This is a genomic window from Rhodoferax sp. OV413 (assembly GCF_900104385.1).
Classification (GTDB): domain Bacteria; phylum Pseudomonadota; class Gammaproteobacteria; order Burkholderiales; family Burkholderiaceae_C; genus Rhodoferax_B.
In genome coordinates, this window is sequence record NZ_FNJA01000002.1 from 333,259 (window position 1) to 389,174 (window position 55,916).

The 55,916-nt window shown below is 64.0% G+C and carries 52 protein-coding genes (2 of these 52 only partly in view); 31 read left to right on the plus strand and 21 right to left on the minus strand.

Annotation, left to right across the window (positions count from 1 at the left end):
* The 6 genes in view from BLT66_RS09040 to BLT66_RS09065 are tightly spaced (at most 19 nt apart) and all read left to right on the plus strand, a layout consistent with a single transcriptional unit that may run on beyond the window.
* Window positions 1–234, plus strand: partial view of a hypothetical protein gene (locus BLT66_RS09040; RefSeq protein ID WP_092757360.1) — the 3' portion only. Its footprint begins 57 nt before the window's first position; the window shows 234 of its 291 coding nt (coding positions 58–291); the start codon falls outside the window, past its left edge; it ends in the stop codon at window positions 232–234.
* Window positions 231–602, plus strand: a complete 372-nt coding sequence (locus BLT66_RS09045; RefSeq protein WP_092757361.1) for a hypothetical protein — start codon at window positions 231–233, stop codon at window positions 600–602. The genes BLT66_RS09040 and BLT66_RS09045 overlap by 4 nt, the downstream gene beginning before the upstream one ends.
* 2 nt (window positions 603–604) lie before the next feature.
* Window positions 605–835, plus strand: a complete 231-nt coding sequence (locus tag BLT66_RS09050; protein WP_092757362.1) for a hypothetical protein — start codon at window positions 605–607, stop codon at window positions 833–835.
* Window positions 832–1,293, plus strand: a complete 462-nt coding sequence (locus BLT66_RS09055) for a regulatory protein GemA (protein ID WP_092757363.1) — start codon at window positions 832–834, stop codon at window positions 1,291–1,293. Before BLT66_RS09050 ends, BLT66_RS09055 begins: the two co-directional genes overlap by 4 nt.
* A complete protein-coding gene (locus BLT66_RS09060; RefSeq protein WP_092757364.1) occupies window positions 1,290–1,682 on the plus strand; it encodes a Mor transcription activator family protein in 393 nt (130 codons plus the stop codon). The genes BLT66_RS09055 and BLT66_RS09060 overlap by 4 nt, the downstream gene beginning before the upstream one ends.
* Before the next feature lie 19 nt (window positions 1,683–1,701).
* On the plus strand, window positions 1,702–1,941 hold the full coding sequence (locus BLT66_RS09065) for a hypothetical protein (RefSeq protein ID WP_143029181.1): 240 nt from the start codon (window positions 1,702–1,704) through the stop codon (window positions 1,939–1,941).
* Between the two features lie 1,877 nt (window positions 1,942–3,818).
* On the opposite strand, the gene BLT66_RS09070 is transcribed toward BLT66_RS09065, so the two are convergent.
* The 4 genes from BLT66_RS09070 to BLT66_RS09085 all read right to left on the minus strand — a co-directional run bounded on the left by BLT66_RS09070 (window position 3,819) and on the right by BLT66_RS09085 (window position 9,179).
* On the minus strand, window positions 3,819–5,222 hold the full coding sequence (locus tag BLT66_RS09070; RefSeq protein WP_092757366.1) for an efflux transporter outer membrane subunit: 1,404 nt from the start codon (window positions 5,220–5,222) through the stop codon (window positions 3,819–3,821).
* A gap of 4 nt (window positions 5,223–5,226) precedes the next feature.
* Entirely contained in the window at window positions 5,227–7,185 is a 1,959-nt protein-coding gene (locus BLT66_RS09075; protein WP_092757367.1) for a MacB family efflux pump subunit, read from the minus strand.
* Between the two features lie 2 nt (window positions 7,186–7,187).
* A complete protein-coding gene (locus BLT66_RS09080; protein ID WP_092757368.1) occupies window positions 7,188–8,384 on the minus strand; it encodes an efflux RND transporter periplasmic adaptor subunit in 1,197 nt (398 codons plus the stop codon).
* Window positions 8,385–8,489: 105 nt separating this feature from the next.
* Entirely contained in the window at window positions 8,490–9,179 is a 690-nt protein-coding gene (locus BLT66_RS09085; RefSeq protein WP_092757846.1) for a GntR family transcriptional regulator, read from the minus strand.
* Between the two features lie 52 nt (window positions 9,180–9,231).
* Between BLT66_RS09085 and araD the strand changes: the two genes are divergently transcribed.
* Genes araD through BLT66_RS09100 form a run of 3 tightly spaced genes read left to right on the plus strand, consistent with a single transcriptional unit; the run spans window position 9,232 to window position 12,713 of the window.
* Complete coding sequence (gene araD / locus BLT66_RS09090) at window positions 9,232–10,971, plus strand: L-arabinonate dehydratase (protein ID WP_092757369.1); 1,740 nt, start codon at window positions 9,232–9,234, stop codon at window positions 10,969–10,971.
* Window positions 10,972–10,989: 18 nt separating this feature from the next.
* Window positions 10,990–11,700 (plus strand): ribonuclease activity regulator RraA, encoded by a 711-nt coding sequence (locus BLT66_RS09095; RefSeq protein ID WP_092757370.1) that lies wholly within the window; start codon window positions 10,990–10,992, stop codon window positions 11,698–11,700.
* 29 nt (window positions 11,701–11,729) lie between these two features.
* Complete coding sequence (locus BLT66_RS09100) at window positions 11,730–12,713, plus strand: Bug family tripartite tricarboxylate transporter substrate binding protein (RefSeq protein WP_092757371.1); 984 nt, start codon at window positions 11,730–11,732, stop codon at window positions 12,711–12,713.
* Window positions 12,714–12,740: 27 nt separating this feature from the next.
* Here the strand turns inward: BLT66_RS09100 and BLT66_RS09105 are convergent, their stop codons facing one another.
* Window positions 12,741–13,346, minus strand: coding sequence for a hypothetical protein (locus BLT66_RS09105; protein ID WP_143029182.1), 606 nt, complete (start codon window positions 13,344–13,346; stop codon window positions 12,741–12,743).
* Window positions 13,347–13,721: 375 nt separating this feature from the next.
* Between BLT66_RS09105 and BLT66_RS09110 the strand changes: the two genes are divergently transcribed.
* A complete protein-coding gene (locus BLT66_RS09110; RefSeq protein ID WP_092757373.1) occupies window positions 13,722–14,030 on the plus strand; it encodes a BON domain-containing protein in 309 nt (102 codons plus the stop codon).
* Window positions 14,031–14,205: 175 nt separating this feature from the next.
* Here the strand turns inward: BLT66_RS09110 and BLT66_RS09115 are convergent, their stop codons facing one another.
* Entirely contained in the window at window positions 14,206–15,222 is a 1,017-nt protein-coding gene (locus BLT66_RS09115) for a hypothetical protein (RefSeq protein ID WP_092757374.1), read from the minus strand.
* Between the two features lie 286 nt (window positions 15,223–15,508).
* On the opposite strand from BLT66_RS09115, the gene BLT66_RS09120 reads away from it, so the two are divergent.
* Both BLT66_RS09120 and BLT66_RS09125 read left to right on the plus strand, forming a co-directional pair.
* Entirely contained in the window at window positions 15,509–15,814 is a 306-nt protein-coding gene (locus BLT66_RS09120) for a BON domain-containing protein (protein ID WP_092757375.1), read from the plus strand.
* A 142-nt stretch (window positions 15,815–15,956) separates the two neighbouring features.
* A complete protein-coding gene (locus BLT66_RS09125) occupies window positions 15,957–16,703 on the plus strand; it encodes a metallophosphoesterase family protein (protein WP_092757376.1) in 747 nt (248 codons plus the stop codon).
* A 2-nt stretch (window positions 16,704–16,705) separates the two neighbouring features.
* Here the strand turns inward: BLT66_RS09125 and dkgB are convergent, their stop codons facing one another.
* The gene (gene dkgB / locus BLT66_RS09130; protein ID WP_092757377.1) at window positions 16,706–17,521 is read right to left on the minus strand and encodes a 2,5-didehydrogluconate reductase DkgB; all 816 of its coding nucleotides are present in this window, start codon (window positions 17,519–17,521) and stop codon (window positions 16,706–16,708) included.
* A 28-nt stretch (window positions 17,522–17,549) separates the two neighbouring features.
* Window positions 17,550–18,752, minus strand: a complete 1,203-nt coding sequence (locus tag BLT66_RS09135) for an MFS transporter (RefSeq protein WP_092757378.1) — start codon at window positions 18,750–18,752, stop codon at window positions 17,550–17,552.
* Between the two features lie 221 nt (window positions 18,753–18,973).
* Between BLT66_RS09135 and BLT66_RS26770 the strand changes: the two genes are divergently transcribed.
* Window positions 18,974–19,285 carry a BON domain-containing protein gene (locus BLT66_RS26770; protein WP_176955024.1) on the plus strand — a complete coding sequence of 104 codons (312 nt, stop codon included), beginning with the start codon at window positions 18,974–18,976 and terminating at the stop codon, window positions 19,283–19,285.
* A 40-nt stretch (window positions 19,286–19,325) separates the two neighbouring features.
* Here BLT66_RS26770 and BLT66_RS09145 read toward each other — a convergent pair whose 3' ends face one another.
* Window positions 19,326–19,886 (minus strand): nucleotidyltransferase family protein, encoded by a 561-nt coding sequence (locus BLT66_RS09145; RefSeq protein WP_092757380.1) that lies wholly within the window; start codon window positions 19,884–19,886, stop codon window positions 19,326–19,328.
* 113 nt (window positions 19,887–19,999) lie between these two features.
* Here BLT66_RS09145 and BLT66_RS09150 point away from each other — a divergent pair, with 113 nt between their 5' ends.
* Window positions 20,000–20,746, plus strand: a complete 747-nt coding sequence (locus tag BLT66_RS09150) for a hypothetical protein (RefSeq protein ID WP_092757381.1) — start codon at window positions 20,000–20,002, stop codon at window positions 20,744–20,746.
* A 3-nt stretch (window positions 20,747–20,749) separates the two neighbouring features.
* On the opposite strand, the gene BLT66_RS09155 is transcribed toward BLT66_RS09150, so the two are convergent.
* The 3 genes from BLT66_RS09155 to BLT66_RS09165 all read right to left on the minus strand — a co-directional run bounded on the left by BLT66_RS09155 (window position 20,750) and on the right by BLT66_RS09165 (window position 24,910).
* Window positions 20,750–21,874: an esterase-like activity of phytase family protein gene (locus tag BLT66_RS09155; RefSeq protein ID WP_092757382.1), complete on the minus strand. Its 1,125-nt coding sequence runs from the start codon at window positions 21,872–21,874 to the stop codon at window positions 20,750–20,752.
* A 98-nt stretch (window positions 21,875–21,972) separates the two neighbouring features.
* Complete coding sequence (locus BLT66_RS09160) at window positions 21,973–24,201, minus strand: PhoX family protein (protein ID WP_092757383.1); 2,229 nt, start codon at window positions 24,199–24,201, stop codon at window positions 21,973–21,975.
* 400 nt (window positions 24,202–24,601) lie between these two features.
* Window positions 24,602–24,910 (minus strand): BON domain-containing protein, encoded by a 309-nt coding sequence (locus tag BLT66_RS09165; RefSeq protein WP_092757384.1) that lies wholly within the window; start codon window positions 24,908–24,910, stop codon window positions 24,602–24,604.
* Window positions 24,911–25,261: 351 nt separating this feature from the next.
* Between BLT66_RS09165 and BLT66_RS09170 the strand changes: the two genes are divergently transcribed.
* The gene (locus BLT66_RS09170; RefSeq protein ID WP_092757847.1) at window positions 25,262–26,410 is read left to right on the plus strand and encodes an IS481 family transposase; all 1,149 of its coding nucleotides are present in this window, start codon (window positions 25,262–25,264) and stop codon (window positions 26,408–26,410) included.
* 1,476 nt (window positions 26,411–27,886) lie between these two features.
* On the opposite strand, the gene BLT66_RS09175 is transcribed toward BLT66_RS09170, so the two are convergent.
* Window positions 27,887–28,363: an Lrp/AsnC family transcriptional regulator gene (locus BLT66_RS09175; RefSeq protein WP_092757385.1), complete on the minus strand. Its 477-nt coding sequence runs from the start codon at window positions 28,361–28,363 to the stop codon at window positions 27,887–27,889.
* Between the two features lie 283 nt (window positions 28,364–28,646).
* Here BLT66_RS09175 and BLT66_RS09180 point away from each other — a divergent pair, with 283 nt between their 5' ends.
* The 5 genes from BLT66_RS09180 (at window position 28,647) to BLT66_RS09200 (ending at window position 38,000) form a co-directional block, all read left to right on the plus strand.
* The gene (locus BLT66_RS09180) at window positions 28,647–32,189 is read left to right on the plus strand and encodes an indolepyruvate ferredoxin oxidoreductase family protein (RefSeq protein ID WP_092757386.1); all 3,543 of its coding nucleotides are present in this window, start codon (window positions 28,647–28,649) and stop codon (window positions 32,187–32,189) included.
* A gap of 201 nt (window positions 32,190–32,390) precedes the next feature.
* Window positions 32,391–32,726, plus strand: a complete 336-nt coding sequence (gene yajC, locus BLT66_RS09185) for a preprotein translocase subunit YajC (RefSeq protein ID WP_092757848.1) — start codon at window positions 32,391–32,393, stop codon at window positions 32,724–32,726.
* 28 nt (window positions 32,727–32,754) lie between these two features.
* Window positions 32,755–34,635 carry a protein translocase subunit SecD gene (secD, locus tag BLT66_RS09190; RefSeq protein WP_092757387.1) on the plus strand — a complete coding sequence of 627 codons (1,881 nt, stop codon included), beginning with the start codon at window positions 32,755–32,757 and terminating at the stop codon, window positions 34,633–34,635.
* 12 nt (window positions 34,636–34,647) lie between these two features.
* Window positions 34,648–35,601, plus strand: a complete 954-nt coding sequence (secF, locus tag BLT66_RS09195; protein WP_092757388.1) for a protein translocase subunit SecF — start codon at window positions 34,648–34,650, stop codon at window positions 35,599–35,601.
* A gap of 14 nt (window positions 35,602–35,615) precedes the next feature.
* Window positions 35,616–38,000, plus strand: coding sequence for a DUF1631 family protein (locus BLT66_RS09200; RefSeq protein ID WP_092757389.1), 2,385 nt, complete (start codon window positions 35,616–35,618; stop codon window positions 37,998–38,000).
* A 72-nt stretch (window positions 38,001–38,072) separates the two neighbouring features.
* Here the strand turns inward: BLT66_RS09200 and BLT66_RS09205 are convergent, their stop codons facing one another.
* From BLT66_RS09205 to BLT66_RS09215, 3 genes are read right to left on the minus strand one after another with little or no spacing between them, the layout of a single operon-like run.
* Window positions 38,073–38,582 carry a Smg family protein gene (locus BLT66_RS09205; RefSeq protein WP_092757390.1) on the minus strand — a complete coding sequence of 170 codons (510 nt, stop codon included), beginning with the start codon at window positions 38,580–38,582 and terminating at the stop codon, window positions 38,073–38,075.
* A gap of 45 nt (window positions 38,583–38,627) precedes the next feature.
* Window positions 38,628–39,767, minus strand: a complete 1,140-nt coding sequence (gene dprA / locus BLT66_RS09210; protein ID WP_092757391.1) for a DNA-processing protein DprA — start codon at window positions 39,765–39,767, stop codon at window positions 38,628–38,630.
* 19 nt (window positions 39,768–39,786) lie between these two features.
* Entirely contained in the window at window positions 39,787–40,953 is a 1,167-nt protein-coding gene (locus BLT66_RS09215) for a LysM peptidoglycan-binding domain-containing protein (protein WP_255406852.1), read from the minus strand.
* Between the two features lie 326 nt (window positions 40,954–41,279).
* On the opposite strand from BLT66_RS09215, the gene def reads away from it, so the two are divergent.
* From def to BLT66_RS09245, 6 genes are all read left to right on the plus strand, one after another.
* Window positions 41,280–41,801, plus strand: a complete 522-nt coding sequence (gene def / locus BLT66_RS09220; protein WP_092757392.1) for a peptide deformylase — start codon at window positions 41,280–41,282, stop codon at window positions 41,799–41,801.
* Complete coding sequence (gene fmt, locus BLT66_RS09225) at window positions 41,801–42,781, plus strand: methionyl-tRNA formyltransferase (RefSeq protein ID WP_092757393.1); 981 nt, start codon at window positions 41,801–41,803, stop codon at window positions 42,779–42,781. The genes def and fmt overlap by 1 nt, the downstream gene beginning before the upstream one ends.
* A complete protein-coding gene (locus BLT66_RS09230; protein ID WP_092757394.1) occupies window positions 42,762–43,499 on the plus strand; it encodes an AzlC family ABC transporter permease in 738 nt (245 codons plus the stop codon). Before fmt ends, BLT66_RS09230 begins: the two co-directional genes overlap by 20 nt.
* Window positions 43,496–43,834 (plus strand): AzlD domain-containing protein, encoded by a 339-nt coding sequence (locus tag BLT66_RS09235; protein ID WP_092757395.1) that lies wholly within the window; start codon window positions 43,496–43,498, stop codon window positions 43,832–43,834. Before BLT66_RS09230 ends, BLT66_RS09235 begins: the two co-directional genes overlap by 4 nt.
* 56 nt (window positions 43,835–43,890) lie before the next feature.
* Window positions 43,891–45,084 (plus strand): phosphoglycerate kinase, encoded by a 1,194-nt coding sequence (locus BLT66_RS09240; RefSeq protein WP_092757850.1) that lies wholly within the window; start codon window positions 43,891–43,893, stop codon window positions 45,082–45,084.
* A 63-nt stretch (window positions 45,085–45,147) separates the two neighbouring features.
* Window positions 45,148–45,642, plus strand: a complete 495-nt coding sequence (locus tag BLT66_RS09245; RefSeq protein WP_092757396.1) for a hemerythrin domain-containing protein — start codon at window positions 45,148–45,150, stop codon at window positions 45,640–45,642.
* A 53-nt stretch (window positions 45,643–45,695) separates the two neighbouring features.
* Here the strand turns inward: BLT66_RS09245 and BLT66_RS09250 are convergent, their stop codons facing one another.
* Both BLT66_RS09250 and BLT66_RS09255 read right to left on the minus strand, forming a co-directional pair.
* Complete coding sequence (locus BLT66_RS09250) at window positions 45,696–46,286, minus strand: OmpW/AlkL family protein (RefSeq protein WP_092757397.1); 591 nt, start codon at window positions 46,284–46,286, stop codon at window positions 45,696–45,698.
* Between the two features lie 128 nt (window positions 46,287–46,414).
* Window positions 46,415–47,521, minus strand: a complete 1,107-nt coding sequence (locus tag BLT66_RS09255) for a fatty acid desaturase (RefSeq protein ID WP_092757398.1) — start codon at window positions 47,519–47,521, stop codon at window positions 46,415–46,417.
* Window positions 47,522–47,789: 268 nt separating this feature from the next.
* Between BLT66_RS09255 and pyk the strand changes: the two genes are divergently transcribed.
* Window positions 47,790–49,223: a pyruvate kinase gene (pyk, locus tag BLT66_RS09260; RefSeq protein WP_092757399.1), complete on the plus strand. Its 1,434-nt coding sequence runs from the start codon at window positions 47,790–47,792 to the stop codon at window positions 49,221–49,223.
* Between the two features lie 53 nt (window positions 49,224–49,276).
* Here the strand turns inward: pyk and BLT66_RS09265 are convergent, their stop codons facing one another.
* On the minus strand, window positions 49,277–51,013 hold the full coding sequence (locus BLT66_RS09265) for a phosphoethanolamine transferase (protein ID WP_255406853.1): 1,737 nt from the start codon (window positions 51,011–51,013) through the stop codon (window positions 49,277–49,279).
* On the minus strand, window positions 51,000–51,671 hold the full coding sequence (locus BLT66_RS09270; RefSeq protein ID WP_092757400.1) for a phosphatase PAP2 family protein: 672 nt from the start codon (window positions 51,669–51,671) through the stop codon (window positions 51,000–51,002). Before BLT66_RS09270 ends, BLT66_RS09265 begins: the two co-directional genes overlap by 14 nt.
* Window positions 51,672–51,749: 78 nt before the next feature.
* On the opposite strand from BLT66_RS09270, the gene BLT66_RS09275 reads away from it, so the two are divergent.
* The 4 genes from BLT66_RS09275 to BLT66_RS09290 all read left to right on the plus strand — a co-directional run bounded on the left by BLT66_RS09275 (window position 51,750) and on the right by BLT66_RS09290 (window position 55,494).
* A complete protein-coding gene (locus BLT66_RS09275) occupies window positions 51,750–52,430 on the plus strand; it encodes a response regulator (RefSeq protein ID WP_092757401.1) in 681 nt (226 codons plus the stop codon).
* On the plus strand, window positions 52,427–53,794 hold the full coding sequence (locus BLT66_RS09280) for a histidine kinase dimerization/phospho-acceptor domain-containing protein (protein ID WP_092757402.1): 1,368 nt from the start codon (window positions 52,427–52,429) through the stop codon (window positions 53,792–53,794). The genes BLT66_RS09275 and BLT66_RS09280 overlap by 4 nt, the downstream gene beginning before the upstream one ends.
* 68 nt (window positions 53,795–53,862) lie before the next feature.
* Window positions 53,863–54,927, plus strand: a complete 1,065-nt coding sequence (fba, locus tag BLT66_RS09285) for a class II fructose-bisphosphate aldolase (RefSeq protein ID WP_092757403.1) — start codon at window positions 53,863–53,865, stop codon at window positions 54,925–54,927.
* Between the two features lie 96 nt (window positions 54,928–55,023).
* Window positions 55,024–55,494, plus strand: a complete 471-nt coding sequence (locus BLT66_RS09290) for a YidB family protein (protein ID WP_092757404.1) — start codon at window positions 55,024–55,026, stop codon at window positions 55,492–55,494.
* A gap of 51 nt (window positions 55,495–55,545) precedes the next feature.
* Here the strand turns inward: BLT66_RS09290 and BLT66_RS09295 are convergent, their stop codons facing one another.
* A protein-coding gene (locus tag BLT66_RS09295) for a M20 family metallopeptidase (RefSeq protein WP_092757405.1) crosses the window boundary here: on the minus strand, window positions 55,546–55,916 show its final stretch. It continues 1,123 nt past the right edge of the window; the window shows 371 of its 1,494 coding nt (coding positions 1,124–1,494); the start codon falls outside the window, past its right edge; the stop codon is at window positions 55,546–55,548.

Below are 55,916 nucleotides of genomic sequence, written 5' to 3' on the forward strand. Positions count from 1 at the left end.
ACCCAATTTCTCATGCCTGCAGACAAAGGGCTGAAGCTAGTGGAGTTGCTGCAGCACGCACAACACGCGCAATGGGACTATAGCGACCGATCTGACGGACGTACCTATATCGTCGGTGAACAGGTAGAAGCCGAGTATCGGGCCGTCAAGCAGAGTCAGTTGAAGCTGCAGAAAAGCGAGACGCCGGAAAAACCTGCGCGTGGACAGACGCTGCTGCTGGAGAGAGATCGATGAACTACTACATCGCCAGCCTGAAGCACACTGACCGCGACGATGAACACATTGCGTTTTGGGGCCGTTTCCACCGGGGTTACACCCCAGTTATCGGTACGTACACCGGCCTCTATTGCTACGGTGAGGCAGTAGAGCTCAACGCTGGTCACGACTACATCGCGGTGCCGGCACCGGTGGTGGAGCTGCTGCTGTCGCCTGAGCCGTATTACAGGCCCGGCGGCCGCTTTTACGACCAGCGCGGTCCGGTGGTGACCAACACGCGCACAAACTGGAATGCGCTTATCGCGTTCAGTCTGACCCACGGCCGTACCCACAAGCCTAAGCCCAAGCCCTTCCCAGGCCAGTGCCGGGCGATCTACACGGAATAGCCATGAAGCTGCCATACGTCATTTTCATTGGACCTTCGCTGCTCGTTTCATATCTAGCCCAGGAGCCAGACGAATCCGATGGTGAGGAATCGACGGAGCCGGCACGCACTGCCGATCTTGAGCTGGCTATCCAGTTCACTGATTTCACCGAGGCCCGCGCCGCACTCCGCCTGGCGACCAAACGCTTCCCGACCTACGAATTCCGACTTGATGTTCTGAAGCCCGCACCATGAGCAAACTCGCCCGCGACCACCGCAATACCGACCTGGCCAAGATCCATTTGGCTAAGAAACAGCTCAATATGAGCGACGACGATTACCGCGCCATGCTGTGGACGCAGGGCCGCGTCCACAGTGCGAAAGACCTCGACTTCGCCGGCCGCCGCGCGGTGATGGACTACCTAACCAAGACAGCCGGTTTCAAGTCAGCCCCCGCCAAGCCGTCAAGCAAGCCCACAGCGCGCCCGAAACGGCCCACGCCAGCGCCAGACGCCTTGCCGTTGGTCCGCCGCATCAGAGCTCAGCTGATCAGCCTGGAGCGCAAGCCAGACGAATACGCCGACGGCGTGGCAAAGCAAATGCTCGGCACCGACGCGCCGCAGTTCTTCGAGTGGTGCCACCCGCGTGATCTGTACAAGATCAGCCAGGCACTCGGCGTCGAGCAACAACGCAAAGGAGCCCCCCAGCTATGAACGATTCAGCCGAAACCGGCGCAGATCACCGCCGCCACGAGCTGCTGTCAGATGTTGCCGAAGCGGTCGCGCAGTTCGTGATCGACAAGAAAATCATGGAACCGGACCCTGCGATGGAGCTCGGCAACCACCTGGCAGACTTCCTGGCCGACCACTGGAAGGGCCAAAAGATCTACATGGTCGGCGACCGTGATTTCAAGCTGAACAAGCGCGACCTCGAGATCTACCAGCGCATGCAACGCGGCAACGCCAACGAGCTCGCCGCCGAATACAACATCAGCTACGTTCGTGTCTACCAAATCTACAAACGCTGCCTCGCCGAAGCCCGCAGCCGCAGGCAGAATGACCTTTTTGGCGATACCACCCAGCATGCAGCCCCAACCGAGTAACCGAAACGTCCCGCAGTACATGTGGGACGCCGCCATCCTCGAATATGAAGGTTACCTCCGCGTGCGTGGTGAATTGATGGCCCTGGGCCTTACCGACGCCCTGGCAGATGAGTATCTAGACATCCTGAACCGACTCAGCACCCAGGTCGAACGGTTGGACCCCTACGACGCCGATTTCCGGTCCTCAGACCACAGCAAAGGTTTCGCCGAAGCTGCCGCCAGCCTGAAGCGAATGGCCGAGCTGCTGGGTTGTAAGTAAAGTACTTATCCACAGGCAGCGGCCGACGTCTAAGGCTGCCCGAATTCAAATAGCGTGTCATTGGGGGCGAATTCGGGCAACGGCGCCCGAATTGGGCTAAAGCTGAAACTGCCCGGCCAGCCAGAAGCCTTCAGGAGCCGCGATCACCCTGCCAAGCCACACCGGCCTCGGCCAGAGCCTGTTTCCCCCGTAGCGGTCGATCTGATAGGCCCATTTAAAGGGCGTTTGAAGACCCATTTGGTACAGTCACCAGCCTGCAAATCGCTCCTCCAGTATCACGGACCCTAAAAATGTGATCGTGGTCGGCCCACTTTGGACTCGCACCCTGTACGGCTGCTCTAAGTCATTGATATCGCCCATTTTTCCCGCCATAGCCCACGATGTCCCGCCTGATCCCGTTTCCTCTAAGATCTCGGGCGTTCACAATCCGCCCAGCCCTGTGCTACTCGCCGACGCCACACGGCGGGGGAGCGGACAACCAAACAACCAACAGCCGTAAACCCAGCCCGGCGTAGCCGGGCTGCAACCCCTCGCGCCCTAGGCGCGATGTGGCGCTGTGCGCCACCGATCCCGCATCCCGGGGTCCCCCTCTGTATGCGCCGAGGAGCACAGCTTTGGGCGGATCAGGGCTGGCGTTGTCTGAGGCCGCAGGCCGAGTTTAGCCAGACCCCGACCAAAGCGAAGCACCGCAGGTTCCCGTAGCGCCAGCGGAGGGCGCAGGCAGTGGGGGCGCCTTTCTTTTGGTGACTTTTCTTTTGCGCAAAAGAACAAGTTACTGCGCTGCCGGGCGCATACCCGGCCAGGGATCGCATAGACGTCAGGCGCCATCCGCACTACCCCAAACCGCATATAAACCTTCATACAAAAACTGACTCCAGCGCAAATTCAACCTGCACAAGCAGCTACGAAAAATAGAGCGCTTGGTGGTTCCACCTTTTTGAGGGGGAAGACGCCTGCGAGTCGGAAACCGACCGATGACGCCGAGCTATAGTGGTTCATCGCTCAACGTGCGGTGTTTGTCAAAACTTTTATACCTGTATAAAAAACAAGCACACCCCTCGGAAAGCCAGTCTACAAGCCACTTTCAGAAAATTTTGATGATCAGTATAGACCGCAGCGACCTATTTATCCCGCAGGTTTTGCGGTCTACATTACGTTAGGCCTCACGGAGTACATGTTGGGCAAGTCACCGTCGTTCCTCGTAGCATTTCTAGAGGTCTCAATTGCGCTTCTCTTGGCGCTGCTAGTGTTTATCCTGGTAAAGCGCCACAAAGCTTCGGGTAGGCCCCTGACAGATGTAGTGAAAGGTTTTGCCGGGAAAGCAAGGCGCCTTTCGCAAAGCCTCTTGATTGCCATCGCGTTCATTGTGCTTCTTGACTACATCTTGCCGAAAGAGTCCATGGGGACCTCTTCGGTCGTCGTGTTTCTCGTGTCTTTTTCTGCACTCGCGATAGTTCCCCCATGGCTTCCAACTGGCAGGCTATTTGCGATTGCGGCGGTCGCCTTCAATGTGGCTAGTGTTGTTGCTTTTTTTCGCCTGTTGCCCACCGGCTCATCGGGTCCTGATGCAATGGGGGTTTCGATACTTCTATGTTTCTTCTGGCTTCTATTCTTTGGTTCATGCGCCGTGCGTCTTGTTTGCAAGGCATTTAGTTCGCATTCGAAGAGGCGATCAAGACGTCAGCAAACCATCTTGCGTAGTGAGGCCTAACCCTTCCTTCAAGCGGACCTGCCTACGGCAGGCCGCTTAAGTCAAATGTTCCGCCACCCCTGCATCCAGTGGACTTCCGGCCCAGCGGATGTAGGCGCAGGGCGCATCAGGCCGGATTGCTTCTCTTTTTATAGCTACTGGCGCTGGTGAAATATGCGCTAGCAGCCTATTTCACTTGTAAATCTTCACGGACCATACCGGGCAGCGCAGCCGCATCGCCGCCCAGCGCCTGCACCAGCGTGGCATGGTTGTTGAACTGGTTCAGTCGGTTTTCCGCCAGCGCGATCTCGGCGCTGCGACGGCTTTCCTGGGCGTCGAGCCAGGGCTTGAGGGCCACCGAACCCGCGCGGTAGCGCACCTCGTAGAGCCGCTCGGCCTGGATGGCGGCCTGTAGCACCTGTTCCAGCAGCACGGCTTGGGCGCGGTACTGCTGGCGTGCCGACAAGGCGTTTTCCACGTCGCCCAGCGCGGTGTACAGGGTTTGGCGGAAGTTGACCACCGCCTCCTCGCTCTGCGCCTGGGCGACCCGGATGTTCAGGTCCATTTCCTTCTGGTTCAGGAACGGCAGGCTGAGCCCCAGGCCCAGGCTGGCGACCGGGTTCTGCAGCAGGTTCAGCAGCGCGGTGCTGGAGGTGCCGAGCGCGCCGGTCAGGCTCAGCGCCGGGTAGTAGCTGGCGCGGGTGGCGCTGATGTTGGCGTGGCTTTCGCGCAGCCGCAGCTCGGCCGCGCGCAGGTCCGGGCGGCGCGCCAGCAGCTCGGCGGGCAGGCCGGCGGCGACTTCGGGCAGCTGGCTGTTCGGCAGGGTTTGCGGCGGATTCGGCAACGCACTGGGCGCGGCGTCGAACAGCAAGGCCAGGGCGGTGTTGGCGGCCACGGCCTGCTGCTGCAGCGTGGTTTGGCTGGCCTGCAGGCTCAGCAGGCTTTGCCGGGCCTCGGCCAGCTCCAGGCCCCCGGCCGCGCCCGCATTCACCTGGGCTTGCACCAGCTCCAGGGTCTTTTGCGCGGTGGCAATGCTTTGCAGATTGGCGGCCAGGCGCTGGTTCAGGTAGCCGAGTTGCCAGTACAGCTGGGCCGTGGTGGCGACCAGCGCCAGCGCGGTGGCTTCGCGGTCCTGCGCGGTGGCGCGGGCCTCCCACAGGGCGACGTCGCGCTGGCTGCCCAGCTTGTTCCACAGATCGATCTCGTAGCTCGCGCCCAGGCTGACACCGCTGCTGCGGCTGGTGACGGCGTTGCCGCTGAGGGTGCGGCTGGTGCCGCTGCTGAGGCTGCCGCTGAAGTTGGGCCGGTTCTCGGCCAGGCCGACTTGCAGCTGGGCCTGGCGCACCTTGATGGTGGCGGCCGCCAGGTTGTTGTTGCGCAGCAAGGCTTGCTCGACCAGCTGGTCGAGCACCGGGTCGTTGAAGTTCTTCCACCAGGCATCGGTGCTGGCGCCGCTGTCTGCATTGGCGTACTGCCATTGCGCGGGCAGCGTGGCGGCGGGCGCGCTGTACGGTGCCTGCGGGGTGGCACAGCCGGCGAGCAGCAGGGCAGCTAGGAGGGTGCAGGGAAGTAGAGGCTTGAAGGGGGTCATCAGATTACTCTCGGGCCAAGGCGTCTACCGGGTTGAGCTGGGCCGCGTTGTTGGCGGGCAGGAAGCCGAACACCACGCCGATCAGGGTCGAGCAGCCAAAGGCCGCCACCATCGATGCGGTGGAATACACCATCTGGAAGCTGCTGCCGCTCTTGCCAAAGCCCCAGCCGATCAGCAGCGACAAGCCTATGCCCAGCACGCCGCCGAGCAGACAGACCAGCACGGCTTCGATCAAAAACTGCTGGCGGATGTCGCTCTGCCGTGCGCCCACGGCCATGCGCACGCCGATCTCGCGGGTGCGCTCGGTGACCGACACCAGCATGATGTTCATCACCCCGATGCCGCCCACCACCAGCGAGATCAACGCAATCGCCGAGACCAGCAAGGTCAGGGTCTGGGTGGTGCTCTCTATGGTCTGGCGGATGGTGTCGGTGTTCAGGGTGTAGAAGTCGACCACACCATGGCGCTGCTTCAGCAGCCGGTTGATGCCGGCATCGGCGGCCTCGGTGGAGGCGTCGTCGCGCACGCGCACCGAGATCGAACGCAGATAGCCCTGGCCCAGCACCCGGCGCATGGCCGCGGTGTACGGGATGTAGACGTTCAAGGCCTCGCGGTTGCCAAAGCCGGACTCGCTCTTCTGCGCCACGCCGACCACCCGGAACGGCACGCTGCCCAGCAGCACCACCTGGCCGACCGCGTTGTCGGTGGTCGGGAACAGCTGCTTGCGGGTGTTGTCGTCGATCACCACCTCTTGTGCCAGGGTGTCGATGCTGGCGTCGTTGAAGAAGCGGCCCTGTGCCAGGCTGATGCCTTTGACGCGGAAGTATTGCGCGCCCACGCCGTTGATATTGCCGGTCACCGCCACATTGCCATAGCGCAGCGTGGCCGAGCTGGAGGCGGTGGGGGTCACGCTGTCCACATACACCTGCTGGGCCAGCGCGTCGGCGTCGGCCGGCACCAGGGTGCGCACCCGCGCGGCCCGCTGGTCGCCAAAGCCGCTGCCCGAAAAGATCTCGATGGTGTTGGTGCCTATGGAGCTGATGTTCTTCAGCACCTGCAGCCGCGAGCCCTCTCCCAGCGCCACCACCGACACCACCGAGGCGATGCCGATGATGATCCCCAGCATGGTCAGGAAGCTGCGCAGCGGGTGCGCCCGCATCGCCAGCAAGGCCATGCGGAAGGCTTCGCTGAAGCGGCCCCAGCCTGCGCCCCAGCCCGAGCCGCCAGCCGGCGGCGCAGGCAGCGTGGGGGCGGCGGTGGCGGGCTGGACCTGCCGGTCGGCCACGATCTCGCCATCGCTGATTTCGATGATGCGCTGCGCATGCTCGGCCACGTGCATGTCGTGCGTCACCAGGATGATGGTGTGGCCTTCGGCGTGCAGCTCCTGCAGGATCTTCATCACCTCGGCGCCGCTGTGCTTGTCCAGCGCGCCGGTGGGCTCATCGGCCAGGATCACGCTGCCGCCGTTCATCAGCGCGCGCGCAATGCTCACGCGCTGCTGCTGGCCGCCCGACAGCTGGCCGGGCCGGTGGCTGACGCGGTCGGCCATGCCCAGGCGCGTCAGCAGCGCGTTGGCGCGGCTGTGCCGGGTGGCGGCGTCCTTGCCGGCATACACCGCGGGCACTTCCACATTGCCCAGCGCGCTCAGGTCGCTCAGCAGGTGGTAGCGCTGGAAGATGAAGCCAAAGTGTTCGCGCCGCAGCTCGGCCAGGGCGTCGGCATCCAGCTGGCCGGTCTCACGGCCGGCCACGCGGTAGGAGCCGGTGGTGGGCCGGTCCAGGCAGCCCAGGATGTTCATCAGCGTGGACTTGCCCGAGCCGGACGCGCCGACGATGGCGATCATCTCGCCCGCGCGGATGCTGAGGTTCACGTCCTTCAGGACGGCAATGGTTTCTTCGCCCGCCGGGAACTCTCGCCGCAAGGCGGTCAGTTCCAGCAGGGGGCTGGTTGGGTTCGCATCCATGCTTACATCCCCGGAGGCGGGCGCATGCGGGTACTGCCACTGCCGCTGCCGCTGGCGCCGCCGGCCGGGGCTTCGCTGACCACCACGCGCTCGCCCTCGGCCAGGCCTTCCAGGATTTGTGCGTTCACGTTGTTGTTCAGCCCGACCTTGACCACGCGCGGCTCGGCTTCGCCGTCTGCGTTCACCACCCGCACGCGGGTGCGGCCCTGGCGGTCCCGCTCGCCGAGCGCGGCTGATGGAATGCTCAGCACCTGCTTGGCCTCGTTCTGCACGATGCTGACCTGCGCCGTCATGGAGATGCGCAGCTGGCCCTCGGGGTTCGGCACGTCGAGCAGGCCGTTGTAGTAGATGGCGCTGGCACTGGTGGTGGTCGCCGTGGTGGTATCGGTCAGGATTGAATCCGGCGCCGGCTCCACCGTGCGCAAGGTGGTGGTATAGCGCTTGTCGGGCGCGCCGAGGATGGTGAAGTAAACCTTTTGCCCCGGCTTGACGCGCACCACATCGGCCTCGGAAATCTGCGCCTTGACGGTGATGGTGTCCAGCCGCGCCAGCTTGATGATGGTCGGCGTGGTCTGGTTGGCGTTCACGGTCTGGCCTTCCTGGGCCACGATGGCCACCACCACGCCGTCGATGGGCGCCTGGATCTGGGTGTAGCCCAGGTTCAGCTGGGCCGTGCTGACGGTGATCTTGGCCTGGGCGATCTGGGCCTGCAGGGAGCCGATTTCGGCGCGTGCGGTCTGCAGCGCGGCATCGGCGGCCTCAAAGGTGGCGCGCGAGCTGGCGTCGGCGGCCAGCAGGGTTTTCTCGCGCTGGAAGCTCAGCTCGGCCTGCTTCAGCGTGGCCTGCTTGACCAGCAGCTGGGCCTGTACATTGGCCAGCGCGGCCTCGGCATTGCGCAGGCTGTTCTGCTGGGTCAGCGAGTCGATCTCGGCGACCAGCTGGCCTTTCTTGACCGTATCGCCCAGGGCCACCTTCAGCGACTTGATCTGCCCCGAGGCCTGGGCACCCACGCTCACCTGCTTGAAGGCCTGCACCGTGCCTGTGGCCAGCACGGCCTGCTCCAGATCGGCCAGGGCGGCGGTGGCGGTCACAAAATTGGGTTTTTTGGCGGCCGGGAAGAACACCAGTTTGGCGGCTACGGCCAGGGCCAGCAGGACCAGGGCGAGCAGGGTGTAACGCAGAAGTTTGTTCTTGGGCATGGAGGTGTGGAGGTGCGGACTGAAGCACGGCCCACTTTACATAAGCCCCGTACCCGCCCCGCGTGCCCCCGGCAAAGCCTTTGTAAAGCTAGGGGCAGCCGCGATTCAGCGCGCCACGTAGTCGGGGTAGCGCTCGCAGATGCTCTCCAGCTGCCCCAGCGTGCCCGATAAATGCGCGCGCAGGCTGTCCTGGGCGGCCAGAGGATCGCGCTGGGCGATGGCGTCGACGATGCTGCGGTGGTCGCGCACCACCGCCTGGGCCTTGCCCTCGCTCGGCAGGTCCAGCCGGCGCAAGCGGTCCACATGGCCAGAGATGCGGCGCACCAGCGCCCACAGGTCGGGCACGCCGGCGGCTGCATACATCTGCTGGTGGAATGCCTGGTCGGCGGCCACGAAATCCCTGTAATCGGCGGTATTGATCACCGCCACCTGCAGCTCGATCTGCGTGTGCAGCCGGGCCACCAGGTGGTCGTCGGCGGCTAGGGCCAGGGTGCGCACCACTTCCAGCTCGATGGACTTGCGCAGAAAGTGCGCCTGCTTGGCGGCGTTGACATCGATGCGGCTGACCACCGTGGCGTGCTGCGGAAAGATGTCGACCAGGCCTTCTTCACCCAGGCGCATCAGCGCATCGCGGATCGGCGTCTGGCTCAGGCCGAACTGCTGGGCCAGCGCATCGCGCGCCAGCACCGTGCCGGGGGCCATTTCCAGCGACACGATGGATTCGCGCAGCTGGTCGAAGACCTGGGGCGCGGCTTGCCGGGAGCGGTCGAGGCGGACTTTTTCTTGGACTTTCATGGGCGGGTATTCTGGCATTGACGCACTAATACATTAGTGTTTTAATTATTCCATGACCTCACGCAACTATGAATCCCTGCGCAGCGCACGCTGGTTCGATCCCGACGATCTGCGCTCCTTCGGCCACCGCTCGCGCATCATGCAAATGGGCTATGCGCCCACCGACTGGGTCGGCAAGCCGGTGATCGCCATCGTCAACACCTGGTCGGACCTGAACCCCTGCCACACCCACTTCAAGCAGCGGGTCGAGGACGTGAAGCGCGGCGTGCTGCAGGCCGGCGGCTTCCCGGTCGAACTGCCGGCAATCTCGCTGGCCGAGGCGTTTGTGAAGCCCACCACCATGCTCTACCGCAACATGCTGGCCATGGAAACCGAGGAACTGCTGCGCAGCCACCCGGTGGACGGCGCGGTGCTGATGGGCGGCTGCGACAAGACCACGCCGGGCCTGGTGATGGGTGCCATCAGCGCCGGCCTACCCAGCATCTACATCCCCGCCGGCCCCATGCTGCGCGGCAACTACAACGGCCAGATCCTGGGCTCGGGCTCGGACGCCTGGAAGCTCTGGGACGAGCGCCGCGCCGGCAAGATCAGCAAGACCGAATGGATAGGCGTAGAAGGCGGCATTGCCCGCAGCCACGGCACCTGCATGACCATGGGCACGGCCGCCACCATGATGGGCATCGCCGAGGCCATCGGCATGACCCTGCCCGGCGCCTCCAGCATCCCGGCGCCGGATGCCAACCACCCGCGCATGTCGGCCGAGAGCGGCCGCCGCATCGTCGACATGGTCTGGGAAGACCTGACCCCCAAGCGCATGCTGAGCCGTGCCTCGTTCGAGAACGGCATCGCCGTGGCCATGGCCATGGGCTGCTCGACCAATGCCATCGTGCACCTGGTGGCGATGTCGCGCCGCGCCGGCCCCGACTGTGCGGTCGGCCTGGACGACTTCGACGCCTTCAGCCGCCGCGTGCCGGTGCTGGCCAACATCCGGCCCAGCGGTGACAAGTATCTGATGGAAGACTTCTACTACGCTGGCGGCCTGCCGGGCCTGATGAACCGCATGGGCCAGTACCTGCAGCTGGACGCGGCCACCGTCACCGGCCGCTGCATGGGCGAGAACATCGCCGGCGCCCAGATCTTCAACGACGACGTGATCCGTGCGCTGGACAACCCTTTGTACAAAGAGGGTGCGCTGGCCGTGCTGCGCGGCAATATCGCGCCCGACGGCGCGGTCATCAAGCCCAGCGCCTGCGCGCCGCAGTTCCTCAAGCACACCGGCCCTGCCCTGGTGTTCGACGACTACCCGACCATGAAGGCCGCGGTGGAAGACGAGAACCTGGACGTCACCGCCGAGCACATCATGGTGCTGCGCAACGCCGGCCCGCAGGGCGGCCCGGGCATGCCCGAATGGGGCATGCTGCCCATCCCCGCCAAGCTGGTGAAGCAGGGCGTGCGCGACATGCTGCGCCTGTCCGATGCGCGCATGAGCGGCACCAGCTACGGCGCCTGCATCCTGCACGCTGCCCCCGAGGCTTACATCGGCGGCCCGCTGGCACTGGTGAAAACCGGCGACCTCATTACCGTCGACGTGGCCGCGCGCAGCATCCATCTGGAAGTCAGCGACGAAGAATTGGCCACCCGCCGCGCCGCCTGGCAGGCCCCGCCCAAGCGCTTCGAGCGCGGCTACGGCTGGATGTTTTCCAAACACATCCTGCAGGCCGACAAGGGGGCCGACTTTGATTTTCTTGAAACCACTTTCGGCGCGCCTATCGGCGAACCCGACATTTTCTAAACACATTCGGAGACCACTTTGAAAGAATCCACCCGCGCCCTGCTGGCCAAAGTCAGCACCGCCACACTCTGCACCGCCTTGTTCAAACGCGGCCTGCGCAACCAGTTCATCCAGGACGTGCGACCGCTGAACCCCAACCTGCCGAACATGGTGGGCGAAGCCTTCACCCTGCGCTACATCCCCGCGCGCGAAGACCTGAACACCATCGAGGTGTTCAAGGACCGCAGCCACCCGCAACGCAAGGCCGTTGAAGAATGCCCGCCCGGCGCGGTGCTGGTGATCGACAGCCGCAAGGACGCGCGCGCCGCTTCGGCGGGAGGCATCCTGGTGTCGCGCCTGATGGTGCGCGGCGTGGCGGGCGTGGTCACCGACGGCGGCTTCCGCGATGCGCCCGATATTTCCAAGCTCAGCATGCCGGCCTACCACCAGCGCCCATCGGCGCCCACCAACCTCACGCTGCACCAGGCGCTGGACATCAATGTGCCTATCGGCTGCGGCGACGCGCCGGTGTTCCCTGGCGACGTGGTGGTGGGCGATGCAGAAGGCGTGATCGTCATCCCCGCGCACCTGGCCGACGAGATCGCGCTGGAGGCCACCGAGATGACAGCCTTTGAAGACTTCGTCACCGAGCAGGTGCTGGGCGGCCGTTCCATCCTCGGTTTGTACCCGCCGACCGACGAGCAGTCGCGCACCGACTTCGCCACCTGGCGCGCAGCCAACGGCCGCTGATCCCCATAAATAGAACCGGAGACAAACCCATGACCACTACCCGCCGCACCGCGCTGTTTGCGCTGGCCGCTTTGCCCACTGTATTGCCTGGCATATCCTGGGCCGAGGACTGGCCTGCAGCCAAGCCCATCACCTACGTCGTGCCCTTCACCCCGGGCGGTTCGACCGACATCATCGGCCGCACCCTGGCGCAAAAACTCGGCGAGGCCCTGCACCAGTCGGTGGTGGTGGACAACAAGCCCGGCCAGGGCGGCGGCATCGGCGCCACCTACGTGGCCAAGGCCGCGCCCGACGGCTACACCTTGTTCGGCGGCACCATCAGCACGCATGCGATCAACGCCAGCCTGTACAAAAACCTGTCCTATGACCCGGTGAAAGACTTCGAACCGGTGTGCCTGGTCGCCACCTTGCCGAACGTGCTGATCATCAATCCAGCGCTGGGCGTGAACACCGTGCCCGAGCTGATCGCGCTGCTGAAGAAGGACCCGAGCAAGCGCCTGTTTGCCTCCTCCGGCGCCGGCACTTCCACCCATCTGGCGGGAGAAATGTTTGCCGACATGATCGGCGTGCCGCTGACCCATGTGCCCTACAAAGGTACGCCGCCCGCGCTGACCGATGTGGCCTCCGGCCAGGTGCCGTTCATGTTCGACCAGATGACCGCCGCGCTACCGCTGGCCAAGGCCGGCCGCCTAAAGCTGATTGCGGTGACCACCGGCAAACGCATCGCGCTGGCCCCCGAGTTGCCGACCATGATCGAGTCCGGCGTCGCCGGTTTCGAGATGACCTCCTGGCAGGCCGTCTACGCGCCCAAGGGCACGCCCAAAGCCGTGGTCCAGCGCCTGAACGCCGAGATCGTCAAGGCGCTGAAGGTGCCCGAAGTGCAGGCCAAGCTCGAAGGCCAGTTGGGCATGAACATTGTCGGCAGCACGCCCGAAGAGTTGGCTGCGCACATGGCGCGGGAGATTCCGCGTTGGGCGGCGTTGGTGAAGAAGTCGGGGGCTGAGCCGGGGTGAGAGGGGTTGGAGCCGTTCGCTATGTTGTTAACGCTTGGCGTGCGGCGCCGGCACTGGCCTGCCGGTGGCAGTCGCCTCAATCGCCGGGTCAGACGGCACTAGCGACCTGAGCGTTTGCGCCGCGGACAGCTGAATGGGCAACGCCGCGAACACGAGCATGGGTGACAGCCAGGCGTCCCAGAAGAGCGCGCTCGTGATTGCAATCCCGAAAATTAATCCTACAAACACCAGTGCCGTTGCGCACTGAAGAAGCGCTGAGCCTCTGCGGATTAGCACGAGACCTGCACACAGAACGACAACCAGGCTCCAACCGATGAATGGATTGTTGACCAGCCGATAGGCTGTGGTCTTGGGCTTCCATTCCACCGTAAATCCAAGGCGAGGCAACAGGAGAACGGCTGTTATCAGCACAACGGCAGATAACACGCCAGCAGAACCAAGGTAATTGAAGTGCTTTATTGCTCGCATGGTCAGCATTGCTTGATAGTGCCAATCTAACTCGGTATGCAGAGGCACCATCGTGTCTCTTTCACATCGCATTTTTCGCCCTGACATGGGCGCCAGAAAAACCAGCGAATCACTATAGCCCAGCGGAATCTGGTCACGCATCAACTTTCGGTTTCTGTCATTCAAAAGCAGGAGGTGCGGAGTGCTCTGGTTTTTGTAGCTAGTTGCGCAGGTGTAATGTGTGGCGGAGGGACTTTCTCTTAAAGACTTTCGATGCAAGCCTGTGTTGAGGTATGCGGTTGTTGACGTCACCTTCGCTGCCGGGCGCACCACCCGGCTGACCATGCCAGTGGCACCAACTCTCTCACAGAGATCACAAGCCTTTTAGGCCTCTAGCGTTTATTTCAATTGCGCAAGAAGCTATGCATTAAATAGCAATTCACCCCCTTACATGTCACCCCAGATTGCAGTTGCAACACAGCATGCGTGTCCACGACACACAGTATTGGCCGTGGCTTGGGAAGATCACCCCATCGCAACAAACAACCCAAAGGATTCACCATGACACGCTCTTTCAACCGCATCGCCGCTGCCGCCCTGATCGCCCTGGCCGCCGGTCCCTTCATGTCTGCCCAAGCCGCTACCAATGACACCGACCTGGCTACCGCTGTGCAGTCCAGTCTGAGCAACACGCTGGGCAGCGATGCCAGCGGCCTGACCGTTACCGCGAACAACGGCAACATCACCTTGCACGGCTGGACCCAAGGCCCGCAAGAAGAAGCCAAGGCCCGCTTTGTCGCTAGCAAGGTACCCGGCGTGCACAACGCTTACAGCTCGGTGCGCACCTTCTCCAGCGACAGCAACGAGTAAACACCGCGCTGACGCCGCACCAGTCTGCCGGGCCGAGAGCCCAGCACCCTGGAACGGCCAATGATTTCCCCCAGTGTCCCGAACACACGGTACAGCCCTTGGGCTCGCCGTAGCTGCCGGGTTAAGGCCTCTGTCGCATGGCATCCATGCGACAGAGGCTTTTTTTTGCCCCGCGTCAGGGCTGGCGCACCACCACGGGCTGCACGGTGAAGACGTTGTCCGAAGCGGTGTCTACCGTGACCCGCACCCAGTGCAGCGAGGGGCTGCCAAAGGTCTCCAGCCGGGTCAGGTTGGCGAGCATCTTGGTCGGGCTGTACAAGGGCTTGTCGAGCTTGAAGAAATGGGTGTCGCCGTGCACAAACAGTACCTGGCCCGCGTACTGTTCGGTCTGCTTCACCACGGCGTCCATGAAGTTGCGGTAACCCGCATAGCCGGGAGCGGTGCTCTCGTCGATGTCTTCAGTTTCGGGGAGGTCAAAGCCGGGATCGGCCTGCACCACCAGCACGATGCCGCGCGCCTTCTGTGCCTTGGCCTGGGCGAAAGATGCGGCCAGCCAGGCCACGTTGGCGCTGTCGCGCTCCAGGTACTCGGCATTGGCGGCATCGCACTGGGCCGTATTGCGCGCGCTCTTGGCCGTGCAGTCCTTGGCGTTAAGCACCAGGTTGTTGTTGCTGCCAGGGACATTCAGGCCGACAAACACCACACCGCCGTGGCTGAAGCGGGTGTTCTCCACGTACTTTTCACCCAGCTTGCCCTGGTGTTCCAGCGGCATCCGGGTCTGGCCCAGGCTGTCCAGGCTCGGGTACATCACGCGGCGCAGGTGGGCCAGACGCTCCAGGGTATCGAAGCCGCCATTGTTCAGGCGGTGGCAGTCGGTCCACTCGTTGTCGCCAGGCACATACACCACGGGTTTGGCCATGCTGTTGAACATGGTCAAGGCGTCGGTATAGATGCCGTCGGTGCACTGCGAGCTGCCGTCCTTGATATCCCCGTCGTACAGCGAGAAAGCAATATCGGACTGGTTGATGCTCTTCAGCACCGCGGGCAGCTTGCTGTCGTCGCCGGCCTTCTTGTAGGGCATGTCGCCCCACAAGCCGAACGCGTAGCCGGCCTGGGTAGCGCCTGGCCCCGTGGCGGCACAAGACATCAAACTGAGCGCGGCGACCACGGTCGCAATACTTCGTACCAACATCGGGAGTCCTAGGCTGAAAAAGCCGGACTGTAGCGGTGCCGCATGTCAGCGGAATGACGCAAGCACGCATCCACGCCACAGTCCCTAAAAAATTGGCCTTTTTGGCATTCAACGCAGATTGCACCAGCGTCACCAGCTCTGCATTCCATAGCAAAACCATCCTAGGGTTTAACCCTAGATTGCATCTGTAACAAAGCAGTACAACTTCCGACACACAGACGTACCCGCGGGTTGAGAAGATCACCCCATCGCACCAATAACGGTGTAACAACACCAAGGATTTACCATGACCCGCTCCATCACCGGCATCGCCGCTTCCGCCCTGTTCGCTCTGGCCGCTGGCGCCTTCTTGCCCGCCCATGCAGCCACCGACGCCGACCTGGCCAGTTCTGTACAAAGCGCCATCTCCAGCTCCATGGGCGACGACGCCAAGAACATCACCGTCACAGCCAATGGCAGCGATGTCACGGTGCGCGGCTGGGCCAAGGGCCCGCTGGAAGAGTCCAAAGCCCGCTATGTGGCCAGCACCGTTCCCGGCGTGACCAATGCCTACAGCACCGTGCGCACCTACTCGAACGAAAGCAGCAAGTAAGCTACATTACCCGTCGCTTCAGCCCCCTGGCTTGAAGCGGCCGCCAACGCCCCCTGTACCGGCCAAGCTGCCGCTGCAGGGGGCGTTTTCGTTGCGGGGACCACCGGGCTATAGTGCTTCGCTCCGTCCCTAGCCGCACCCCATGAAACTCGCCATCGTCACCGACATCCACGGCAACCTGGCCGCCCTCGAAGCGGTGGCGGCCGACATCCGCCGGCGCGGCGCCGACCGGGTGGTGAACCTGGGCGACAGCCTGTCGGGACCGCTGCTGCCGCGCGAGACCGCGCAATTCCTGATGGACGCAGGCTGGCTCAGCCTGGCCGGCAACCACGAGCGGCAAATCCTGACCCACGGCCCCGAACGCATAGGCGCGTCAGATGCCTATGCGCTGGCGCAACTGACAGCGCCGGAGCTGGACTGGCTGCGCGGGCTGGCCGCCACAGCGCGTCTGGACGGTGGCATCTTTCTATGCCACGGCACGCCCAGCAGCGATATCGAATACTTTCTGGAAACCCTGTTGCCGGGCCAAGGCCAGACCCGGGCCGCCACGCCGGCCGAGGTCGCGCTACGCCTGGGCGACGAAAGCGCCGGCCTGGTGGCCTGCGGCCACACCCATATTCCGCGCGTGCTGCGCAGTGCCCGCGGCCAGCTGCTGGTCAACCCTGGCAGCGTGGGCCTGGGCGCGTACGACGACGAACTGCCCGAGCCCCACGTGGTGGAAACCGGTTCGCCCGATGCGCGCTACGCGATGCTCGAGCGCCTGCCCGGTGGCGGCTGGACCGCCGCCCTGCTGTCCGTGCCCTACCACCATGAAGCCATGGCCCAGCTGGCGCAGCAACGCGGCCGGCCCGAGTGGGCGCAGGCGCTACGGACCGGGTACGTGCGTTAAGACTAATCCCAGATCGGCGCCAGGCCTTCGGGGCTGGTCAGGCGCTCGCCGCGGTCCAGCGCAGCGATCTGCGCCATCTCGGTATCGCTGAGTTTGAGCTGCTGGGCCAGCAAATTGCTCTGCAGGTTGGCGCGCTTTGTAGACGAGGGAATCACCGCATAACCCAGCTGCAGGGCCCAGGCCAGCACCACCTGCGCAGCAGTCGCCGCGTGGGTGTTGGCAATCGCTTGAACCACCGGATCGTGCAGCACCTTGCCGTAGGCCAAGGTCATGTACGAGGTGATGGCAATGCCCTGGCTGCGCGCAAACTCGGCGAGCTTGCGGTTCTGCAGATACGGGTGCAGCTCGATCTGGTTGGTGGCGATCTCGCTGGCGCCGACGGCGGCGATGGCCTGCTGCATCAGCGAGATATTGAAATTGGACACGCCTATCTGCCGCGTCAGGCCCTGGCGCTTGGCGTCCAGCAGCGCAGCCATGAACTCGGCCACCGGCACCGCATTGCCGGGAGACGGCCAGTGGATCAGGGTCAAGTCCACCTGATCGGTACGCAGCTTGGCCAGGCTGGCCTTCAGACTGGGCACCAGCTTGTCCTGGGCATAGTTTTCCACCCAGATCTTGGTGGTGAGGAACAGGTCTTTGCGGGCTACGCCGCTCTCGGCCATCGCCTGGCCGACCTCGGCCTCGTTGCCGTAGATCTGCGCGGTGTCGATGGCGCGATAGCCGAGGTCCAGACCGTTCTTCACCGAGTCGATGACGACCTGGCCTTGCAGGCGAAAGGTGCCCAGGCCGAAGGCCGGAATGCTGTGTGTGTTGCTCATGTTGAATCCTTGAAGTTCAGTGAAAAAATCAGTGGCCGACCGGCACCGCAGTGCCGCTACGGTGTGGAATGCCCTGGCGCCGATCGAGTACGCCGCTCCACTGGGTAAGCGCCAGCGACACCAGCACCACCAGCGCGCCTATCCATGGGGTGTGGATCAGGCCGAAATGCGTGACGATCAGGCCACCGGCCCAGGCGGCGCCGGCAATGCCGAGATTGAAGGCGGCGATGTTCAGGCCCGATGCCACGTCCACCGCCTGCGGCGTAAAGCGCTCGGCCTGCTTGACCACGTACACCTGCAGGCCGGGCACGTTGCCAAAGGCCACGGCACCCCACAGCAGCACGGTCAGCAGCGCCAGCCATTTGTAAGGCGCGGTGACGCTCAGCAGCAGCAGCACGCCGGCCAGCAGCGCAAAAATAATGCGCAGCGCAGGGATGGGGCCCAGCCGGTCGGCCAGCTTGCCGCCCCAGATATTGCCCACCGCCACCGACACGCCGTAGACCAGCATCACCCAGCCCACCGCGCCGGCGCTGAAGCCGGAGATATCGGTCAGGATGGGCGCCAGAAAGGTGAACGGGATGAAGGTACCGCCGTAGCCGATCGCCGTCTTGGCGTAGACCAGCAGCAGGCGCGGTTCGGCAAGCACCTTGGCCTGCTGCAGCAGCGAGGCCGGCGCAGTATGGCGGATGTTCTTGGGCACAAACAGCCAGCTGCCGATGAAGGCCACTACGCCCAGCGCCGACACCGCCAGAAAGGTTTCGCGCCAGCCAAAGTGCTGGCCGATGAAGGTGCCCAGCGGCACGCCGGTGACCAGGGCCACGGTGAGGCCGGTGAACATGGTGGCGATGGCGCTGGCGGCCTTTTCCTTAGGCACCAGGCTGGTGGCGATTGTCGACCCTATCGAGAAGAACACGCCATGCGCCAGCCCAGTGAGGATGCGCGCCGACACCAGCGACCCGTAGCTGGGCGCCAGCCAGGCCAGCAGATTACCGGCGGTGAACACCACCATCAGCGATAGCAGCAAGGCCTTGCGCGGCAGCTTGCCGGTGAGCGCGGTGAGCACCGGCGCGCCGATGGCGACACCCAGCGCATAGAGGCTGACCAGCAGGCCGGCCGAGGGCAGGCTGATGGCCAGGTCGGCGGCCACAGTGGGCAGCAGGCCGACGATGACGAACTCGGTCGTCCCGATGGCGAAAGCGCTGAGGGTCAGCGCAAGCAAGGCAATAGGCATGGAAAACACTCCTGTATGGGTTAGGCAGGAGTGTGGCGGCGATGTCTTTGCAGAAAAACCCTGTAATCCTCAAAATACTATTGATTCGATATCAACAATCCGAGCCGCTACATGTCACGCTGGATTGCAGTTGCAACACGGCATGCGTGTCCACGACACACAGTATTGGCCGTGGCTTGGGAAGATCACCCCATCGCAACAAACAACCCAAAGGATTCACCATGACACGCTCTTTCAACCGCATCGCCGCTGCCGCCCTGATCGCCCTGGCCGCCGGCCCTTTCATGGCTGCCCAAGCCGCTACCAGCAATGACGCCGACCTGGCTACTGCCGTGCAGTCCAGCCTGAGCAATACGCTCGGCAGCGATGCCAGCAACCTGACTGTGACCGCCAACAACGGCAACATCACTTTGCACGGCTGGACCCAAGGCCCACAAGAAGAAGCCAAGGCTCGCTTTGTGGCCAGCAAGGTACCCGGCGTGCACAACGCTTACAGCTCGGTGCGCACCTTCTCCAGCGACAGCAACGAGTAAGGCCTGCAAGCCGGCGGCGGATAAGCCATCCGCTGCCCGGCTACTGCTGCGCCAGCCACTGCTCGGCGCGCAGCAAATCGTCCAGCGTGTCGATGTCGGTGACGCACCCTCGGTCGTCCACCTCCAGTGCCGCTACGGAATGCATAGCAGCCTGCGCCCGCACTATCTGCGCTGCACCCTGATTTCCCTTTAATTCCAACAGCTCTGTCCTACAGGCCGCGGCAAAGCGCACCGGATGGCCGCGCTGGCCCTGGTACTGCGGCAGCGTGACGGCCGCCGGCGGCGCCAGCGCAATCGCCCGCAAGGTCGCGCCGCGCAACAGCGGCAAATCGCCCGGCAGGATCAGCCAGCCGGGCGCATCGACCGTGGCACGCACCCCGGCCGCAATCGAGTCGCCCATGCCGGGGCGCGAGGCATCGGCATGCACCACATGGCTGGGCAGGCCGCTGGCTTGCACCGCGGCCAACACATGGTCGAGCACGCGCTTGCCGGCTAGCAGCGCCTGCAGCTTGTGCACCTGGCCGCCGGAAGCGGCAAAACGCTCACCACGGCCAGCGGCCAGCACGATGACGACGGGAAGTGCGGTGGGATCAACAGACATGGCAGCGGACTTGAAAGCGCCAGTATGGCCTAGCCTGGGCATCGTTAAGAGTGTGAATAATGCGAAGATTCAGCCCTTGGCTACACCCCCACGGACTTCCGCCGTACTTCCGCATGAACCTGACCTGCCCCAGCTGCCACAAAGTATGTAGACCGCGGGCCAAATTCTGCAACCATTGCCTGCAGTCGTTTGCGGACCTGACACTGTGCCGCATCTGCAATCGGCTGACCCCCGACGGCCAGGCCTGCACCCACGGTGGCGCCACCACGCGGGCAAACGTTGTTGCAGCCAACAGCCACCCCACGGAAACGCCCGCTGCCGCGAAGCCACGCCGCAGCCTGGCCATGCTAGGGCTGGTGCTGGCGGTAGTCCTGCTGGGCGGTGGCTATGCGCTGCTGGGCCAGCGCAGCACGGCGGTTGCCATCGCTACGCCGCCCAGTCCACCGGCCGTGGCCGCGCCTGCGGCCATGCCGGCCCGGCTGGAGCAGGCCCAGGCCGAAGCGCTGAAAGCCCTGGCCGAGCCCATATCGATTCCAGCGCCGCTGCCAGACAGCAAGCCGCTGCCGGTGGTGGCCAAGCGCGTGCCCGCCAAGGCCCCGGCTTCCAGTCCCGTCGTGCCTGTAGCGACGGTCGCGGCCCCAGCCGTGCCGGCCCCGGAGCCCGCAGCGGTAGAAAAGCCCGCTGCGCCCAAAGCCAAGACCATCGACGAGGTGTTCAACGAGCGCCTGGCCGCCGAATGCAGCAGCGGGCTGAGCGGCCTGGTCTGCCGCGAGAAGTTGCGCTATGCGGTCTGCGGCGACCGCTGGTCGCAGACACCGCCCCCGGGGCAGTCGATCTGCAAGGGCGCGCCGACCCGCTAGGCTTTATTTCGGCAGCACTTCGAACGCCAGGAACTGGGTGATCTGGCTGGCCGCGTTGAAGTTGTTGTCCGACACCAGCACCAGGCTGCGCCGGCCGTTGGCCAGCAGCGGGCCCCAGGCCATGCCTTCCAGGTTGTCCACCTTGGCCAGGCCCAGGCTGTTCATGTCCTGCACCAGGCGCTTTTTCAGCGGCGTGTAGCTGGCGCCGACCAGCGCGGCCACGCCGTTGATATTGCTGGCGCCGTCGGTATCCACCTCGTACAGGCGCACATAGTTTTTGTAGTTGTTGTCGGCGCCCTGCACGCCGGCGCGCTCCAGCACCAGCAGCTGGTGGCCGTTGATCGCCAGGATCTCGGGCACACCGTTGTCGGCGTTCTTGCCGGTAGCGGGTGCTGCGGGAATCGCGTCCAGCGCATAGGCATACTGGCCCAGCACAGTGCCGCTGCGGTCATAGCGGGTGAAGCGGGTGACGGCCGGGGTGGTGGGCGTGGGCAGCGGGCCGTCCTCGTACACCGGGGCCTCCATCGCCACCCACAGCGACTGGCCGTCGGGCGCGAAGCTCAGGCCCTCGAAGGTGCCGTTGTTGCGCGAGCCTTTGTTCTCCGTGGGGTTCATCTTGAACAGGCTGGGCAGGGGCAGGGTGGCGAGTAGCTTGCCGTCCTTGCCCATCTGGGCGACGAACGGGTCCAGGCCCAGGCTGCGGTCGCCTTCGCTGGTCCACCACAGGCTGTTGTTCAGCGGGTCGACGCGCAGCGATTCGGGGTCGACCACCAGGCCGCCGGCCGTGCGGTTCGGGTAGGTGCTGCCGTTGGCCTGCTTCAGGCTGACTGCGGTTTGCACCTGCACCGCCGTGAAACTGCTCTGGCTGTAGTCCAGCCGGGCCGTGTAGTAGCGCGCGGGGTTGTTGTCCGAGCGGTCGTCGCTGACCAGGTACCAGGTGTTGCTGGCGCGGTCGTAGTCGATGCCCGACAGGCCGCCAACCAGGGTGGCGTCGACCTGCAAGCTGTTGGAAATGGTTTGCTCGCCGATCAGCCGCACCGAGGCGACGGAAGGCTCTGCTTCGTCACTGCCGCCGCAGGCGGCCAAGGATGCGGCGACCAGAGCGGCCAGGGGGAAAAGCAGATTCATGGTGTGCAAGCCAGGTTGGGTTTATCCGACGGCACGCCCATGCCGTCGGATAAACCCCTTCGCCCGGGGTGGGGCGAAGGAGCTCAGTTGGCAGATGCTCAGGTGCCGATCACGCCGCCGTCGTTCTTGGTGATGACCACCGTGGCCGAACGCGGGCGGGCCGTCGTCGTGCCGCCAGCGCCGTAGCCGGCATTCGCAGGCCAATGGCTGAGGAACTTGCTGGGGTCGGTGATGTTGGCCTTGCTGATGGTTTCGCCCGGGTGCTGGATGTTGACGAACACGGTCTTGCCGTCAGGGGTTTCGCTGCAGCCGGTGATTTCGCAGTCCTTGGGGCCGACCAGGAAGCGGCGCAGCGTGTCCACCGTGGGCTTGGCGCCGACGCGGGTAGTCACGGCCACGGTGCTGCTGTCAGCCTTGGTGTAGTTCAACGTGGCGGTCGTGCCGTCGCCCACGGTGCCGGGCTTGCCGATCAGCATCATGCAGTTGGTGACATCGGTGTACGAGCCGTCGTCGGTCTGGATGAAGCAGAAGCCCGAGCTGCGGCTGAACCACAGGCCGTCGGGGCTGGAGAAGTCTTGCGACGCGGTCAGGGCCGACAGATTGACCTTGGCCAGGTCGGCACCGGCCTCGGCGCCGAACAGGTAGACGTCCCAGGTGAAGCTGGTGGCGGCAGATTCACCACCGGCTTCGGCCATGCGGACGATGTGGCCGTTGATGTTGCCGGCCGCACCCAGGCTGCCGCCAATCTTGGCGTCCTGGTAGGAGCGTGGATTGGCCGCGTCCAGGCCGAACTGTGTTCCGGTGGGCTCGAGCTTGCGGTTGCTGTTATTGGTCAGCGTGTAATAGATCTCGCCGGTGGTGGGGTGCACCGCGCACCATTCGGGGCGGTCCATCTTGGTCGCGCCCACGGCGTCGGCGGCCAGGCGGGCGTTGACCAGCACATCGGCCTGGTCGGCAAACGCATAGGTGGCGTAGCCGGCAATCGCGCTGTTGCTGATGTTGAGTTCGATCCAGCTGCCCGAGCCATCGGCGGCGAACCTGGCCACGTACAGCTTGCCGCTGTCCAGGTACTTGTCGCCGGTAGCGATACGGTCGCTGGGGTTGGCATCGGCCGTGGCCCACAGCGCGGTGGAGACGAACTTGTACATGTACTCGCCCTGCGAGTCATCGCCCATGTAGACAGCCAGCGGCTTGCCCGCGGTCAGCTTGCCGAAGGATGCGCTTTCGTGCGCGAAGCGGCCCAGGCCGGTGCGCTTGCGGATGGCCGCGGTCTTCACGTACGGGTCGATTTCCACGATGTAGCCAAAGGTATTCAGCTCGTTGCGGTAGTCGTCGCTGCCGTCGCTGGATACGCCGGTCTGGCTGATGTTCCAGCGCCGGTACTGGTCGGCGCTGCCGGTGGTTTCCCAGCCGTGGCGGCTGGCGGCGCCGGCCGTGCGGCCATAGCGCTTGAGTGACACCACGCTCTTGGCAGTGGCACCGCCGCGCGCCGTGTCGTCGCCGGACACACGGGTGAAGTAGCCAGCCCAGTTTTCTTCACCGGTCAAAAAGCTGCCCCAGGGCGTGTAGCCAGTGCCGCAGTTGTTGATGGTGCCGCGGGCCGCTTGGCCGTTGGTCGAGTACAAGGTCTTGACCAGCGCATTGCCCTTGACCGGGCCCGACAAAGTGACCGGCGTCAGCGGCGTGATGCGGCGGTTGTAGGCCGAACCCTGGCTGTAGACGAAGGCACCCGCGCCGTTCTTCGCCACCTCGACGATGGACACGCCGTGGGCCGGGATTTCCTTGTCGGTCTCGCTGGCTGGACGGGTGCCGCTGGTGGTACCGGCCGCGTGCAGGAACTGGTCGGTGATCGCCTCGTGGTTCATCACCAGCAGGCCACGACTGGAGCCGTTGGCATCGCGGGCGGTGCCGGCGGCGTTCAGGCCGAAGTACTCCATGCCGTCATGGTGGTCGCCGGCGCGGTTGTCGAAGTCGGTATCGGTGCCATCGTTCTTGTAGGCAGCCGTGCCCGAGGTCAATGGGTCGCCCAGCGCGTAAATGACGTTGGCGGTATAGCCCGAAGGCACGGCCACCACGTCCAGCAGGCTCTTCTCGACCGCGGTGAAGCCGAGCTTGTAGTCCGCCGCGACCGCAGCATCACCGCCGCCGCCACCGCAGGCGGTCAACGCAAAGCTGCCCATCACCGCGGCACCGGCCGTGCCCACCCCCATGCGCAACACGCCACGGCGGCTCAGGCGGGTGTCGATCAGGCTGGAAATGCTGGGGTTGTTGCTGGTATTGCTGTCTTCGTGGTGGGAGTCAGCGCCGGGGCGCAGGGATGCGGTCATCGTGGAAGCTTTCTGTGGATTTACAAAACTTCACGATGCTAGAAAGACTGTGTGACACCGGCGTGGCAGTGCGGGCTGTTTGAAGGAAAGGCTTACTATTTTGATAGCAGCCTGTGCAAATAAAACAAGCGCTAACTGCCTTTTTGACACCAAAAATATTCGCGTAAATCCATAGCAACACAACCACTCACCCAGCTCGCGCCCTAGGCGCGATGGGGCGCAGAGAGCCCGCGGAGGGCGCAGACAGTGGGGGTGCCTTTTCTTTGGTGCAAAAAAAAGCCCCTGTCGCATGGATGCCATGCGGCAGAGGCCTTAACCCGGCAGCTACGTTGAGCCCGGAGGCTGCACCGTGTGTTCGGGACACTGGGGGAAATCATTGCGCCGTGTCGGCGCGCAGCGCTTACTCGTTGCTGTCGCTGGAGAAGGTGCGCACCGAGCTGTAAGCGTTGTGCACGCCGGGTACCTTGCTGGCGACAAAGCGGGCCTTGGCTTCTTCTTGTGGGCCTTGGGTCCAGCCGTGCAAGGTGATGTTGCCGTTGTTGGCGGTCACAGTCAGGTTGCTGGCATCGCTGCCCAGCGAGTTGCTCAGGCTGGACTGCACAGCGCTAGCCAGGTCGGCGTCATTGGTAGCGGCTTGGGCAGACATGAAAGGGCCGGCGGCCAGGGCGATCAGGGCGGCAGCGGCGATGCGGTTGATAGAGCGTGTCATGGTGAATCCTTTGGGTTGTTTGTTGCGATGGGGTGATCTTCCCAAGCGGCGGCCAATACTGTGTGTCGTGGACACGCATGCCGTGTTGCAACTGCAATCTGGGGTGACATGTAGGGGGGGTGAATTGCTATTTAATGCATAGCTGCTTGCGCAATTGAAATAAACGCTAGAGGCCTAAAAGGCTTGTGATCTCTGTGAGAGAGTTGGTGCCACTGGCATGGTCAGCCGGGTGGTGCGCCCGGCGGCGCAGTCACCTTTCTTTGCTTCGCTGTATGGACCGGGTACCTAGGTAACAGGTGTGCGAGGACATGGGTAACACTTTTCCAGCGCGAGATGCGCGAGGAGAAGTACATGGCCTGGCAAACAAGGAACCTTATGGACCTCAAGCGTGAGTTCGTGGAACTGGCCTTGCAGCCGGGTGCCAACAGGCGCGACTTATGCCGTCGTTTTGGCATCAGCCCCAAGGCTGGTTATGCGTTGCTGGGTCGGTATCGAGAGGAAGGCTGGGCATGCTTGCAGCCGCGCTCGTCGCGCCCCCACAGCAGACCCTTGCGCAGTGCCGCAAGCGTTGAAGATGCTGTTGTTGGGTTACGCCAGCAGCATCCTTGCTGGGGTGGTCGCAAGATTGCGCGCGTGCTGGCCAACGAGGGACTGGCGGGTGCGCCCCCACCCAGCACCGTCACAGCCATCTTGCATCGACATGGGCTCATTCGCCCCCAGGCATCACTGGCTGCAACGCCTTGGCTGCGCTTTGAACATGACTGCCCTAATGCGTTGTGGCAGATTGACTTCAAAGGCTATTTTGAAACGCTCGGCGGGCGCTGCCATCCATTGACGCTGTTGGATGACCACTCGCGCTTCAATCTCACACTCAGCGCGTGCGCCAGACCCGATACTCCCAGCGTGCAATGCCATTTGCAGCGCGTCTTTGAACACTACGGACTGCCCGTACGTATCAACGCCGACAACGGTGGACCTTGGGGTAGCCCACGCGCAGCACAACCGCACAGCTTGAGCGATCTAAGTATCTGGCTGATACGGCTGGGCATCAGGGTGAGCCACAGCACGCCCTACCACCCGCAAACGAACGGCAAGCTGGAGCGCTTCCACCGCTCTCTGAAGGCAGAAGTGCTCAACGGCCGCAGTTTTTCCAGCCTGGAGTTGGCCCAGCAAGCCTTTGATCGGTGGCGCAGCGTCTACAACCATGAGCGCCCCCACGACGCCTTGGGATTGCAAACACCCACCCAACGCTACGCCCTGAGCCCGCGCAAGTTTCCTCTAACCCTGAAACCGATTGAGTACAGCCCAGACGACACGGTCATTGAAGTGGGCTGGAACGGCTTTATCAAGTTCAAAGGTTTGCGATTGCACTTGAGTAGTTCCCTGCATCGGCTGCCTATTGCGATGCGGCCTGATCGGCAGAACGACGGCTGTTATGACGCTTACTTTTGCCATCAGCCGCTCATGCATCTGGATATGAATGCGCTGGGCAAACCATGAGCTATGTGTTTACTATGTCTCCGCACACCTGTTACCTAGGTACCCGGTCCATACACTTCGCCAAAGAAACGTAACCCAAAGAAAGGCGAGCCGAAGTCGTCGTCCCTACGCTGCGCTCCGGGCACGCTGCGTTGCTCGGTCTGAGCGGGGTCCCGCTCGAACTCGGCCTTCGGCCTCAGACAATCGCAGGCCCTGATCCGCCCAGCCCTGCGCTACTCGCCGACGCCACACGGCGGGGGAGCGGGAGCTGTGCAGGGCTACGATCACAGAGGAAAGCGGGATAGGGCGGGACATGGTGGGCCATCGCGGGAAATTTGAGGTCTATCAATGACTTAGCGGGGCCTGGCGGGGTGGGCGGAAAAAATTGGCGGTCCACGATCTTAATTCGGGCGCTCCACGATCTTGGCGAAGCGCAACGTGGGCGCCCAAGGCATTCAATGAGGCGTTAAATGCCCTTTAAACAGGCCTGCCAGATCGACCGCTACGGGGGAAACAGGCCCTGGCCGAGGTCTGTAGCTTGGCAGGTTGATCGCGGCTTCTGGGGGCTTTTGATGAAGCGGCTTTTCTACCGTGACACCCGAATCTGGACATGTATGTCCAGATTGCTCTCCAATGAAGCTCAGTTTGAATCTGGACATCTATCCAAGTGCAATCTGCCTGTGGATAACATGGGGAAAGCCTGAGTAGATTCAGCTTTTCTTCTGTGGATAGTTTTGAATAGCATGTGCACAAACCGTTCTCTAACGTTGTTGAGTAGATTTGACTGAAATCCCCGGCCGGGTATGCGCCCGGCGGCGCAGTAACTTGTTCTTTTGCGCAAAAGAAAAGTCACCAAAAGAAAGGCGCCCCCACTGTCTGCGTCCCAGCGCGATCGCACTGGGAAACCTGCGGTGCTCGCTTTGTGCGGGGTCTGGCTAAACTCGGCCTACGGCCTCAAACAACGCCAGCCCTGATCCGCCCAAAGCTGCGCTCCTCGGCGCATACAGAGGGGGACCCCGGGGAGCGGGATCGGTGGCGCGCAGCGCCACTTCGCGCCTAGGGCGCGAGCCCGGCAACGCCGGGCCGGCTGTCTGCTCCTGTAAACGCCCGCGATATTGGAGCATGAGGTCCACAATCGTGGAGCAAAAGGCGTAACTTTGGGCTGCGTACTTATCCACAAGTTGTTATCAGACTTGTGCCTTGACGTTCATTTTTCGCCAGGGACAATTCAAACATGGGTTCCTCAATTCCAACCGTTTCGGATATCACTGCACTTTTAGCCGCCTTGGAAAAATATCCAATCGGCGCGATGCTATTGCTTTTATTTGTACTCACTGGCGTATTGGCGTTGTGGGTTTACCAACAAAAGCCTGTGCCGAAGCCGCGGACTGCTGTGAGGCGTAAGTTGGCGGTCCCCGAGATCGGTCATAAATAAGGTCGTCGCGGTTTGAAGTTGCGGCGGTAACCACTCACTGCAATCTAACAATTTTTGCCGTTTTACCCCGCCAAATGCCCCAACGGCAACACCCCATTCCCCTTCACCTCTCCCAGTGAAAAACTGGTGTGCAAATCCTTCACGTTCGGCAGATTCACCAGCACCTGTCGGGCGAACTGGCTGAAGGTATTCAGGTCGCGCGACACCACCTGCAGCTCGAAAGTGCCCGTGCCGCTGATGTAGTGGCAAGACACCACCTCGGGGATCAGGCGGATCGCCTCCTCCAGGCTTTGCAGCGCTGGACCGTTGTTTTGCGCTGCGTCCAGCCGCACAAAGGCCAGCACATCCAGGCCGATTTTGTGGCGGTCGATCTCGGCGCGGTAGCCGCGGATGTAGCCGGCTTCTTCCAGCGCGCGCACGCGCCGCCAGCAGGGCGCGGCGGACAGGCCCACGCGCTGGGCCAGCTCGGCATTGGTCAGGCGGGCATTGGCCTGCAGGGCATCAAGGATCGTCAAGTCGAATTTATCAAGTGCAGTCATGAATTGACTGTATTTGCGCAAGATCCTTTCGTGTAGTGGGGTAAACGAGGCAAAAAACGCAAACACTTACCGCGGGTGCAGGCATACACTTTTCGGCAAAGCGGAGCCCACTCCGTTGGAGACAAAGTACGATGAACGCCCCCCTGCCCGAACACATTCGCAAGGCCCTAGAGACGGTCACGCTGGACGACAAGCCGCGCAGCGGCTTGCGCCGCAGGCACATATACAGCGCGGGCGGCGAAGCCGGACGCACGGGATTTGGCGTCGAGCCAGGAGCTGCCGTATGAACGCCCCCCTGCCCGAACACATCCGCAAGGCCTTAGAGACGGTCACGCTCGACGACAAATACCGCCTCGATTACGGCCGCGCCTTCATGAGCGGCGTCCAGGCCCTGGTCAAGCTGCCGATGCTGCAGCGCCTGCGCGACGCGCAGCAGGGGCACAACACGGCGGGCTTCATCAGCGGCTACCGCGGTTCGCCGCTGGGCACCTACGACCAGGCGCTGTGGAAGGCTGGCAAGTACCTGAAGGCGCAGAACATCGTGTTCCAGCCGGGGGTGAACGAAGAACTGGCCGCCACCGCGGTATGGGGCACGCAGCAGCTGGGCTTTTCGCCACCGGGCACCAACAAGTTCGACGGCGTGTTCGGCATCTGGTACGGCAAGGGGCCGGGGGTGGACCGCTGTTCCGATGTGTTCAAGCACGCCAACATGGCCGGTACCACCGAGTTCGGCGGCGTGATTGCGGTGGCCGGCGACGACCATATTTCGAAAAGCTCGACCGCCGCGCACCAGAGCGACCACATTTTCAAGGCCTGCGGGCTGCCGGTGTTCTTCCCGACCAATGTGCAGGAGATCCTGGACCTGGGCCTGCACGCGTTTGCCATGAGCCGCTTCTCGGGCGTGTGGGCCGGCATGAAGACCATCCAGGAGATCGTCGAGTCCAGCGCCACGGTGATGATCGACCCGGAGCGGGTGCAGATCAAGATTCCCACCGACTTCCAGATGCCGCCCGGTGGTCTGCACATCCGCTGGCCCGACCATGCGCTGGAGCAGGAAGCGCGGCTCATGCACTACAAGTGGTACGCCGCGCTGGCCTATATCCGCGCGAACCGGCTGAACTACAACGTGATCGAGGGCCCGAACGACAGGTTTGGCCTGATCGCCAGCGGCAAGGCCTTCAACGACACGCGCCAGGCGCTGCTGGACTTGGGGCTGGACGACGCCACCTGTCAGCGCATCGGCCTGCGCCTGCACAAGGTTGCTGTGGTCTGGCCGCTGGAGGCGCAGCTGACGCGCGACTTCGCCATCGGCCTGCAGGAGATTCTGGTGGTCGAAGAAAAGCGCCAGGTCATCGAATACCAGCTGAAGGAAGAGCTGTACAACTGGCGCGCCGATGTGCGCCCGAATGTGCTGGGCAAGTTCAACGAACCCGAAGGCGACCAGAGCGGTGGCGAGTGGTCTATGGCCAACCCCACGGCGAACACCTTGCTGCGCGCCAATGCCGACCTGTCGCCGGCGCTGATCGCCCGGGCCATTGCCCAGCGGCTGAAGAAGTTGGGTGTGCCGGAGGACGTGGCCGCGCGCATCGACACCCAGCTGGCGGTGCTGGACGCCAAGGAGCGCGCCATGCTGGCGGTGGAGATCAGCGCCAAGGCGGCCGAGCGCGCACCCTGGTTCTGCTCGGGCTGCCCGCACAACACCTCGACCGTGGTGCCAGACGGCTCGCGCGCCATGGGCGGCATAGGCTGCCACTTCATGGCCACCTGGATGGACCGCAGCACGATTGGGTTCACCCAGATGGGCGGCGAGGGCGTGCCCTGGGTGGGCCAGCAGCCGTTCACCACCGACCAGCACATTTTTGCGAACCTGGGCGACGGCACCTACTTCCACAGCGGCCTGCTGGCGATCCGCCAGGCAATAGCCGCCGGCGTCAACATCACCTACAAGATTCTGTACAACGACGCTGTGGCCATGACCGGTGGACAGCAGGTCGGCGAGCGCCCCGAAGGACACTCGGTTGTGCAGATTGCGCAGTCGGTGCTTGCGGAAGGCGCTATCAAAACAGTAGTGGTGACGGACGAGCCGGAAAAGTACGCAGGTATAGCGCTGGCGGCCGGCGTGGAGGTCAAGCACCGCGACCTGCTAGACGAGATCCAGCGCGAGTTCCGCGAGATCAAGGGCACGACCATCATCATCTACGACCAGACCTGCGCCACCGAAAAGCGCCGGCGCCGCAAGCGCGGCACCCTAGTCGACCCGGCGAAGCGGGTGGTGATCAACGAGTTGGTCTGCGAGGGCTGCGGTGACTGTGGCGAGCAAAGCAACTGCCTGAGCGTGGAGCCGCTGGAGACGCCGTTCGGCCGCAAGCGGCAGATCAACCAGTCGAGCTGCAACAAGGATATGTCCTGCCTGAAGGGCTTTTGCCCGAGCTTTGTGACGGTGGAAGGCGGGCAGCTGCGCAAGAAGACGCCGGCCCAGGCGTTGTCGCCGTTCACCGGCAGCCCACTGCCTGAGCCCGCGCTGGCGCCGATTGCCGGCGTCTGGGGCATCGTGGTGGCGGGGGTCGGCGGCACCGGGGTCATCACCCTGGGCCAGTTGCTGGGCGTGGCTGCGCACCTGGAAGGCAAGGGCATCGTCACCCAGGACGCGGCCGGCCTGGCGCAAAAAGGCGGCGCTACATGGAGCCATGTGCTGCTGGCCGAAAGCCAGGACGCCATCCGCACCACCCGGGTCAGCCTGGCCGGCGCCGATTTGGTTGTGGGCTGCGACCCGGTGGTCACGGCGGGCAAGGAAACCCTGCAGCGCATGCGCCCCGGCCGCACCCATGTGGCGCTGAACACCCATAGCGCGCCAACGGCGGCCTTTGTGCACAACCCTGATTGGCAGAACCCGAGCCAGGCCTGCAGCGCCGAGATCGTGCGGGCGGTGGGCCTGGACGCTGTAGCCAGCTTCGACGCCGATGCGGCCGCGAACCGGTTGATGGGCGACAGCCTGTACGCTAACCCGATGCTGCTGGGCTACGCCTGGCAAAAAGGCTGGGTACCGCTGCAGTTGGCCTCGCTGCTGCGCGCCATGGAACTCAACGACATGGCGGTGGAGGCCAACAAGACCGCCTTCGCCTGGGGCCGCCGCGCCGCGGTCGACCCGGCCAGCGTGGCCGCGCCGGCCCAGGCCATCACCTGGCATGCGCGCGAATCGCTGGAAGCGATGCTGGCGCGCCGGGTAGAGTTTTTGACCGGCTACCAGAACGCTGCCTATGCCGACAGCTACCGCGTATTTGTGGAGCAGGTGCGCCAGGCGGAGCTGCCGCTGGACAAGCACCTGCCGCTGACCGAGGCCGTGGCCCGCTACCTGTTCAAGCTGATGGCCTACAAGGACGAGTACGAGGTGGCCCGGCTGCAGGCCGACCCGGCCTTTCTGGCGCGCATCCAGTCGCAGTTCGAGGGCGACTTCAAGCTGCGCTACCACCTGGCGCCGCCGCTGCTGGCCAAGAAGAACGCCAAGGGCGAGCTGCAGAAGCAGAGCTTTGGCCCGGGCATGGGCTTGGCTTTCCGTCTGCTGGCCCGGTTGAAGGGCTTGCGCGGCACGGCCTTCGATCCGTTTGGCTATACCGAAGAGCGGCGCGGCGAGCGCGCGCTGGTCCAGGAATACCGCGACAGCATCGCCGAGTTGCTGCCGCAGCTGACACCGGAACGGCATGCCACGGCGGTGCAATTGGCGCGGATTCCAGAGCAAATCCGCGGCTACGGCCATGTGCGGGCGCGACACCTGGCGGCAGCCCGCGTGCAGTGGGATGCGCTGCAGGCCAGCTTGAAAAATACATGAAATCAGGCTCTGGCGATTATTTAACCTGCGCTAACAGCTATTGAAAGTGTAGCAACCTGGAAGCCCCTACGCCATGGCAAGCCCTGATGGCGAAGGCCTAACACAGCCGCATACAATCCGCTCTACCCCCGCCTGGGTGCTTGGCATGCGCCAAGCCTTGTCTGCGGGTTTTATTTTTGTCATTTGCTGTTGGAGCCTTCTGTGTTCATTTCTTCTGCTTTCGCCCAAACCGCCCCCGCCGCTGCGCCTGCTGGCGGCGACATGATGTCGTCGTTGACCGGCATGCTGCCGCTGGTGTTGATGTTTGTGGTGCTGTACTTTGTGATGATCCGCCCCCAGATGAAGAAGCAGAAAGAGCACCGCGCCATGATCGACGCGCTGGCCAAGGGCGACGAAGTCGCTACCGCCGGCGGCCTGCTGGGCAAGGTCACCAGCCTGGGTGAAGGTTCGGTCAGCCTGGAAATCGCCAATGGCGTGGTCGTCCAATTGCAGCGCAGCGCCGTTGTACAAGTCTTGCCCAAGGGCTCGGTCAAGTAACTATTAGTGTGAGTATCCAAGCGCGACCATGAATCGATACCCGGTATGGAAGTACGTGATCCTTCTGGTCGCGCTACTGGTGGGGGCCATTTACACCCTGCCGAATTTGTTTGGTGAAGCTCCGGCGGTGCAGATTTCTGCAGCCCGGGCTTCGGTCAAGATCGACAGCACCACCCTGGCCAAGGTGCAGGAAGCCCTGGCAGCTGCCAGCGTCACGCCCGAGCTGATCGGCCTGGAAGGCAACTCGGTCAAAGCCCGCTTCGACAGCACCGACAACCAGCTCAAGGCCAAGGACGTGGTCCAAAAAGCCCTGGTACCGGACGCCAATGACGCCAACTATGTGGTGGCGCTGAACCTGTTGTCGCGCTCGCCCGCCTGGCTGACCGCGCTGCATGCCATGCCCATGTATCTGGGCCTGGACTTGCGCGGTGGCGTGCACTTCATGCTGCAAGTCGACATGCAGGCCGCGCTGACCAAGAAGGCCGAATCGCTGAGCGGCGATCTGCGCGGCATCCTGCGCGACAAGAACGTGCGCCACAGCGGCATCAGCCGCAATGGCCAGGCCATCGAAGTGCGCTTCCGCGACAGCGAAACCCTGGCCGCGGCCAAGGCTGTGGTGCAGGACCAGTTCCCCGACCTCATCGCCACCGATGCGCCCGACGGCACCGAGTACAAGCTCACCGCCACCATCCGCCCCGAGGCCGCGCGCCGCGTGCAGGACCAGGCGCTGAAGCAGAACATCACCACCTTGCACAACCGTATTAACGAACTCGGCGTGTCCGAGCCGGTGATTCAGCAGCAAGGCCTGGATCGCATCGTGGTGCAGCTGCCCGGCGTGCAGGACACGGCCAAGGCCAAGGACATCCTGGGCCGCACCGCCACCCTGGAAGTGCGCATGGTGGACGAAAGCACCGAAGCCGCTTCGGCCACTGTGGGCGCGGGCGCCGTGCCGTTTGGTGCCGAGCGCTATCTGGAACGCAGTGGCCAGGCGGTGATCGTCAAGAAACAAGTGGTGTTGACCGGCGAAAACCTGACCGATGCCCAGCCCGGCTTCGACAGCCAGACCCATGAAGCCACCGTCAATCTGACGCTGGACGCCAAGGGTTCGCGCATCTTCAAGGACGTGACGCGCGAGAACATCGGCAAGCGCATGGCCATCATCCTGTTCGAAAAGGGCAAGGGCGAAGTCGTGACGGCGCCAGTGATCCGCTCTGAAATCGCCGGTGGCCGGGTGCAGATCTCGGGCCGCATGACGACCCAAGAAGCCAGCGATACCTCGCTGCTGCTGCGTGCCGGTTCGCTGGCTGCACCGATGGAAATCATCGAAGAACGCACCATCGGCCCGAGCCTGGGCGCAGATAACATCTCCAAAGGCTTCCACAGCGTGACCTGGGGCTTCCTGGCGGTGGCACTGTTCATGTGCTGCTACTACATGCTGTTTGGCGTGTTCTCCAGCATCGCGCTGGCGTTCAACCTGTTGCTGTTGGTGGCGGTGCTGTCCATGCTGCAAGCCACGCTGACCCTGCCCGGCATGGCCGCCATGGCCCTGGTGCTGGGTATGGCCATCGACTCCAACGTGCTGATCAACGAGCGGGTGCGCGAAGAGCTGCGCGCCGGCGCCTCGCCACAGGCTGCTATCCATGCTGGTTTCGACCGCGCCTGGGCGACGATTCTGGACTCGAACATTACCAGCGCCGTCGTCGGTGTCGCCTTGCTGGCCTTCGGCTCCGGCCCGGTGCGCGGCTTTGCCGTGGTGCACGTGCTGGGGATTGCAACCAGTATTTTCTCTAGCGTGTTCTTCTCGCGCGGCCTGGTCAACCTGTGGTACGGCCGCCAGAAGAAGCTCAAGACCGTGTCCATCGGCACCGTATGGCGGCCCGATGCCGCTGTTGAAACCAACGCCAAGTAAGGACGCGACACCATGGAGTTTTTCAAGATCCACCGCGACATCCCGTTCATGCGGCATGCGCTGGTATTCAATATCGTTTCGTTCCTGACCTTTGTGGCGGCGGTGTTCTTCCTGTTCTCGCGTGGCCTGCATCTGTCGGTCGAGTTCACCGGCGGCACCTTGATGGAGGTCAGCTATTCGCAGCCCGCCGATCTGAACCAGGTACGCACGCAGATCGCCGGCCTGGGCCTGAACGATGTGCAGGTACAGAACTTCGGCACCTCCAAAGACGTGCTGATCCGCATGCCGGTGCAAAAAGGCGTGACCTCGGCCCAGCAGAGCGACCAGGTGCTGGCCGCGCTGAAGACACTGGATGCCTCGGTCCAGCTGCAGCGCACCGAATTCGTCGGCCCGCAGGTGGGTGACGAGCTGGCTGCCGACGGCCTGAAGGCGCTGGCCTTTGTGGTGGTCGGCATCATGCTGTACTTGGCGGTGCGCTTCGAGTGGAAGTTCGCCGTGGCGGCGATCTTCGCCAACCTGCATGACGTGGTGATCATCCTGGGCTTCTTCGCCTTCTTCCAGTGGGAGTTTTCGCTGCCGGTCCTGGCGGCGGTGCTGGCGGTGCTGGGCTATTCGGTGAACGAATCGGTGGTTATTTTTGACCGTATCCGTGAGAACTTCCGGCGCTTTCGCAAGATGAGCACGATGCAGGTGATCGACAACGCGATTACTTCCACCATCAGCCGCACTATCATTACGCATGGCTCTACCCAGATCATGGTGTTGTCTATGCTGTTGTTTGGCGGCCCCACGCTGCATTACTTTGCCCTGGCGCTCACCATCGGTATCTTGTTTGGTATCTATTCGTCGGTGTTTGTGGCGGCTGCCATCGCCATGTGGCTGGGTATCAAGCGCGAAGACCTGGTCAAGTCGACCGGCAAAAAAGAAGAAGACCCTAACGATCCCAACGCGGGTGCAACCGTTTGATCCGCGTCTGACATATGGCCACCACTGCCTCTCCTTCTGATCTGCAACTCGCCCGCAAGGTGCGGGAGCGCTTCGTATCCGAAGTGGGGCAGGGCATGGGCGACGTCAACCGGGCAGTGGCCGGGCGCCTGACGGCGCTGATGGAGGAAGTGCGCACCACCCGCGAGATGCACGAACGCCAGGATGCCTGGACCGCCTACCAGCGGCACAACCGGACCTGGGAGCAGGCCACCATGGCGGCCTGGCAAAAGGCTTTGCTACCCGTGGCCCAGACGGCACCGGCAAACTACCGCGTATCCCAGTTCGAGCTGATGGGCGACGAGGTGGTGGAGAACAAAATCCTCGCTTCGCGCCTGTCACTGGCGATTCTGGACCGGCTGGGCGAGGTCTATGGCGACCTGTGCGCCCGCATCCAGTTGCTGGAGGGCACGGGTGAATTGAACAGCCACGACCCGCTGCGGCCGGAAGTGCTGATGCTGTCGCTGGTCGAGCAATGGGCGACTGTAGGTTTGGCGCGCAATATCCTGCCCTTGGTCACCGATGTGCTGCAGCGCGAGCTGGGCACCAAGATTCTGGCCGCCTATGAGTCTGGCAATGCCTTGCTGGTGAACAGCGGTGTCATGCCCTCGGTGGATTTGCGTACCCGTGTCAAGCGCAGCGATGCCGCTGGCGCGGCTACAGCCGGCGCATCCCGCGTCACCAAGGAGCCGCAACCGACTCCGGGTGGCGAGGATTCGGGCTGGGCTGGTGCGCCAGCAGGCGGCACCGGTGCGTTGCGCGGTGCGGGTTCTGCTTACGAGGATTCGAGCATCGGCGCCGCAGAGCGCATCCAGCGGGCCCGCATGCAGCAAAACAGTGCCGAAGAAACCCGCATGATGACGGCGGCGACGCCGCTGGCACGGGCACGGCGCCGGGCCCAGGGCGTCATGGGCCATCTGAAACGCATGCTGAGCGACCACGTCAGCGATTTCGATGCGACCGAGCAGCATCCGGTGTCGCCTGCGCTGGCCCGGGCGATCGCCCGCAAGCGCGATGGCGGCGATACCGACCCGATGCCGGGCGGCGGCGTGGTGTACACCGACCGCTTTGACTACAGCCCTGCCGAGGTGTCCCAGGTTGCGGTGGCGTTGCGCGAGCGTTCCAACGAACTCAAGCAAAAAGCTGCCACCTCGGCCGAAAAAGCCACCATCGAAATCGTGGCCTTGATGTTCCAGAGCATCCTGGCCGAAGAACGGATTCCGCCGTCGGTACGGGTCTGGTTTGCGCGGCTGCAGCTGCCGGTGCTGCGCGTGGCCTTGGCCGAACCCGAGTTTTTCAGCACCGTAGACCATCCGGCGCGCCAGCTGATCGACCGCATGGGTTCCTGCGTCATGGGCTTTGACGCCAGTGCGATCAGCGGTACCGCGATGGAGAACGAGATCCGGCGCGTGGTGCAGGTGATCGAGCAATACCCCGAAACCGGCCGCCGGGTGTTCCAGCTGGTGTACGACGAATTCGTGCTGTTCCTGTCCAAGTACCTGACCGAAAAAGGCAGCACCCAGCGCCTGGTCAGCCTGGCGCAGCAGGTCGAGCAAAAGGAAACCCTGGCGATCCAGTACACCATTGAGCTGCGGAACATGCTCAAGGACATGCCGGTGCGCGATGAGATCCGCGAATTCTTGTACAAGGTCTGGGCCGAGGTGTTGGCCATGGCCGCGGTGCGCAACGGCCCGCAGCACGAGGACACCATTGCCCTGAAGAAAGCCGCGTCCGAGCTGGTTTGGTCGGCCAGCGCCAAGCCGAACCGCGCCGACCGGGCCCGGGTGATCCAGAGCCTGCCCACCCTGCTGCAGCGTTTGCGCCAGGGCATGGGCTTGCTGGGGCTGGATACGCCCGCGCAAGAGCTGCACATCAAACACATTAGCGATACGCTGGCCGATGCCTTCATGTCCAAGACCGAGGCGATTCCCCAGGCCCGCATCGAATCCATGGCCGCGCATCTGGCCAATCTGGAAGATTTCTTCAGCGACGAAGACGCGGGCGACCTGCCGCTGGACCCTGAAAACATCGAGATGATGCTGGGCATGGACGCCTCCAGCATCGACGTGATTGCCGATGGCGGCTCCAAGCCCACCGAGGCCATGCAGGCCTGGGCCCAGGAGCTGCAGCTGGGCCACTGGTTCATGCTGGACCACAACCGCCAGGTCAACCGCGTGCAATTCGCCTGGCGCAGCGACCGCAAGCAGCTGAATCTGTTTGCCTCGATGGATGGCCGCAGCTACCTGATCCAGGCGCGCCGCTTGGCCGCTTATTTGCAGGCCGGCCTGCTGGTGCCGCAGGAAGAAGAAGCCCTGACCCTGCGTGCCACCCGCGACGCACTGGCCAAGCTGGATGCGAATCCAGAGCGCTTGCTGGCTTAAATACTACGATTTTTGTAGCTGCTCACGCCCATTCCGTGTGTGCCAGCGGCCTGAAAGGCTTGTAAAAAGCCTTTAGTGGGCGATGCGGTCAGATGCGTCGTCGCAGAGCTCGTCGAGCACCAGGGCGTCGGGCTCTTCGCCAAAACTCCAGTAAACCATCAGGATGATGATCTTCAGGTCGTCCAGGGTAACAGGGTTGCCGTTGGCGGCCATCGCGCGGTCGAGCACGATTTCGCGCATGCTCGGGGCCAAAATCCCGGCGGTTTCCAGAAAACTCACAAAGCCCAGGCATTCGGCGCCCAGGTGGTCTTGTTCAGCTACCGAGTAGACACGCAGGCTCTCGGTGGCGGGCAGGGCGAGCATGCTGCTGGCCGGCTGAGCGGGCGGGGTGCCGAGCTGCGGTTCGAGGTTGTGTTCGGCCTTATGCGAGGCCAGGTGCAGGCCGTCGAGCCAGCGCAAGGCCTCCTGGATCTCATCGGCCTCGAAGCCGACGGCCGTTAATTTGCGTCCCAGTTGCTGGGGCTCGGGACAGGCATCGCCTCTCCAGTAGTTTTCATAAACGTAGACGAGTACTTCAAACATGGCCCCAATATAGCGCAGAACTGCGGCAGGGGCGGGGCTAAAAAATCAAGCCCGGCCCATACGCTGGAACAGGCCGCCGGGCAGGCGTGCGACCTGGTTGTCCAGCTCCAGTTCCAGCAGCTGGACCTGCAGCTGGGCCGGGGCGATGCCGGTGCGGGCCACCAGCGCATCCAGCCCGACCGGGTCGAAGCCGAGTGCCATCAGCAGGGGGTTTTCAGCATTATTTTGACCTTCAGCGCTTTCTGTATCTGCGCTAGCAGCTATCAAATCCGTAGTGCTTTGCAGTTGCAGCTCGTCCAGTACATCCTGGATGTTCTCCACCAGTTTGGCGCCTTGCTTGATCAGCGCATGGCAGCCGCGGGCCTGGGGCGCGTGGATCGAGCCGGGGATGGCGAACACCTCCTTGCCTTGTTCCGAGGCCAGCCGGGCCGTGATCAACGAGCCCGATTGCAGGGCCGCCTCTACCACCAGCGTGCCCTGGGCCAGGCCGGCGATCAGCCGGTTGCGCTTGGGAAAGTTGCCCGGCAGCGGCGGGGTGCCGAGCAGGTATTCGCTGAGCAGCAGGCCGTGCGAGGCGATCTGGTGCGCCAGGGCCAGGTTGCGCTTGGGGTAGACGCGGTCCAGGCCGGTGCCGACGAAGGCGATGGTCGCCAACTGCCCGGCAGCGGCGCCTTCCAGTGCGCCCTGGTGGGCCGCGCTGTCCACGCCCAGCGCCAGGCCGGACACCACGGTCAAGCCGGCCTGGGCGCAGGCTTTGGCGAACTGCCGGGCATTGGCCTCGCCCTGCGGTGTCGGGTTGCGGCTGCCGACAATCGCGATGTTCTGGCTGTTGTCGGCCTGCCACAGGTCGATGCGGCCCAGCGCAAACAGCAGCAGCGGCGGGTCGGCCATGGCCAGCAAAGAGGTGGGGTAGCGGGCGTCGCCCAGGGTGATCAGGCTGCGCGGTGCGGCCTCGGCCTGCGCCAGCCACTGGGCAGTGGCCTCCAGATGCACGGCCAGCTCGGGCGGCGTTTGCAGCAACGCGCTGGCATAGGCAGGGGGGACGACTTGCTGCAGCGAGGCCTGGGACTGCGCAAACACCGCTTGTGGCAGCCCGAAGGCCGCCAGCAGGCGCCGGGCGGCTTCGTTGCCTATGCCCGGCGTCAGCAGCAGCTGCAGCCAGGCGGCGAGTTCGTCGCGCTCCATGCGCTGGGACCGATGCGGTTTAGCGCGGTGGCGTGGTCAGGCGGTCGCCCACCTTGACGCCGGTCTTGATTTCCAGGATCAGTCCGTAGGACAGGCGTTCGAACGGGCGGAACACCATCAGCAGGCCGTTTTGCTCGTCCGGCAGCTTGATGCGGGTTTTGGGGACGTCGGTGGTGTCGACCATGCTGGGCCCGGCGGACAGCAGCGACAGCACATGGCCGCGCTCGATGCCATCGCGCGTGCCCTTGTTGATCACCACGATCTGGTACTGGGCGGCATTGACGATGGAGGTGCTGCCGTAGACCGAAACGATGCGCGCGTCGACGTTTTGCGCCGGCGCCCGTGGCACGAAGTTCAGCAGCTCGCGCTCGGGTTCGGGCAGCAGGCGGTCACCGATGCTGATTTCTTCCTTGATCGACTGGACGTCAACGCTGGCCGGCACGATGTCCATCAGCGGCTGGCCGTTCTTGTCGACCGCGCCCGACAGCTGGCGGCTTTCGCCCTTGACCAGCACCACCTTGCCGACGTACTGGGTTTCATAGCCCAGCACTTCCTTGGTGATCGGGTCTCGCAGCGGCGTGGCCTTGCGCATCACGCGGAAGTTCCAGGGCTTGCCTTTTTCGTCGAGCAACGGTGCTTCGAGTGGCCCGCGTACATAGGCGCGGTCGCCGCGGCTCAGCAGGATGCGGTCTTCCGGTGTGGCAACAATGCGCGGCGCCAGTGCCAAGGTGTTTTCGTCGACGATCAGCGGCTCGGCCAGGAAGGGCTCGATCAGATTGGTCTGCAGCGTGGGCAGGGCGTTGTCGCCCAGGTTTTCGATGCGGGTGCGCGGCGACATGCGCACGGTACGCAGTCCGTCGTTTGGCTGGGCCTGGCCGGCCATCAGCATGGCGCGGCCGTCTTTCTTGACCAGCCGCAGCTCCTGGCCGGGGTAGATGCGGTGCGGGTTCTGCACTTCCTGCTGGTTCATGCCCCAGAGCTCGGGCCAGCGCCAGGGGGAGGTCAGGAACAGGCCGGAAATCGCCCACAACGTGTCGCCGGACTTGACTGTATAGCGGTCGGGGGCATTGGGTGCGAGATCGCTCAGCGGCACGCCGTTCTGGGCGACCTGGCTGGCAGTGGCCTGCTGGGCTGGGCTGATCGGGTAATTCTGGGCCAGCGCTGCAGGGACGTACAAGCCGCCCATGAGAGCGGCGCACGCCGATGCGATAGCCCAACGTGTACCCACTCCCGCCATCATGTATTTCATATTTGGTTGCACCACAAATACCCGCCGGGGCTACCGCTGCCCGGTCCTGTACAGGACGCTGATTCGACGGAAAACTAAAGACAAATTACGCGCGATTCTGCGCCCAAGCCCCTGGTTGGGCAACGAATATTGGCCCCGGCCCATTTATGCCGGCGCAAAAGTAGCGAAAATAGAGACACACAGCGTACGCAACTTACGAGAAAAGGGCTGGAAGCTCTTCTCTCGGGAGTTGCGTACGCGCTCGACATTTTCGGTGAGACTCCATGGCGCTACTTTCAATTCTTCAATATCCAGATCCCAAGCTGCACACCTTAGCACGACCGGTCAAGGCGGTGGATGCGCGCATCCAGGGCCTGATTGCCGACATGCTGGAGACCATGTACGAGGCCAACGGCATCGGCCTGGCGGCAACCCAGGTAGACGTGCACGAGCGCCTGGTGGTGATTGACGTGTCCGAGGAGCGCAATGCGCCGCTGGTGCTGATCAACCCCGAGATCCTGTGGGCCAGCGAAGAGCGGGTGCTGAACGACGAAGGCTGCCTGTCGGTGCCCGGCATTTACGATGGTGTGGAGCGCTCCACCCAGATCCGCGTGAGCGCACTCGATGGCGAGGGCCAGTCGCGCACCCTGGAGGCCGAGGGTCTGCTGGCCATCTGCGTGCAGCACGAGATGGACCACTTGCTGGGCAAGGTGTTCGTTGAATACCTGTCGCCGCTGAAACGCAACCGTATCAAAAGCAAGATGCTCAAGACGCGCCGCGCCATGGGCAAAGCGGACGTGGCTTGATGCGCGTCATTTTTGCGGGCACGCCGGAGTTCGCCCAGGTCGCCTTGGCCCAGCTGCAGGCGGCCGGCCACGAGATTGTTTTAGTCCTGACCCAGCCGGACCGGCCCGCTGGCCGCGGCATGAAGCTGCAGGCCTCGCCGGTCAAGCAGCATGCGCTGGCCCACAATATTCCCGTGGCCCAGCCGCGCAGCCTGCGCTTGGACGGCAAATACCCCGAAGACGCGGCCGCGGCCCAGGCCGCTCTGCAAGCTGCCCGCGCCGATGTGATGGTGGTTGTGGCCTACGGCCTGATCCTGCCGCAGTGGGTGTTGGACCTGCCGCCGCGCGGCTGCCTGAACATCCACGCCAGCCTGCTGCCGCGCTGGCGCGGTGCTGCCCCCATCCACCGGGCGATTGAGGCCGGCGACACAGAGACCGGCGTGGCCATCATGCAGATGGATGCCGGTCTGGACACGGGCGACACGCTGCTGGTGGAGTCGCTGCCGATCGCTCCTACCGACACCACCGGCAGCCTGCACGACAAGCTGGCCGCCCTGGGTGGCCGTTTGGTGGTGCAGACCCTGGCCCAGCTGGACAGCCTGGTGCCTGTGCCGCAGCCGGCCGAAGGCATTTGCTACGCCCACAAGATCGAAAAGCGCGAAGCCGCCATCGACTGGAGCCAAAGCGCCCAAACCATCGTGCGCCGCATCCGGGCTTTCAATCCGTTTCCCGGTGCCGCCACCCAGTTGGCCGGCGACAGCCTGAAAGTCTGGGCCGCCAGCGTGTCGGAGGCCCAGCCGCCAGTCGGTGCGGTTTGTGGATCGATTGTGGCTCTGGCGCTGGACTACATTGCGGTGGCAGCTATGGATTCGATAGTAAACATCGAGCTGGTGCAGCGCCCGGGTGGCAAGCGCCTGGCGGTGGCTGATTTCCTGCGCGGCTGCGATCTGCAGCCCGGCATGGTGTTGGAAGGCACAGCCGATGTTCCTGAAGCGCGCTAACCGCATCCACCCTGAGTTCCGCATCGGCGCCGCCGAGATGTGGCCACAAGCGCCCGGCATGGCGGCCTGGGGCCTGATGACCGGCGTGGCCATGGCCAATTCGGGCATGGGCCTGGGTGCTGCACTGCTGATGACCTTGACGGTGTTTGCCGGCAGCTCGCAGCTGGCCGCCACGCCGCTGATGATTGCCGGCGCGCCGGCCTGGGTGATCCTGGCCACCGCCTTTTGCGTAAACCTGCGCTTCGTGGTGTTCAGTCTGCACCTGCGGCCCTACCTGATGCACCTGCCCTGGCTGGAGCGCATCAGCCATGGCTACCTGACCACCGATTTGACCTATGTGATGTTTACCAAGCGCTTCCCGCACCCGGGCGACACCCCGGAGGCGCGCAACGCCCAGGAGGCCTATCTGGCCGGCAGCAATACCGCCACCTGGATCAGCTGGATGCCCATCAGCATCACCGGCGTGGTGCTGGCCAACTTCATTCCCACCACCTGGGGCCTGGGCTTTGCCGGCATCTTGTGCCTGATCGGCATTCTGTGTTCGCTGGCCAGCACGCGGCTGCGGCTGCTGTCGGCGGCGGTGGCGGCGGTGGCGGCCATCGTGGCCTACCAGCTGCCATTCAAGCTGAACATCGTGGTGGCGATTGCGGTGGCGGTGCTGGCCTGTATGGGCACCGAGAAGCTGCGCCCGGCGCCCGGCAAGGAGCGCACGGAATGAACGGCAGCACCGACCTGCACACCGTAGCGCTGATCATCGGCCTGGCGTTGATCACGGTGCTGACACGCTGCTTTTTCTTCCTGAGCCGCAAATCCGCCGGCCTGCCGCACTGGGCCCAGCGCGGCCTGCAGTACGCGCCAATTGCCGCCTTGTCGGCCGTGGTGCTGCCCGAGGTGCTGATGACCCAGGGCCAGCTGCTGACCACCTGGATGGACGCGCGCCTGTTCGGCGCTGCTGTCGGTGCACTGGTGTACTTCTGGCGCCGCGATGTGCTTCTGACCATCGTCGCCGGCATGCTGGTGTACCTGCCGTTGCATCTTGGTTGGGGTTGGTAACTCGGCACTTCTAGAATGGTGGGTTGACCATCCCACCCATCTACCGAGACACCGCCATGAACGTCATCCGCTTCTCCGATCTGTGCGCCCAGGGCAAAGCCCAGGGCCAACGCGTTTTCATCCGCGCCGACCTCAACGTGCCGCAGGACGACGCCGGTGCCATCACCGAAGACACCCGCATCCGAGCCTCCGTGCCCTGCATCCAGATGGCGCTGGACGCTGGCGCGGCGGTGATGGTGACCTCGCACCTGGGCCGCCCTTCTGAGGGCGCGTTCAAGCCCGAAGACTCGCTGGCGCCGGTCGCCAAGCGCCTGGGTGAGCTGCTGGGCCGCGATGTGCCGCTGGTGGCCAACTGGGTCGATGGCGTGACGGTTGCGCCCGGCCAGGTCGTGCTGCTGGAAAACTGCCGCGTGAATGTCGGCGAGAAGAAGAACAGCCCTGAGCTGGCGAAGAAGATGGCCGCGCTGTGCGACATCTTTGTGAACGACGCGTTCGGCACCGCCCACCGCGCCGAAGGCACGACCTACGGCATCGCCGAATACGCCAAGATCGCCAGCGCCGGCCCCTTGTTGGCGGCCGAGATCGATGCCATCACCAAGGCCTTGGCCCATCCGCAGCGCCCGCTGGTGGCCATCGTCGCCGGCTCCAAGGTATCGACCAAGCTGACCATCCTGAAGAGCCTGGCCGAGAAGGTCGACCAGCTGATCGTCGGCGGCGGCATTGCCAACACCTTCATGCTGGCGGCCGGTCTGAAGATCGGCAAATCGCTGGCCGAAGCCGACCTGGTCGACCAGGCCAAGGCCGTCATCGAGGCGATGAAAGCCCGCGGCGCGGCCGTGCCGATCCCCACCGATGTGGTGACCGCCAAGTCCTTTGCCGCCGATGCGGTAGCCACCGTCAAGGCGGCGACCGACGTGGCCGACGACGACCTGATCCTGGACATTGGCCCGCAAACCGCGGCGGCGCTGGCAACCCAGCTGAAGTCGGCCGGCACCATCGTCTGGAACGGCCCGGTGGGCGTGTTCGAGTTCGACGCCTTTGCCCATGGCACCGAAACCATTGCCCGCGCGATCGCCGAAAGCGCTGCGTTTTCTATAGCGGGTGGCGGAGACACACTGGCCGCCATCGCCAAATATGGCATTGAAAAGCAAGTGGGCTACATCTCCACCGGCGGTGGCGCTTTCCTGGAAATCCTGGAAGGCAAAACCCTGCCCGCGTTCGAGATTCTGCAAAAGCGCGCTGCGGCCTGATCTGCATCAAGGGCGGGTCGCCCAACGGCCGCTACGCTCCTGAGCAACTTCAGGAGAAATCGTATGGCTTTGCTGGAATGGTCGGACGCCTTGTCCTTGGACTTGGCGTGTATGGACGACACCCACCGTGAGTTCGTGGACTTGCTGGCCGGTGTCGGAGCCGCGCCGGATGCCGATCTGCTGCGGCTGTGGCAGCAGCTGGTCGTGCATACCGAAGCCCACTTCGGTCAAGAAGACCGTTGGATGCAGGCGACCCGGTTTGCCTCGGTCAATTGCCACAGCATGCAGCACAAAGTGGTGTTGGACGTGATGCGCGAAGGCGCTGCGCGGGGCCAGGCGGGCGATCTGCCATGCATCCGGGCCATGGCCTCTGAACTCGGGCCCTGGTTTCTGCAGCATGCGCAGAGCATGGACGCGGCGCTGGCCTTGCATGTGCGTCGGGTGGGTTTTGACCCGCTGACTGGGCTCATCACCATCCCGGACGCGCTGCCTGCGACACCCATCCAGGGCTGTGGCGGCGAGTCTTGTTCGGATGCGCGGGAAGCCTTGATAGCCTGAGCATCTTGCAGAATCCCCGATGAAAAAAGCGCCGAACCCGGCGCTTTTTTTGTTTAGAAGCGCCAGCCCAGGCCTATGCCGAACAGGACGGGATCTACCTTGAAGGTGCCCAGCTTGGCGCCGCCTGCGGCGACATCGGTGCGGATGTAGACCTTCTTCACGTCCAGGTTGAAGTACAGGTTTTTGGCCAGGGGGATGTCCACGCCCGCCTGCAGTGCCGGGCCAAAGCTGTTGCGGTCCACGCTAACGCCAGCCGGCAGGTTGGCCGCGCTGATCCGGGTGTAGTTCAGGCCCGCGCCCACATAGGGCTTGAAGCCGTTGGCCTGGAAGTGGTACTGCACGGTCAAGGTGGGCGGCAGGTGTTTGAAGCTGCCGATGGGCGTGCCGCCAGCGCTCAGGGTTTGTTTCTGCGGCACGGTCAACACCAGTTCTGCTGCGATCTGTGGGGTGAAGAAGTAGCTGATGTCCAGCTCGGGCAGCCACTTGTTGTTGATGCTCAAGGCCAGTGGCGTGGTGTCGCCGTTGGCGCTGTCCAGGTGCACGGCGCGGGCCCGTACCAGCCAGGGGCCTTCTGCGGTGGATTGGGCGTATGCGGAGGCCGACACCAGTACACACAGTGCGGCGGCCAGCAGGGATTTTTTCATGGTCTTTTTCCATCGGATACATGGGAACATTCCCATGCATTCGATTACAAAAGACCCTGGCCTGCGACAGTTTGCGCCGGATCAAGCGGCCGGGTGGCCGCGTTTGCGCCAGGTCAAGAATGCGGGTGTTAGGCCGCCTGGGGTTTGGGCGTGCTGGTGGCGCGGCCCGCAAAGTCGGTCCAGCAACTGCGGCTGAAGTCGTACAGCTTGCAACTGCGCGCGGTGTCAAAATACCAGCGCCAGGAGAACGGCTGGATGATGATGCGCTCGGGCAGCAGCTCTTCCAGCTTCTTCTGCGCTTCCTTGAGCCGGTACAGCGGGATGCTCATGTCCACGTGGTGGGCAGTGTGCTCCATGATGTGGTGCAGCAGCGCGCCGATCTGGAGCGGGAAGGTCAGGTGTACCGTGGTCGACACAAAGGGCTGGGCCCGCGCCCAGGCGTTGCGCTCGGCGTGCCAGGACACCTTGACGTGGGTGTGGTGTACATAGACCACGAAACCGATCATGGCGAACCAGAACAGCAGCGGTACGACAAAGCCGGTGGCCAGCAGCAGCAGCACCGATTGCCCGGTGGACAGTGCGGCTGCGGCCAGCGCCGCCAGCCAGAGCAGGCCGTAGCCCGAAATCAGCACGCAGTCCCAGGTGAAGATCGGGCGCTGCGTGCCCATGCTTGATTGGCTGGGGAAGAACATGCGGCGCCACCAGATCTCCACCATGTAGTACAGGCCCGGCGCCCAGCCGCTGCGGTAGACCCGCTCCATGGCCCGGCGCGGCGGCGACAAGGCCTGGTATTCGTCGGGCGTCAGCGGCGCCCAGACGAAGTCCACACCCTTGAGGTTGGTGAAGCCGTGGTGCACCACGTTGTGGCCCACATCCCATAGGCTGTAGGCGGTGAGCGAGGGCAGAAAGGCGATGCGGCCCAGCCATTTGTTCAGCCGGCGGTGCGGCGTCAGGCTCTGGTGGCAGCCGTCGTGGCCGATGATGAACAGCCGGCCGATGACAAAGCCTGCGGCCAGCCCGCACAGCAGCTTGGCCCAGGCTGGGGCCAGCAATACCGTAGCGCTGAGCAGGGACAACAGCAAAGCGTAGTCAAAAGCCAACAGCAGCAGAGCCCGCAGCGTGGTGCGCTGGGCCAGCGGGATCAGCCAGGAGCGGATCACCTTGCGGTGTGGCAGGGGGGCGTCGAGCGCCAGTGGCAAGGGCTCCGCGGCGCGCGGTTCAATCAAAGATGTCATGGCGAAAACACGGGTGAAGGAAGGTGAATTGCCTAGCGAAGCCGGTTCTGGCTTGGCATGGGTGCGCAATAAGCTGCCGCGATGCTATGCGGGCGGACCCCTCAGGGTTCTGACCAAGATCAAAGCTTGGTGGGATAGCGCGGCAGTGGTAACTTTGTACCATGGGCCGATGTCAGCGCTATGGTGAGGGTTTTCCAGCCCATCCTGTAACCTTTTGGTAACTGCTTTCGTGTAAAAATGGAAACTAAATTACAACGGAGACTTTTCCATGCCCCGCCTTGCCACCAAAATTGTCGCCACCCTGGGCCCCGCCTCCAATACCCCAGAGTTGCTGGAGCAAATGATCCGGGCCGGCGTCAATGTCGTGCGCTTGAACTTCAGCCACGGTAAGGCACAAGACCATATCGACCGGGCCATGATGGTCCGTGATGCCGCCAAGCGCGCTGGCCGTGAAGTGGCCATCATGGCCGACCTGCAAGGCCCGAAGATCCGCGTTGGCAAGTTCGCCGAAGGCAAGGTCATGCTGGAGCCCGGCCAGAAATTTGTGCTCGATGCCGCGCGCACCGAGCTGGGTGACATCGGCGCCGTCGGCCTCGACTACAAAGAACTCCCCCGTGAAGTCAAAGCCGGCGACGTACTGCTGCTGAACGACGGCCTGATCGTCATGGTGGTGGAAGCCGTGCGCGGCGAGGCCGTACACGCCATCGTCAAGCTCGGCGGCGAGCTGTCGAACAACAAGGGCATCAACAAGCAAGGCGGCGGCCTGACCGCTCCCGCGCTGACCGCCAAGGACATGGACGACATCAAGACCGCCATGTCCTTCCAGTCCGACTATGTGGCCGTGAGCTTTCCCAAGAACGCCACCGACATGGAAATGGCGCGCCAGCTGTGCAATGTGGCCGCGGCCGAATACCGCCACAAGCCGGGCCTGATCGCCAAGATCGAACGCGCCGAAGCCATCCCCAACCTGCAAGCCATTCTGGACGCCAGCGACGGCATCATGGTGGCGCGTGGCGACCTGGCGGTGGAAGTCGGCAATGCCGCCGTGCCCGCGCTGCAAAAACGCATGATCCGTATGGCCCGCGCCAGCGACAAGGTGGTGATCACAGCCACCCAGATGATGGAAAGCATGATCACCAACCCGGTGCCCACCCGTGCCGAGGTCAGCGACGTGGCGAATGCCGTGCTCGACGGCACCGATGCCGTGATGCTCAGCGCCGAAACCGCTGCCGGCAAGTTCCCGCTGGAAACCGTGCTGGAAATGGCCAACATCTGCCGCGAAGCCGAGAAGGCCGAATTCGGCGAACTGGAAGCCGACTTCAAGGGCAAGACCTTTGACCGTATCGACCAGTCCATCGCCATGGGCGCTTTGTTCACCGCCCAGCATCTGGGCGCCAAGGCCATCGTGGCCATGACCGACAGCGGCTCCACCGCCTTGTGGATGAGCCGCCACAGCATCCACGTGCCGATCTACGCGCTGACGCCACGCCTGGCGACCCAGCGCAAGATGTGCCTGTACCGCAATGTGCTGCCTTTGCTGATGGACGCCAGCAGCGACCGTGATACCGCGCTGGAGCAGGCTGAGCGCCATCTCACCAAGCGCGGCATCGTGCAAAGCGGCGACATCTACGCCATCACCTGTGGCGAGCCCATGGGCGCACCCGGCGGCACCAATATGCTGAAGATCTGCCAGGTCGGCTGATCTGGCATTGCTTGATGGCAGGGCCGGGGCGCCCTGCCGCTAGCTTGGCCGGTTCAGGCCCCTGCCGCGCAGCTGCGGTACATGTCCAGCGCCGGGCGGTAGACCCCGGTCTGTACCCCCAGCAATCCCAGCACCGAGTGGAAGAAGTTGTCGTGCGAAATCCGCGCGGCGGCGTTGTGCTGCAGGCAGGCCGGCGTGATGCCGCTGCGCTGTGTGAAGGCCGGCGACAGCCAGGTGATCCACGGCACATGCTTTTGCACATCAGGCGCTACCGAATAGGGCAGGCCGTGTAGGTAGATATTGTTCTCCCCTAGCGATTCGCCGTGGTCGGCCACGTACTGCATGGCGGTATCCCATTGGCCCGACTGGGTCTGCAGCCACTGGACCACCGAATTCAGCAGAAAGTCGGTGTAGACGATGGTGTTGTCGTAGGCATTGGTGATGCTCTCCTGGCTGCATTCCTGCAGCGCGCTGCTCAGGCATTCGGGGCCGAATTTCTTGAACTCCGCCGGGCTGCGGTGGCTGTAGGCCGGACCATGGCCGCCCATCTGGTGCAGTACCACCACCACGCCCTTGGCGCGGGCGGCGGCGGGCAAGGCCGCAATCCGCTGCTCCAGCCCGTGCAGCATCACCGCGTCAAAGCATTCATTGCCGTCGCAGAAGCCGGGCACCGGCACCCCGGTGGTGCTGGCGCTGGGCACGCGGTCGCACACGCCTTTGCAGCCGGCCTGGTTGTCCACCCACAGCACGGCCAGGCCGGCATGCTGCAGCACGTCGAGCAGGCCTTCGGTATCGGCGTCCCGCGCGCCATAGGCTTCGCGGCCCAGCGGCGAGAACATGCAGGGCACGGATGCGGCGGTGCTGGTACCGCAGGACCAGGCGTTGGTATAGCTGACCATCAGGCCGTTGCGCGCCTGGGCCTGCAGCAGCGGTGTGGTGTTGCGGGCATAGCCGTTGATGCCGAAGTTGCCGCTGCGCGCTGTTTCGCCCAGCACCAGTACCACCAGCGGAGGCCGGGCGCTGGGGCTGTTGGTTGCAGCCAGCTTGGCATCTTCGCCCAGCGGTTGCAGAGGCCCCGCATGCTGGGTGGGCTTGGCCAGCCGGCCCATGGCGTAGACGCTGTTCAGCGGGTTGATCAGGTAGCGCAGCTGGGTGTGGTTGCGCATCAGCCCCGCCAGATTCTGAAAAATAATGCCTGTGGCGCCCACAGATACTGCGACAAATGCTATTAAAAATAGAGCATTCTTGAGCTGTGCCTTCAGCCCTTGCGGATAGCGCACCTGCAGTCGCCAGAGCCACCAGGCCGGCACTACGGCCAGCCCGAACACGGTCAGGGCCAGCCGCCAGTGCAGGAGGTCGGTGACTTCGCGCACATCGGTTTGCAGCGCATTGGTCAGCATGGTGGCATCGATCACGATGCCATAGCTCTGCATGAAATAGCTACCAAAGGCCGCCATCAGTAGCAGCAGGGTCAGCACCGGCTTGAGCAGCCAGCGCGGCGCCAGCAGGGTCAGCAGCGACACCAGGGTGCCGAGCAAGGCGGCAATGCCCACACCCAGGCCGAGGGCTAGACGTAGCCCGGCCGTGCCTTGCAGCGAGCCCAGCTGGTGCAGCGCCTGCCACAGGGCCAGATTGCCCACGCTGGCCATCCATAGGCACAGCAGAGCGCTTACCGCCTGCGGGTGCCAGCCGGGTTGGGAGGGAGTGCGCCAGCGCATGGACCAGCGGCCGGGCAGAATGACATGGCCGGTTTGGCCGCGCGCAGAGCGCCGTAATTCAGGCGCGTGCATAGCGGTCTCCTGCAAGGAGTTGATGTAACTTATTCCCCAACCACGCCACTGTCCAGCACAGCCAGGCGCTCCATAGCGTGTGGCTGGTGTAGTGCGCGCCGCGCATCTGCTGGGCCAGGCCAAACACCGTGCCCGCCAGCAGCGAACCGACCAGCCAGCGCCGGGCGATGTGCGGCTGGTCCAGGTAGACGAAATAGCCGCCCAGGAAAGAGAAGCCCGCCGTGGCGTGACCGGCCGGGAAGCAATGGCCGCTGCCGCCGTCGGGCGTGGTCCACTGCCAGTGCGATACATGCTGGGCTACGCCGCCGAACACATGCATGTCCCAGGGGCAGCTGCTGGCACTGGTGGATTTGATGATGGACACCGCCAGCGCGCCGACGATGGGCGTCACCGCCAGCTGGATGCGGCGGGCGGTGGAGAGCCGGCGCAGCGGGCCGAACGGCAGCACCGCGCCAACGCACAGTGCCAGCACCAGTGCCCAGGCCAGGAAGCGCCCGCCTTCGTGGAACACCGTGCTCATCACCCAGTCGTCGCGCAGCGCAAAGCCCTGGGCCGTGCCGAACCAGGCAGCGACCGGCACATCCCAGCCCGAGGTGTCCCATGCGAGCAGCGCGCCCAGGGCCAGAACGGTGGCCCACCCTTGTTTTTCGTTTTGCATGGGGGCCGAGTCTTGGGGCCGCGCATTAAGCCATCCTTAAGGCCTTGCCAATGTCCAATGCCCCGCACAATAGAGCCCATGCGAATCTTGGTAGTAGAAGACGACACAGGCATAGCGCTGGGTCTCAACGTAGGCCTGCGCCAACGCGGCTATGCCGTGGATGTGGTGGGCAGCCTGGCCGATGCCTGGAGCGCGCTGCGTGTCGAGCCCTTCGACCTGGTGTTGCTGGACCTGGGCTTGCCCGACGGCGATGGCAGCAGCCTGCTGCACAAGCTGCGCGGCAATACAGCCGGCCTGCCCGATGCCCACACCCCGGTGCTGATCATGACCGCGCGCGATGCTGTGGCTTCGCGCATCGAAGGCCTGGACTCAGGCGCCGACGACTACGTGACCAAGCCCTTCGACCCCGACGAACTGGAGGCCCGCATGCGCGCGCTGCTGCGCCGCTCGGCCGGCCGGGCCCAGCCGCTGATCACCCGCGGCGATCTGGTGCTGAACCCTGCGACCCGCGCGGTACAGCTGGCCGGGCAGCCGGTGGCGCTATCGGGCCGTGAATACGCGGTCTTGCTGGCCCTGCTGCAGGCCCGTGGCCGGGTCCTGTCGCGGGCCCAGATTGAAACCACGCTGTACAGCTTCGACCAGCTGCTGGACAGCAATGCGATCGAGGTGCATATCCACCATCTGCGCAGAAAACTCGGCTCCCAGATGATCCACACCTTGCGCGGCGTCGGCTACTTTGTGCCGCAGGAGCCCGCATGAATCCCGGCGGCAGCTCACTCACCCGGCATCTGCTGGTCTGGGCCCTGGGGGCTTTGTTGCTGGTCTGGGCCGGCTTCATGGCGGTGGGTGTGCAGACCGGTCTGCACGAGGCCGACGAACTCACCGACGGCCATCTGGCCAGCGTGTCCGCTTTGCTGCTGCACCAGCAGGGCGGCGTTTTCCTATCCAATGGCGCCCGGCCGGCACCCGAGGGCTATGCCGAACTCAAGAGCCACGACTACCAGCAGTCACTGAGCGTGGTGGTCTGGGATACCGCGGGCCGGGTGCTGACCCATACCGGGGCCGCGGTATTGCCGCCGTTTTCGCAGAGCGAAGGCTTTGCCGACCTGGAGCTGGGCCCCCAGGCCGAGCGCTGGCGCAGCTTTGCCCGCTGGGACGCCGAGGGCCCGGCGCGTTCGCGCCGCGTCATGGTGTTGCTGAGCGTCGACGAGCGTGACGACCTGGCCTGGGACATTGCCGAGCAGGTGGCCTTGCCCGGCCTGTGGCTGCTGCCGGTGGTGGCGCTGGCGTTGGGTCTGGCCATCCGGCGCGGCCTGCGTCCGCTGCACCTGCTGTCGGCCGACGTGCATGCGCTGGACGTGGCCCAGGCCAGCACCCTGCAGGCCCGGCATCCGCACGCCGAGTTCGAGGCGGTGGTGGCGGCCATCAACATCCTGGTCGAACGCCAGCAGGCGGCGCTGCAGCGCGAGCGCTCGCTGGCCGACGAGGTGGCGCACGAGCTGCGTACCCCCCTGGCCTCGCTGGCGCTGCTGGCGCGCGCCTTGCAAGGCCCGCTGTCGCCGGCCGAGCGCGCGCAGAGCCTGCAGCAGCTGGAGGCCGATGCCCTGCGCGCCGGAGAGGTGGTGAACCAGCTGCTGGTGCTGGCCCGCACCAGCCGGGTTGAGCTGGCCGAATCGGCCGAGCCGGTGGACCTGCTGGCCCTGGCCCAGCGGGTGGTGGCCGAATACGCCCAAAGCGCCTGGCAAAGCGGCCATGTGCTCAGCGTCAGCGGTGATGCGCTGCCGGCGGTGTCCGGCCACCCGGTATTGGTCGAGCTGGCGTTGCGCAACCTGGTGGAAAACGCCTTGCGCCATACCCCGCGCGGCACCGAAGTCGAAGTGCAGACCGGCCACAGCGCGGCATTGGCTTGGCTGCAGGTATGTGACACCGGGGCCGCCAGCGGCCAGGCCAAGCCGGTGGACGCGCTGGGCCTGGGCCACAAAATTGTCAGTCGGGTGGCCGAAGTGCATGCGGGCAGATTTGAGCCAATTGCGCCCGAAAACGGCGTATCGGGTAGCCAAACCCACTGGCAAACTTGTTATCGGTTGTCTTTTGCCATCCCGCTGCCCGTGGGGGGCCGCTAGAATTGGCGTAGTTACCAAGCGGTTACCAAACTGCTCTGCCCCCTTCTCAACTCTCTGGAACTACCACCATGGCACTCGTCTCTATGCGCGAACTGCTGGACCATGCGGCCGTCAACGGCTATGGCATCCCGGCTTTTAACGTCAACAACCTGGAGCAAGTCCAGGCGGTCATGTCGGCCGCCGAGGAAGTCGGCGCGCCGGTGATCCTGCAAGCCAGCGCCGGCGCACGCAAGTACGCAGGCGAGCCCTTCATCAAGCATCTGATCCAGGCCGCGGCCGAGATGTACCCGCACATTCCCCTGGTGATGCACCAGGACCATGGCACCACTCCCGAAATCTGCCAGGGCGCGCTGAACCTGGGCTTTGGCTCGGTGATGATGGATGGCTCGCTGATGGCCGATGGCAAGACGCCTTCGTCTTTCGACTACAACGTCGATGTGACGCAGAAGGTCGTGGCCATGGCCCACAGGATCGGTGCCACGGTGGAGGGCGAACTGGGCTGCCTGGGCAACCTGGAAACCGGCGAAGCCGGTGAGGAAGACGGTATCGGCGCCGAGGGCAAGCTGGACCACAGCCAGATGCTGACCGACCCCGAGGAAGCTGCCCAGTTCGTCAAGGCCACCCAGCTCGACGCCCTGGCCATCGCCATCGGCACCAGCCACGGCGCCTACAAGTTCAGCCGCCCGCCTACCGGCGACATCCTGGCCATCAGCCGCGTCAAGGAAATCCACGCGCGTATTCCCAACACCCACCTGGTGATGCACGGCTCCTCCAGCGTGCCGCAGGAGCTGCTGGCCCTGATCAACCAGTACGGCGGCAAGATGAAGGAAACCTACGGCGTGCCGGTCAAGGAAATCCAGGAAGCCATCAAGCACGGCGTGCGCAAGATCAACATCGACACCGATATCCGCCTGGCCATGACCGCCGCGGTGCGCAAGTTCCTGGCCGAGAACCCCGACAAGTTCGACGCCCGCGAATGGCTGAAGCCCGCGCGCGAGGCTGCCAAGGCCGTCGCCAAGCAACGCTACCTGGAGTTCGGCTGCGAAGGCCAGGGCAGCAAGATCAAGGGCATTCCTCTGCAGGTGGTGGCGGCCCAATACGCCGACGGCCTGCTGGCCCAGGTCGTCACCTGAGACCTGTCGGGCGGTGCACACCGCCGCGTCAAAGGGATGGCGCAGAATGCGGGCTGGCTGTGCGCAGCCGGCTTGTTCCACTCTTAAGGACTCACCATGGGCTTACTTGACTCGGTACTCGGCGCGGTTTTGAACAACGGCGACCAACAGCAGCAGCCGCAAGGCGGTGCAGGCGGCCTGGGCGGCATCATCGGCATGCTGGCCAGCAACCCCCAGCTGATCCAGGTGGTGGTGGGCATGCTGGGCAACAACAGCAGCCAGGGCGGACTAGGCGGTTTGGCCGACAAGTTCGGCCAGGCCGGCATGGGCGACGTGCTGGCGTCCTGGGTCGGCAGCGGCCAGAACCAACCGATTTCAGGCGAGCAGCTGAGCAATGTGCTGGGCTCCGACGCCTTGGCTGGCATTGCCGCCCAGCTGGGCCTGCAGCCGCAGGAAGCTGCTGGTCAGCTGGCGCAGGTGCTACCCGGCGTGGTGGACCAGCTCACCCCGCAGGGCCAGGCCCCCGCAGCCGGCCTTGGCGACAGCAACGACCTGTTCGGCATGCTGGGCGGTTTGCTGCAAAAATAATAGCTGCTCGCGCAGGTGCTGCCTGCGCTAGAGCCCTAATTTCTTTAAATTTCAGCCCGCGGCTTGCATGGGGAAGCGGGCGATGACCTGCGCTACGGCTGCCGTCAGCTTTTTGGCATAGGGCACGTGCAGGAACTCGTTGGGGCCGTGTGCATTGCTCTTTGGGCCGAGCACGCCGCAGACCATCATCTGCGCCTTCGGGAAGCCCTTGGACAGCATGTTCATCAGCGGAATCGTGCCGCCCTGGCCGATGTAGCCGCAGGGCGCGCCGTACTGGGATTGCGAGGCTTCGTTCAGCGCCTGCTCGAACCAGGGCGCGGTGGTCGGCGCGTTCCAACCGGTGGCCGACTCTTCGCTCGCAAAGGTCACGCGGGCCTGGTAGGGCGCGTTGTCTTCCAGCAAGGCCTTGAGTTTTTGCACTG

What these genes read in the sequence shown, in the direction of transcription:
- fba (WP_092757403.1), top strand. Translation starts at nt 53,863, where the DNA reads ATGGCACTCGTCTCTATGCGCGAACTGCTGGACCATGCGGCCGTCAAC.
- BLT66_RS09160 (WP_092757383.1), bottom strand. Translation starts at nt 24,201, where the DNA reads ATGACCGCATCCCTGCGCCCCGGCGCTGACTCCCACCACGAAGACAGC.
- pyk (WP_092757399.1), top strand. Translation starts at nt 47,790, where the DNA reads ATGCCCCGCCTTGCCACCAAAATTGTCGCCACCCTGGGCCCCGCCTCC.
- BLT66_RS09170 (WP_092757847.1), top strand. Translation starts at nt 25,262, where the DNA reads ATGGCCTGGCAAACAAGGAACCTTATGGACCTCAAGCGTGAGTTCGTG.
- BLT66_RS09045 (WP_092757361.1), top strand. Translation starts at nt 231, where the DNA reads ATGAACTACTACATCGCCAGCCTGAAGCACACTGACCGCGACGATGAA.
- BLT66_RS09180 (WP_092757386.1), top strand. Translation starts at nt 28,647, where the DNA reads ATGAACGCCCCCCTGCCCGAACACATCCGCAAGGCCTTAGAGACGGTC.
- secD (WP_092757387.1), top strand. Translation starts at nt 32,755, where the DNA reads ATGAATCGATACCCGGTATGGAAGTACGTGATCCTTCTGGTCGCGCTA.
- def (WP_092757392.1), top strand. Translation starts at nt 41,280, where the DNA reads ATGGCGCTACTTTCAATTCTTCAATATCCAGATCCCAAGCTGCACACC.
- BLT66_RS09230 (WP_092757394.1), top strand. Translation starts at nt 42,762, where the DNA reads ATGTTCCTGAAGCGCGCTAACCGCATCCACCCTGAGTTCCGCATCGGC.
- BLT66_RS09205 (WP_092757390.1), bottom strand. Translation starts at nt 38,582, where the DNA reads ATGTTTGAAGTACTCGTCTACGTTTATGAAAACTACTGGAGAGGCGAT.
- BLT66_RS09265 (WP_255406853.1), bottom strand. Translation starts at nt 51,013, where the DNA reads ATGCACGCGCCTGAATTACGGCGCTCTGCGCGCGGCCAAACCGGCCAT.
- BLT66_RS09165 (WP_092757384.1), bottom strand. Translation starts at nt 24,910, where the DNA reads ATGACACGCTCTATCAACCGCATCGCCGCTGCCGCCCTGATCGCCCTG.
- BLT66_RS09125 (WP_092757376.1), top strand. Translation starts at nt 15,957, where the DNA reads ATGAAACTCGCCATCGTCACCGACATCCACGGCAACCTGGCCGCCCTC.
- BLT66_RS09145 (WP_092757380.1), bottom strand. Translation starts at nt 19,886, where the DNA reads ATGTCTGTTGATCCCACCGCACTTCCCGTCGTCATCGTGCTGGCCGCT.
- BLT66_RS09235 (WP_092757395.1), top strand. Translation starts at nt 43,496, where the DNA reads ATGAACGGCAGCACCGACCTGCACACCGTAGCGCTGATCATCGGCCTG.
- BLT66_RS09100 (WP_092757371.1), top strand. Translation starts at nt 11,730, where the DNA reads ATGACCACTACCCGCCGCACCGCGCTGTTTGCGCTGGCCGCTTTGCCC.
- BLT66_RS26770 (WP_176955024.1), top strand. Translation starts at nt 18,974, where the DNA reads ATGACACGCTCTTTCAACCGCATCGCCGCTGCCGCCCTGATCGCCCTG.
- BLT66_RS09135 (WP_092757378.1), bottom strand. Translation starts at nt 18,752, where the DNA reads ATGCCTATTGCCTTGCTTGCGCTGACCCTCAGCGCTTTCGCCATCGGG.
- secF (WP_092757388.1), top strand. Translation starts at nt 34,648, where the DNA reads ATGGAGTTTTTCAAGATCCACCGCGACATCCCGTTCATGCGGCATGCG.
- BLT66_RS09155 (WP_092757382.1), bottom strand. Translation starts at nt 21,874, where the DNA reads ATGAATCTGCTTTTCCCCCTGGCCGCTCTGGTCGCCGCATCCTTGGCC.
- fmt (WP_092757393.1), top strand. Translation starts at nt 41,801, where the DNA reads ATGCGCGTCATTTTTGCGGGCACGCCGGAGTTCGCCCAGGTCGCCTTG.
- BLT66_RS09055 (WP_092757363.1), top strand. Translation starts at nt 832, where the DNA reads ATGAGCAAACTCGCCCGCGACCACCGCAATACCGACCTGGCCAAGATC.
- BLT66_RS09240 (WP_092757850.1), top strand. Translation starts at nt 43,891, where the DNA reads ATGAACGTCATCCGCTTCTCCGATCTGTGCGCCCAGGGCAAAGCCCAG.
- BLT66_RS09255 (WP_092757398.1), bottom strand. Translation starts at nt 47,521, where the DNA reads ATGACATCTTTGATTGAACCGCGCGCCGCGGAGCCCTTGCCACTGGCG.
- dprA (WP_092757391.1), bottom strand. Translation starts at nt 39,767, where the DNA reads ATGGAGCGCGACGAACTCGCCGCCTGGCTGCAGCTGCTGCTGACGCCG.
- BLT66_RS09150 (WP_092757381.1), top strand. Translation starts at nt 20,000, where the DNA reads ATGAACCTGACCTGCCCCAGCTGCCACAAAGTATGTAGACCGCGGGCC.
- BLT66_RS09270 (WP_092757400.1), bottom strand. Translation starts at nt 51,671, where the DNA reads ATGCAAAACGAAAAACAAGGGTGGGCCACCGTTCTGGCCCTGGGCGCG.
- BLT66_RS09175 (WP_092757385.1), bottom strand. Translation starts at nt 28,363, where the DNA reads ATGACTGCACTTGATAAATTCGACTTGACGATCCTTGATGCCCTGCAG.
- BLT66_RS09070 (WP_092757366.1), bottom strand. Translation starts at nt 5,222, where the DNA reads ATGACCCCCTTCAAGCCTCTACTTCCCTGCACCCTCCTAGCTGCCCTG.
- dkgB (WP_092757377.1), bottom strand. Translation starts at nt 17,521, where the DNA reads ATGAGCAACACACACAGCATTCCGGCCTTCGGCCTGGGCACCTTTCGC.
- BLT66_RS09085 (WP_092757846.1), bottom strand. Translation starts at nt 9,179, where the DNA reads ATGAAAGTCCAAGAAAAAGTCCGCCTCGACCGCTCCCGGCAAGCCGCG.
- BLT66_RS09120 (WP_092757375.1), top strand. Translation starts at nt 15,509, where the DNA reads ATGACCCGCTCCATCACCGGCATCGCCGCTTCCGCCCTGTTCGCTCTG.
- BLT66_RS09200 (WP_092757389.1), top strand. Translation starts at nt 35,616, where the DNA reads ATGGCCACCACTGCCTCTCCTTCTGATCTGCAACTCGCCCGCAAGGTG.
- BLT66_RS09215 (WP_255406852.1), bottom strand. Translation starts at nt 40,953, where the DNA reads ATGGGCGGCTTGTACGTCCCTGCAGCGCTGGCCCAGAATTACCCGATC.
- BLT66_RS09050 (WP_092757362.1), top strand. Translation starts at nt 605, where the DNA reads ATGAAGCTGCCATACGTCATTTTCATTGGACCTTCGCTGCTCGTTTCA.
- BLT66_RS09275 (WP_092757401.1), top strand. Translation starts at nt 51,750, where the DNA reads ATGCGAATCTTGGTAGTAGAAGACGACACAGGCATAGCGCTGGGTCTC.
- BLT66_RS09280 (WP_092757402.1), top strand. Translation starts at nt 52,427, where the DNA reads ATGAATCCCGGCGGCAGCTCACTCACCCGGCATCTGCTGGTCTGGGCC.
- BLT66_RS09075 (WP_092757367.1), bottom strand. Translation starts at nt 7,185, where the DNA reads ATGGATGCGAACCCAACCAGCCCCCTGCTGGAACTGACCGCCTTGCGG.
- BLT66_RS09290 (WP_092757404.1), top strand. Translation starts at nt 55,024, where the DNA reads ATGGGCTTACTTGACTCGGTACTCGGCGCGGTTTTGAACAACGGCGAC.
- BLT66_RS09065 (WP_143029181.1), top strand. Translation starts at nt 1,702, where the DNA reads ATGTGGGACGCCGCCATCCTCGAATATGAAGGTTACCTCCGCGTGCGT.
- BLT66_RS09245 (WP_092757396.1), top strand. Translation starts at nt 45,148, where the DNA reads ATGGCTTTGCTGGAATGGTCGGACGCCTTGTCCTTGGACTTGGCGTGT.
- araD (WP_092757369.1), top strand. Translation starts at nt 9,232, where the DNA reads ATGACCTCACGCAACTATGAATCCCTGCGCAGCGCACGCTGGTTCGAT.
- BLT66_RS09115 (WP_092757374.1), bottom strand. Translation starts at nt 15,222, where the DNA reads ATGTTGGTACGAAGTATTGCGACCGTGGTCGCCGCGCTCAGTTTGATG.
- BLT66_RS09110 (WP_092757373.1), top strand. Translation starts at nt 13,722, where the DNA reads ATGACACGCTCTTTCAACCGCATCGCCGCTGCCGCCCTGATCGCCCTG.
- BLT66_RS09080 (WP_092757368.1), bottom strand. Translation starts at nt 8,384, where the DNA reads ATGCCCAAGAACAAACTTCTGCGTTACACCCTGCTCGCCCTGGTCCTG.
- BLT66_RS09250 (WP_092757397.1), bottom strand. Translation starts at nt 46,286, where the DNA reads ATGAAAAAATCCCTGCTGGCCGCCGCACTGTGTGTACTGGTGTCGGCC.
- BLT66_RS09060 (WP_092757364.1), top strand. Translation starts at nt 1,290, where the DNA reads ATGAACGATTCAGCCGAAACCGGCGCAGATCACCGCCGCCACGAGCTG.